Annotated in this window: 58 protein-coding genes (2 of these 58 running past the window's edge); 38 read left to right on the forward strand and 20 right to left on the reverse strand. The window is 73.0% G+C overall.

The genetic code is table 11. From position 1 onward, the window contains the following. Together O7613_RS25195 and O7613_RS25200 are read left to right on the forward strand one after the other, a co-directional pair. Positions 1–710, forward strand: partial view of an ABC transporter permease gene (locus tag O7613_RS25195; RefSeq protein WP_282290332.1) — the 3' portion only. It extends 985 nt beyond the left edge of the window; only the last 710 of its 1,695 coding nucleotides appear in the window; the start codon falls outside the window, past its left edge; the stop codon is at positions 708–710. Then, positions 710–1,198: an SRPBCC family protein gene (locus tag O7613_RS25200; RefSeq protein ID WP_281585886.1), complete on the forward strand. Its 489-nt coding sequence runs from the start codon at positions 710–712 to the stop codon at positions 1,196–1,198. Before O7613_RS25195 ends, O7613_RS25200 begins: the two co-directional genes overlap by 1 nt. Positions 1,199–1,270: 72 nt before the next feature. On the opposite strand, the gene O7613_RS25205 is transcribed toward O7613_RS25200, so the two are convergent. The 3 genes from O7613_RS25205 to O7613_RS25215 are packed head-to-tail and all read right to left on the reverse strand — an operon-like array spanning position 1,271 to position 2,527. Beyond that, the gene (locus O7613_RS25205) at positions 1,271–1,528 is read right to left on the reverse strand and encodes a hypothetical protein (RefSeq protein ID WP_281585885.1); all 258 of its coding nucleotides are present in this window, start codon (positions 1,526–1,528) and stop codon (positions 1,271–1,273) included. Between the two features lie 19 nt (positions 1,529–1,547). Beyond that, positions 1,548–1,745 (reverse strand): DUF397 domain-containing protein, encoded by a 198-nt coding sequence (locus tag O7613_RS25210; protein ID WP_282290334.1) that lies wholly within the window; start codon positions 1,743–1,745, stop codon positions 1,548–1,550. Beyond that, positions 1,742–2,527 carry a helix-turn-helix transcriptional regulator gene (locus O7613_RS25215; protein WP_282290336.1) on the reverse strand — a complete coding sequence of 262 codons (786 nt, stop codon included), beginning with the start codon at positions 2,525–2,527 and terminating at the stop codon, positions 1,742–1,744. Before O7613_RS25215 ends, O7613_RS25210 begins: the two co-directional genes overlap by 4 nt. A 303-nt stretch (positions 2,528–2,830) precedes the next feature. On the opposite strand from O7613_RS25215, the gene O7613_RS25220 reads away from it, so the two are divergent. From O7613_RS25220 to O7613_RS25275, 12 genes are all read left to right on the forward strand, one after another. Continuing rightward, the gene (locus tag O7613_RS25220) at positions 2,831–3,571 is read left to right on the forward strand and encodes a flavin reductase family protein (protein ID WP_282290338.1); all 741 of its coding nucleotides are present in this window, start codon (positions 2,831–2,833) and stop codon (positions 3,569–3,571) included. A gap of 242 nt (positions 3,572–3,813) precedes the next feature. Then, positions 3,814–4,182: a DUF485 domain-containing protein gene (locus O7613_RS25225; RefSeq protein WP_281585881.1), complete on the forward strand. Its 369-nt coding sequence runs from the start codon at positions 3,814–3,816 to the stop codon at positions 4,180–4,182. Continuing rightward, entirely contained in the window at positions 4,160–5,833 is a 1,674-nt protein-coding gene (locus O7613_RS25230) for a cation acetate symporter (protein ID WP_282290339.1), read from the forward strand. The genes O7613_RS25225 and O7613_RS25230 overlap by 23 nt, the downstream gene beginning before the upstream one ends. 81 nt (positions 5,834–5,914) lie before the next feature. Next, a complete protein-coding gene (locus O7613_RS25235; protein ID WP_282290341.1) occupies positions 5,915–6,895 on the forward strand; it encodes an NAD-dependent epimerase/dehydratase family protein in 981 nt (326 codons plus the stop codon). Positions 6,896–6,969: 74 nt separating this feature from the next. Next, complete coding sequence (locus O7613_RS25240; RefSeq protein WP_281585878.1) at positions 6,970–8,220, forward strand: LCP family protein; 1,251 nt, start codon at positions 6,970–6,972, stop codon at positions 8,218–8,220. Positions 8,221–8,383: 163 nt separating this feature from the next. After that, a complete protein-coding gene (locus O7613_RS25245; protein ID WP_282290343.1) occupies positions 8,384–9,631 on the forward strand; it encodes an LCP family protein in 1,248 nt (415 codons plus the stop codon). Positions 9,632–9,815: 184 nt separating this feature from the next. Further along, a complete protein-coding gene (locus O7613_RS25250) occupies positions 9,816–10,733 on the forward strand; it encodes an LCP family protein (protein ID WP_282290345.1) in 918 nt (305 codons plus the stop codon). Positions 10,734–10,760: 27 nt separating this feature from the next. Further along, the gene (locus tag O7613_RS25255) at positions 10,761–11,096 is read left to right on the forward strand and encodes a rhodanese-like domain-containing protein (RefSeq protein ID WP_281585875.1); all 336 of its coding nucleotides are present in this window, start codon (positions 10,761–10,763) and stop codon (positions 11,094–11,096) included. 14 nt (positions 11,097–11,110) lie between these two features. After that, entirely contained in the window at positions 11,111–11,902 is a 792-nt protein-coding gene (locus O7613_RS25260) for a glycerophosphodiester phosphodiesterase family protein (protein ID WP_281585874.1), read from the forward strand. A 76-nt stretch (positions 11,903–11,978) separates the two neighbouring features. Then, positions 11,979–13,433: an ATP-binding protein gene (locus O7613_RS25265; RefSeq protein WP_281585873.1), complete on the forward strand. Its 1,455-nt coding sequence runs from the start codon at positions 11,979–11,981 to the stop codon at positions 13,431–13,433. Positions 13,434–13,497: 64 nt separating this feature from the next. Next, positions 13,498–13,914 (forward strand): ATP-binding protein, encoded by a 417-nt coding sequence (locus O7613_RS25270; RefSeq protein WP_281590614.1) that lies wholly within the window; start codon positions 13,498–13,500, stop codon positions 13,912–13,914. A 61-nt stretch (positions 13,915–13,975) separates the two neighbouring features. Further along, positions 13,976–14,860 (forward strand): DUF5926 family protein, encoded by an 885-nt coding sequence (locus O7613_RS25275; RefSeq protein WP_281585872.1) that lies wholly within the window; start codon positions 13,976–13,978, stop codon positions 14,858–14,860. A gap of 71 nt (positions 14,861–14,931) precedes the next feature. On the opposite strand, the gene O7613_RS25280 is transcribed toward O7613_RS25275, so the two are convergent. Then, positions 14,932–16,146, reverse strand: coding sequence for an arginine deiminase (locus O7613_RS25280; RefSeq protein WP_281585871.1), 1,215 nt, complete (start codon positions 16,144–16,146; stop codon positions 14,932–14,934). A 162-nt stretch (positions 16,147–16,308) separates the two neighbouring features. On the opposite strand from O7613_RS25280, the gene O7613_RS25285 reads away from it, so the two are divergent. From O7613_RS25285 to pheA, 4 genes are all read left to right on the forward strand, one after another. After that, entirely contained in the window at positions 16,309–17,043 is a 735-nt protein-coding gene (locus O7613_RS25285) for a hypothetical protein (RefSeq protein WP_281585870.1), read from the forward strand. Positions 17,044–17,276: 233 nt separating this feature from the next. Then, positions 17,277–17,732 (forward strand): hypothetical protein, encoded by a 456-nt coding sequence (locus tag O7613_RS25290; RefSeq protein ID WP_281585869.1) that lies wholly within the window; start codon positions 17,277–17,279, stop codon positions 17,730–17,732. An 81-nt stretch (positions 17,733–17,813) separates the two neighbouring features. Next, positions 17,814–18,359: a hypothetical protein gene (locus O7613_RS25295; RefSeq protein WP_281585868.1), complete on the forward strand. Its 546-nt coding sequence runs from the start codon at positions 17,814–17,816 to the stop codon at positions 18,357–18,359. 10 nt (positions 18,360–18,369) lie between these two features. After that, on the forward strand, positions 18,370–19,326 hold the full coding sequence (gene pheA, locus O7613_RS25300; protein ID WP_281585867.1) for a prephenate dehydratase: 957 nt from the start codon (positions 18,370–18,372) through the stop codon (positions 19,324–19,326). Positions 19,327–19,369: 43 nt separating this feature from the next. Here the strand turns inward: pheA and O7613_RS25305 are convergent, their stop codons facing one another. The 3 genes from O7613_RS25305 to O7613_RS25315 form a co-directional block, all read right to left on the reverse strand. Beyond that, positions 19,370–20,095: an AIM24 family protein gene (locus O7613_RS25305; protein ID WP_281585866.1), complete on the reverse strand. Its 726-nt coding sequence runs from the start codon at positions 20,093–20,095 to the stop codon at positions 19,370–19,372. Between the two features lie 98 nt (positions 20,096–20,193). Continuing rightward, positions 20,194–20,538, reverse strand: a complete 345-nt coding sequence (locus tag O7613_RS25310) for a metallopeptidase family protein (RefSeq protein ID WP_281590612.1) — start codon at positions 20,536–20,538, stop codon at positions 20,194–20,196. 132 nt (positions 20,539–20,670) lie between these two features. Next, positions 20,671–21,099: an OsmC family protein gene (locus O7613_RS25315; protein WP_281585865.1), complete on the reverse strand. Its 429-nt coding sequence runs from the start codon at positions 21,097–21,099 to the stop codon at positions 20,671–20,673. 120 nt (positions 21,100–21,219) lie between these two features. On the opposite strand from O7613_RS25315, the gene O7613_RS25320 reads away from it, so the two are divergent. From O7613_RS25320 to O7613_RS25330, 3 genes are all read left to right on the forward strand, one after another. Next, positions 21,220–21,957, forward strand: a complete 738-nt coding sequence (locus O7613_RS25320) for a hypothetical protein (protein WP_282290348.1) — start codon at positions 21,220–21,222, stop codon at positions 21,955–21,957. A gap of 158 nt (positions 21,958–22,115) precedes the next feature. Then, a complete protein-coding gene (locus O7613_RS25325) occupies positions 22,116–22,937 on the forward strand; it encodes an HAD family hydrolase (RefSeq protein WP_281585863.1) in 822 nt (273 codons plus the stop codon). Further along, a complete protein-coding gene (locus tag O7613_RS25330) occupies positions 22,937–23,749 on the forward strand; it encodes an HAD family hydrolase (RefSeq protein WP_282290350.1) in 813 nt (270 codons plus the stop codon). Before O7613_RS25325 ends, O7613_RS25330 begins: the two co-directional genes overlap by 1 nt. Positions 23,750–23,786: 37 nt before the next feature. Here the strand turns inward: O7613_RS25330 and O7613_RS25335 are convergent, their stop codons facing one another. Continuing rightward, entirely contained in the window at positions 23,787–24,380 is a 594-nt protein-coding gene (locus O7613_RS25335; RefSeq protein ID WP_282290352.1) for a bacterial proteasome activator family protein, read from the reverse strand. Between the two features lie 66 nt (positions 24,381–24,446). On the opposite strand from O7613_RS25335, the gene O7613_RS25340 reads away from it, so the two are divergent. Together O7613_RS25340 and O7613_RS25345 are read left to right on the forward strand one after the other, a co-directional pair. Continuing rightward, positions 24,447–25,274 (forward strand): prolyl oligopeptidase family serine peptidase, encoded by an 828-nt coding sequence (locus tag O7613_RS25340; RefSeq protein ID WP_282290354.1) that lies wholly within the window; start codon positions 24,447–24,449, stop codon positions 25,272–25,274. Between the two features lie 50 nt (positions 25,275–25,324). Next, positions 25,325–26,545 carry an ABC transporter substrate-binding protein gene (locus tag O7613_RS25345; protein WP_281585859.1) on the forward strand — a complete coding sequence of 407 codons (1,221 nt, stop codon included), beginning with the start codon at positions 25,325–25,327 and terminating at the stop codon, positions 26,543–26,545. A gap of 35 nt (positions 26,546–26,580) precedes the next feature. Here the strand turns inward: O7613_RS25345 and ddaH are convergent, their stop codons facing one another. Beyond that, positions 26,581–27,414: a dimethylargininase gene (ddaH, locus tag O7613_RS25350; protein ID WP_348775386.1), complete on the reverse strand. Its 834-nt coding sequence runs from the start codon at positions 27,412–27,414 to the stop codon at positions 26,581–26,583. A 59-nt stretch (positions 27,415–27,473) separates the two neighbouring features. On the opposite strand from ddaH, the gene O7613_RS25355 reads away from it, so the two are divergent. Next, a complete protein-coding gene (locus O7613_RS25355; protein WP_281585858.1) occupies positions 27,474–27,932 on the forward strand; it encodes an Lrp/AsnC family transcriptional regulator in 459 nt (152 codons plus the stop codon). A gap of 46 nt (positions 27,933–27,978) precedes the next feature. Here O7613_RS25355 and O7613_RS25360 read toward each other — a convergent pair whose 3' ends face one another. Genes O7613_RS25360 through O7613_RS25370 form a run of 3 tightly spaced genes read right to left on the reverse strand, consistent with a single transcriptional unit; the run spans position 27,979 to position 30,156 of the window. After that, positions 27,979–29,076, reverse strand: a complete 1,098-nt coding sequence (locus O7613_RS25360; RefSeq protein ID WP_282290356.1) for a hypothetical protein — start codon at positions 29,074–29,076, stop codon at positions 27,979–27,981. Between the two features lie 55 nt (positions 29,077–29,131). Next, positions 29,132–29,389, reverse strand: coding sequence for a DUF6457 domain-containing protein (locus O7613_RS25365; protein ID WP_281585856.1), 258 nt, complete (start codon positions 29,387–29,389; stop codon positions 29,132–29,134). Further along, positions 29,386–30,156 (reverse strand): NTP transferase domain-containing protein, encoded by a 771-nt coding sequence (locus tag O7613_RS25370; protein ID WP_282290357.1) that lies wholly within the window; start codon positions 30,154–30,156, stop codon positions 29,386–29,388. Before O7613_RS25370 ends, O7613_RS25365 begins: the two co-directional genes overlap by 4 nt. Positions 30,157–30,753: 597 nt before the next feature. Here O7613_RS25370 and fdhD point away from each other — a divergent pair. Then, entirely contained in the window at positions 30,754–31,608 is an 855-nt protein-coding gene (gene fdhD / locus O7613_RS25375) for a formate dehydrogenase accessory sulfurtransferase FdhD (RefSeq protein ID WP_281585854.1), read from the forward strand. 154 nt (positions 31,609–31,762) lie between these two features. Here fdhD and O7613_RS25380 read toward each other — a convergent pair whose 3' ends face one another. Next, the gene (locus O7613_RS25380) at positions 31,763–32,863 is read right to left on the reverse strand and encodes a DUF4192 domain-containing protein (RefSeq protein WP_282290358.1); all 1,101 of its coding nucleotides are present in this window, start codon (positions 32,861–32,863) and stop codon (positions 31,763–31,765) included. A gap of 163 nt (positions 32,864–33,026) precedes the next feature. On the opposite strand from O7613_RS25380, the gene O7613_RS25385 reads away from it, so the two are divergent. The 5 genes from O7613_RS25385 to O7613_RS25405 all read left to right on the forward strand — a co-directional run bounded on the left by O7613_RS25385 (position 33,027) and on the right by O7613_RS25405 (position 39,986). Next, positions 33,027–33,941 (forward strand): fructosamine kinase family protein, encoded by a 915-nt coding sequence (locus tag O7613_RS25385; RefSeq protein ID WP_281585852.1) that lies wholly within the window; start codon positions 33,027–33,029, stop codon positions 33,939–33,941. Continuing rightward, positions 33,938–34,954, forward strand: a complete 1,017-nt coding sequence (gene moaA, locus O7613_RS25390; protein ID WP_281585851.1) for a GTP 3',8-cyclase MoaA — start codon at positions 33,938–33,940, stop codon at positions 34,952–34,954. Before O7613_RS25385 ends, moaA begins: the two co-directional genes overlap by 4 nt. A 2-nt stretch (positions 34,955–34,956) precedes the next feature. Further along, the gene (locus O7613_RS25395; protein WP_282290360.1) at positions 34,957–35,202 is read left to right on the forward strand and encodes a MoaD/ThiS family protein; all 246 of its coding nucleotides are present in this window, start codon (positions 34,957–34,959) and stop codon (positions 35,200–35,202) included. 11 nt (positions 35,203–35,213) lie between these two features. Further along, a complete protein-coding gene (locus O7613_RS25400) occupies positions 35,214–36,689 on the forward strand; it encodes a metallophosphoesterase (protein WP_282290362.1) in 1,476 nt (491 codons plus the stop codon). Positions 36,690–36,803: 114 nt separating this feature from the next. Then, positions 36,804–39,986, forward strand: a complete 3,183-nt coding sequence (locus tag O7613_RS25405; protein ID WP_282290364.1) for a UvrD-helicase domain-containing protein — start codon at positions 36,804–36,806, stop codon at positions 39,984–39,986. Between the two features lie 62 nt (positions 39,987–40,048). Here the strand turns inward: O7613_RS25405 and O7613_RS25410 are convergent, their stop codons facing one another. Both O7613_RS25410 and O7613_RS25415 read right to left on the reverse strand, forming a co-directional pair. Further along, positions 40,049–40,684: an A24 family peptidase gene (locus O7613_RS25410; protein ID WP_282290366.1), complete on the reverse strand. Its 636-nt coding sequence runs from the start codon at positions 40,682–40,684 to the stop codon at positions 40,049–40,051. A gap of 10 nt (positions 40,685–40,694) precedes the next feature. Continuing rightward, positions 40,695–41,693 (reverse strand): EamA family transporter, encoded by a 999-nt coding sequence (locus tag O7613_RS25415; protein ID WP_282290368.1) that lies wholly within the window; start codon positions 41,691–41,693, stop codon positions 40,695–40,697. An 85-nt stretch (positions 41,694–41,778) separates the two neighbouring features. Here O7613_RS25415 and O7613_RS25420 point away from each other — a divergent pair, with 85 nt between their 5' ends. Both O7613_RS25420 and O7613_RS25425 read left to right on the forward strand, forming a co-directional pair. Next, a complete protein-coding gene (locus O7613_RS25420) occupies positions 41,779–42,657 on the forward strand; it encodes a flagellar basal body protein FliL (protein WP_282290370.1) in 879 nt (292 codons plus the stop codon). A gap of 190 nt (positions 42,658–42,847) precedes the next feature. Next, a complete protein-coding gene (locus tag O7613_RS25425) occupies positions 42,848–44,083 on the forward strand; it encodes an ATP-binding protein (RefSeq protein WP_281585844.1) in 1,236 nt (411 codons plus the stop codon). 9 nt (positions 44,084–44,092) lie between these two features. Here O7613_RS25425 and O7613_RS25430 read toward each other — a convergent pair whose 3' ends face one another. Further along, a complete protein-coding gene (locus tag O7613_RS25430; protein WP_281585843.1) occupies positions 44,093–44,638 on the reverse strand; it encodes an N-acetyltransferase in 546 nt (181 codons plus the stop codon). A gap of 125 nt (positions 44,639–44,763) precedes the next feature. On the opposite strand from O7613_RS25430, the gene O7613_RS25435 reads away from it, so the two are divergent. Continuing rightward, the gene (locus tag O7613_RS25435; protein ID WP_282290371.1) at positions 44,764–45,309 is read left to right on the forward strand and encodes a DoxX family protein; all 546 of its coding nucleotides are present in this window, start codon (positions 44,764–44,766) and stop codon (positions 45,307–45,309) included. Between the two features lie 204 nt (positions 45,310–45,513). Continuing rightward, positions 45,514–46,950 (forward strand): glycosyltransferase 87 family protein, encoded by a 1,437-nt coding sequence (locus tag O7613_RS25440; protein WP_282290373.1) that lies wholly within the window; start codon positions 45,514–45,516, stop codon positions 46,948–46,950. Between the two features lie 10 nt (positions 46,951–46,960). Here O7613_RS25440 and O7613_RS25445 read toward each other — a convergent pair whose 3' ends face one another. From O7613_RS25445 to moaC, 4 genes are read right to left on the reverse strand one after another with little or no spacing between them, the layout of a single operon-like run. Next, entirely contained in the window at positions 46,961–47,392 is a 432-nt protein-coding gene (locus O7613_RS25445) for a molybdenum cofactor biosynthesis protein MoaE (RefSeq protein WP_281585840.1), read from the reverse strand. Next, on the reverse strand, positions 47,389–48,645 hold the full coding sequence (locus O7613_RS25450; protein ID WP_282290375.1) for a molybdopterin molybdotransferase MoeA: 1,257 nt from the start codon (positions 48,643–48,645) through the stop codon (positions 47,389–47,391). The genes O7613_RS25445 and O7613_RS25450 overlap by 4 nt, the downstream gene beginning before the upstream one ends. 37 nt (positions 48,646–48,682) lie before the next feature. Then, positions 48,683–49,153 carry a MogA/MoaB family molybdenum cofactor biosynthesis protein gene (locus O7613_RS25455; protein WP_281585838.1) on the reverse strand — a complete coding sequence of 157 codons (471 nt, stop codon included), beginning with the start codon at positions 49,151–49,153 and terminating at the stop codon, positions 48,683–48,685. Beyond that, positions 49,150–49,641, reverse strand: coding sequence for a cyclic pyranopterin monophosphate synthase MoaC (gene moaC, locus O7613_RS25460; protein ID WP_282290381.1), 492 nt, complete (start codon positions 49,639–49,641; stop codon positions 49,150–49,152). The genes O7613_RS25455 and moaC overlap by 4 nt, the downstream gene beginning before the upstream one ends. A gap of 849 nt (positions 49,642–50,490) precedes the next feature. Here moaC and O7613_RS25465 point away from each other — a divergent pair. The 4 genes in view from O7613_RS25465 to O7613_RS25480 are tightly spaced (at most 53 nt apart) and all read left to right on the forward strand, a layout consistent with a single transcriptional unit that may run on beyond the window. Continuing rightward, positions 50,491–52,962, forward strand: coding sequence for a bifunctional diguanylate cyclase/phosphodiesterase (locus O7613_RS25465; RefSeq protein WP_282294612.1), 2,472 nt, complete (start codon positions 50,491–50,493; stop codon positions 52,960–52,962). A 53-nt stretch (positions 52,963–53,015) separates the two neighbouring features. After that, a complete protein-coding gene (locus tag O7613_RS25470) occupies positions 53,016–54,353 on the forward strand; it encodes a glycosyltransferase 87 family protein (RefSeq protein ID WP_282290382.1) in 1,338 nt (445 codons plus the stop codon). Positions 54,354–54,356: 3 nt separating this feature from the next. After that, complete coding sequence (locus tag O7613_RS25475) at positions 54,357–54,989, forward strand: phosphoribosyltransferase family protein (protein WP_282290383.1); 633 nt, start codon at positions 54,357–54,359, stop codon at positions 54,987–54,989. Positions 54,990–55,012: 23 nt separating this feature from the next. Continuing rightward, positions 55,013–55,340, forward strand: partial view of a zf-TFIIB domain-containing protein gene (locus O7613_RS25480; protein WP_281585834.1) — the 5' portion only. It continues 59 nt past the right edge of the window; the window shows 328 of its 387 coding nt (coding positions 1–328); it begins with the start codon at positions 55,013–55,015; its stop codon lies off the right edge, out of view.

Raw genomic sequence — 55,340 nt, forward strand, 5'->3', positions numbered from 1 at the left:
GGCGGCGGGCCAACCTGATCACGGTCGCCGTGGTCGGCGTGTTCGTGCCGGTGATGGTCAACCTGGGCGGTGCCGGGTTCGTCGTGGAGGGCGGGGCGGCGTTCGGCGAGGCCACCGCCGACTCGTCCCCGGTGCTGGTCAGCATTTCCATGATCTTCGTCGGGGTGCTCGCGTCGGTGACGCTCGCCAACCAGTTCGGTTTCGACGGCAGCGGGTACGCGGCGAACGTGGTCGCGGGCGTGCCGGGCCGGGTGGAGCTGCGCGCCCGGATGGTGGCGTTCTCGCTCTACGTGGTGCCGATCCTCCTCGTGGTCGCGGTCGTGCTGGCGCTCGTGCTCGGCCGGCCGGAATGGCTCGGCATGATGGCCGGCGGCCTGTTCGGCGCGTACGGCTGCGGGCTGGCGATCAACGGGTTCATCTCGGTGCTCGGCGCCTACTCGCTGCCGGAGACGAGCAACCCGTTCGCCATGAACTCCGGGTCGGGCATCGCGAAGAGCCTGCTCGCGCTGCTCTCCATGGTGTCGTCGACGGTGGTCGCGGTGCCGCTGGTGGTGGCCGCGGCTCTCCTCGACGACGTCTGGCTCTGGCTGGCACTGCCGGTCGGCCTGGCATACGGGGTGGGCGCGGCGCTGCTCGGCGCGTACCTGGCCGGGGACGCGCTTGATCGACGGCAGCCGGAGCTGCTGTCCATGGTCACCCCGAGGCGCTGATGCCTGTCGTCGAAGCGGTCACCACGGTCCCGGTCCCGCCGGAGGTGGCCTTCGCCGTCTCCCAGACCGTCGCCCCGGTGCGCTACCGCTGGGACCCGTTCGTCCGCGAGCAGCACTTCCTCGATGGCGCGACCCGGCCGGGCCGGGGCGTGCAGACCTTCACCCGCTCCCGGCACGGGCTGGCGATGGTCAGCGAGTACGTCTCCTGGTCGCCGCCGACGAACGTGGGCATGAAGATGGTGCGCGGGCCGTGGTTCTTCGAGCGGTTCGGCGGCGGCTGGCGCTTCGCGCCCGGCCCCGAGCCGGGCACCACGGTCGCGACCTGGCGGTACAACTTCCGGTGCCGACCAGCTCTGCTGCGCCCGGTGGCCGAACGGATCGGCATCTGGCTGCTCGGTCGGGACATCCGCCGCCGGATCGCCGGTTACGCCGCCGGCTGCGCCGACCCCGAGGTGCTGGCCGCCGCCCGCCGCTCGCTCTCTCCCTGAGACGGCCGCCCGCCGCTCGCTCTCTCCCTGAGACGGCCGGCCGCCCGCCGCTCGCTCTCCGCCTGACCGTCGTCAGGCGGTGCGGCGCATGGCCGCGTAGACGTGGTGGCCGTCGCCGACGCTGAGCACGTTCACCAGCTCCCAGCCGTAGTTCGACAGGTGCTCGACCGCCTCCATCAACGGCGGGAAGCCGCTGCTGCCCCACTTGTGCCGGGCGATGATCATCAGGTGCCGGTGCGGGTAGGCGCGCAGGTCGACCTGTCCGCCGAGGATGGCGTCCGCGGTGATGACACGGTCCTGGGCGAGCTTCTGCGGGGGTACGAGAGCCATGCCCCGCAGGGTAGGCGGCTCAGTCGAGCGGCACCCGGTGAAGGTACGCGACCAGGGAGCACCAAGCGTCCGGGGTGAAGGCGAGGGCCGGGCCGGACGGGTCCTTGCTGTCCCGCACCAGCACCACCCCGGGCAGGTTCCCCGCCACCTCGACACAGTTGCCGCCGGAGTCGGTCGATCGGGATGACGTGCGCCAGCGGGGCTCGTCGGAGGTCATGGCGTCACCTTCAACTTCCGGACCAGATCCAGGGATGCTCCTGTGGACAGCGATTCGCCGAGGAGGCTATCCCACTTCCGCTCGATCAAGGCGATCGTCTGCGGCTCGTCGACGACGTGTCCGCGGGCGGCGTTCTCCAGGTAGAGCACCCGCTCCGAGTCCGGCAGTTCGGCAAGCACGAAGCCGCCGCCGAGACCGGCGTGCTCACCGACCGCCAACGGCACCACGTGCAATCGCACGGCCGGATGTTCGGCCAGCTCCAGCAACCGCGTGAGCTGGCCATCGAGTACCGCCGGCCCACCGACCGGCCGGCGAACCGCCGTCTCGTCCAGCAGGAAGACGCAGTGCGGCGGCTCATCGTGGTGCAGCAGTTGTTGGCGCTCCATCCGGAGAGCCACCAACTCGTCGATCATCGCCGGCGGATGGAGGCCACCGGTGGAGATGACGGCGCGGGCGTATTCCTCTGTCTGGAGCAGACCCGGAACCAGGCACGCCTCGAAGGCGCGCAATCTGACCGCCTGCTGCTCGTACCCCCGCCAGGGCACGAACCACGACGGACCGCGCTCCTGATCGGCGGCCTTGAGCAGGCTGGCCAGGAGGCCGCCGGTGCCGAGGGCCTGGTCGGCGGCGATCGCGAACTCCATCGTGGGCCGGCGGCGGCCGGTCTCGATGGCGGCGACCGTCGACGGGCTCCACCTGATCGTGGCCGCCAGTGCCTCCTGCGACATCTCCGCCCCGGCTCGGGCGGCCTTCAACGCCCGGATCCACACCTCGACGTCCATCCTCACCCCGTTGGTAAGTACGCGACTGCGCTCCGTAGTAACCCCTGGCATCCTCCTCTGCCGGCGCTTCCACGTCCAGGGTGGAGACACGCGGCCCGGCCGGTGGAGGCCACGACCCGGCGGCCGGTCCTGCGACGGGTCGCCCCGCCCATCCCCCGGCCGGGGCGCCCCCCTTCTCCCAGGAGGCACCAGATGCGGAGCGAACGAGTAGACCTTGGAAGGAAAGCGCCCCTGGAGGGGCCCAAATCTTCCAAGATCCACCCGGGACAGGCGCACCTCCGGCCGGGACAGGCGCATCTGCCGATGCGGCCGGCGTGGCGGTGTCGGGTGTGCGGGGCGCACTGGCCGTGCCAGCCGGCCCGGCTCGGGCTGCTGCGCGAGTTCCGGGGTGACCGGACGGCGTTGCTGTTCCACCTCGGCACGCTGCTGGCCGAGGCGAACGCGCAGCTCAGTGACGCCACGCACCTGCACAAGCGCTTCCTCGGCTGGGCCCGGACCGCAGGCGGCACAATGTTTCACGTGAATCATGAGCCGGGTGCCGAGATCCACCACACCGATCCGTTCGCGGTGCCGGCCGGGCAGCGCTCGCCGGTACGCCGCCTGCGTGGCCGGCTGGCCGCCCCGGTGACGCTCTGGACCGCGCCCGGCCCGGCCGGGCTCACCGTGTCCTCCACGCTCGTGGCCGAGGGCGAGCCGGACCGGCTGCTCGGCCTGGTCGACCCGGAGTCGGAGCTGTGGGCGGCGGTCGAGGAGGCCGGGCGGTTCGCGGTCGCCCCGCTGGGTCCGCGCCACCGGCAGCTCGCCGACCGCTTCGCCGGCCTGTTTCCCGCGCCCGGCGGCCTGTTCGCCCTGGACGCCTGGACCGAGACGCCCTACGGCCCGGTGCCGACGGACGCGGGTGGCTGGGCCGGTTGCCGCCTCGACACCGCCCGGGAGTACGGCTGGGGTCTGCTGGTGGAGGCCACCATCGAGGCGGTCGACCTGGCCGAGGACGTCACGCCCCTGCTGCACTACCGAGGCCGCTACCACGAGCTGACCGACTAGCCCGCCCACCCGACGCGGGTGATCATGAGGTTGACGGTGCTCGTCGTCCGATTTGTCGCCGCCAAGTTCATGATCAACGCGGGTGGGTGGACCGGTTAGCGGAGTGATCTGGGTCACTGGGCGCAGTGGGGGCGCCGTTGGGCGCACCGGGCGACCGGGACCCGTCCGGATCTTTCGCGGTGGGTTCCGCGCTCCTAACGTGCGCGGAAATCCCCCACGCCTGCGAAGGTGGTGATCCACAGATGTCCACGGACACACCCGCGTCCGCACCCTCCGAGTCGACCGCGGAACGGTATCTAGCCGTCCAGCGGTCGGACGAGTTCGCCGGGTTGCGGCGCACGCTGCGCGGCTTCATCTTCCCGATGACCGTCGCGTTCTTCCTGTGGTACGCGCTCTACGTCATCCTCTCCGCGTACGCGCGGGGTTTCATGGGCACGAAGCTGGTCGGCAACATCAACGTCGCCCTGGTCTTCGGCCTGCTCCAGTTCGTCTCCACGTTCGTCATCGCCTGGCTCTACTCGCGGTTCGCCAACCGGCGGATCGACCCGGTCGCCGACCAGATCCGCGCCGAGATGGGGGAGGTGAACCATGAACACGGTCCTCGCGGCTGAGGCGGGCAGCACCACCGCCCGGAACCTCACCATCACGCTGTTCCTGATCTTCGTGGCGATCACGCTGGCGATCACCATCTGGGCGAGCCGGCAGACCAAGACCGCCACCGACTTCTACGCCGGTGGTCGCTCCTTCTCCGGATTCCAGAACGGCATGGCGATCGGCGGCGACTACATGTCGGCCGCGTCCTTCCTGGGCATCGCCGGCATCATCGCCCTCTACGGGTACGACGGTTTCCTCTACTCGATCGGCTTCCTGGTCGCCTGGCTGGTGGCACTGCTGCTCGTCGCCGAACTGCTGCGCAACTCCGGCCGGTACACGATGGCGGACGTGCTGGCGTTCCGGATGCGGCAGCGGCCGGTCCGGACCGCGGCGGCGGTCTCCACCATCACCGTGTCGATCTTCTACCTGCTGGCCCAGATGGTCGGCGCCGGCGCGCTGGTGGCCCTGCTGCTCGGCATCAAGCCGGGTACGACGTTCCTCGGCATGGACGCCGACACCGCCAAGGTGGCCACCATCATCATGGTCGGCGCCCTGATGATCATCTACGTGACGGTCGGCGGGATGAAGGGCACCACGTACGTCCAGATCGTCAAGGCGTTCCTGCTGATGACCGGCGCGCTGGTGATGACGCTGCTGGTGCTCGCCAAGTACAAGTTCAACCTGTCCTCGCTGCTCGGCGACGCGGCGGACGCCTCGGGCAAGGGGGCGGCCTTCCTCGAACCCGGGTTGCGCTACGGCGTGGAGACACCCGGCGACGCGCTGAAGACGTTCTACAGCAAGATGGACCTGCTCTCGCTCGGTATCGCGCTGGTGCTCGGCACCGCCGGCCTGCCGCACATCCTGATCCGCTTCTACACCGTGCCGACCGCGCGGGCGGCCCGTAAGAGCGTCCTCTGGGCGATCGGCATCATCGGCGCGTTCTACCTGCTCACCCTCGCCCTCGGCTTCGGCGCGGCGGCGATCGTGGGCGGGGAGGCGATCACCGCGCAGGACAAGGCCGGCAACACGGCCGCACCACAGCTCGCCGAGGCGCTCGGGTTGGACTTCTTCGGCGGGAGCCTGGGCGGCGCGACACTGCTGGCGATCATCGCGGCGGTCGCGTTCGCCACGATCCTCGCCGTGGTGGCCGGGCTGACGCTGGCGTCGTCGTCCAGCCTGGCGCACGACTTCTATGCAAACGTCATCAAGAACGGGCAGACGTCGGAGCGGCAGGAGGTGAACGTCGCCCGGATCTCCGCGCTGGTGATCGGCGCGGTCTCCATCGTACTGTCGATCTTCGCGCAGAACCTGAACGTGGCGTTCCTGGTCGCGTTGGCGTTCGCGGTGGCCGCGTCCGGCAACCTGCCGGCGATCCTCTACAGCCTGTTCTGGAAGCGGTTCAACACCTCGGGCGCGGTCTGGGCGATCTACGGCGGCCTGATCTCCGCCGTGGCGCTCGTCTTCTTCTCCCCGGTCGTGTCCGGGGCGCCGACGGCCATGTTCCCCGACCACGACTGGCACTGGTTCCCGCTGTCGAACCCGGGGATCATCTCGATCCCGATCGGCTTCCTGTGCGGCTGGATCGGCACCATCCTCTCCAAGGAGAGCGACGACGAGAAGTACGCGGAACTGGAGGTGCGCTCGCTCACCGGTGCGGGCGCGCACTGACGGGTAGTTGTTAAGCGGGGCCCCCGCCTCTACCGGAGGCGTTAATAGGGGGCCCCGCCTTACCTGTATAGGGTGGCGGGCATGAACGTCGCTCCCCGGTTTGGCTCCGGGCACCGCATCCTCGTCACCGGCGGTGCCGGCTTCGTCCCGTCCCACCTGGTCGACCGGCTCGTCGAGCGCGGCTGCACGGTGGTGGCGCTTGACAACTTCGTCACCGGTTCCAAGGACAACGTGGCCCACCTGCTGGACGAGCCGACGTTCACGCTCATCGAGGCGGACATCTCCGACGGCCTGCCCACCCACCACCCGGCGATGACCGAGCGGTTCGACGCGATCCTGCACATGGCGTCCCCGGCCAGCCCGACCGACTTCGAGAAGCTGCCGGTGGAGATCCTCCGGGTGGGCTCGGTGGCCACGCTGGCCCTGCTGGAGCGCGCCACCGACGACGGCGCGCGGTTCCTGATGGCCTCCACCTCCGAGGCGTACGGGGACCCGAAGGAGCACCCGCAGCGCGAGACATACTGGGGCAACGTCAACCCGATCGGCATCCGGAGCGTCTACGACGAGGCGAAGCGCTTCTCCGAGGCCGCCACCATGGCCTACCACCGCAGCCGCGGCACGGACACCGCGATCGTACGGATCTTCAACACGTACGGCCCGCGGATGCGCCCGGACGACGGCCGGGCGATCCCGACCTTCATCTCCCAGGCGCTGCGCGGCGAGCCGATCACCGTGCACGGCACCGGCAACCAGACTCGTTCCATCTGCTACGTCGACGATCTGGTGCGGGGCATCCTGCTGCTGCTCGACTCGACGCAGAACGGCCCGATCAACTGCGGCACCGAGCACGAGATGTCGATGCGGCAACTGGCTGAGACGATCGTGTCACTCACCGGAAGCGCATCCGAGGTGAGCTACATCACTCGCGCCTCGGACGACCCGGAGATGCGCCGCCCCGATCTGACCCTCGCCCGCGAGCTGCTCGGATACGAGCCCACCGTGGCGCCCGAAGACGGCCTCCGACGCACGATCGAGTACTTCCGCGGGCGGTTAGGGTACTGATCCCCGCTGTCCGCCGGCTGAGTGCCGTGCGCGCCTGAGGACGGCGGTGGATCCGCCGACCTACCCTCGATGACATGTCAGCGACCTCGTCTGCCGGCGCACCCCTGAACCGCCCCCTGCACCGGGGCGCGGGCCGTGCCCAGGTTCCCGGCTCCGGCCGGGGCGCACCCACGCGCGCCCGCGCCACGGAAACCCGCTGGTACCCGTCGCACGACGAGGCGCCCCGTTCGGGCGGACGCGGTGGCCCGGGCGGACCGGGTGGGCCGACCGACCCCGGCGGCCCGGGTGGTGGTTCCGGCGGGCCAGGTCGCCGCCCCCGCCCGCGCTGGAAGCGCATCGGCCTGGTGACCGGCGTCGTGGTGCTCGCGCTGGCGCTGCTCGGCGGCGTCGGCGGCTGGCTCTACGCCCGTAACCTCGACGGCGACCTGGCCCGCACCGACCCGTTCTCGGAGATCACCGGCGGGCGGCCGGCCAAGCAGGTCGACGGCGCGTTCAACATCCTGCTCGTGGGCAGCGACTCGCGGGATCCGGACGCCCCGGTCGACGGTGCCGGCAAGTGGCGGGCGGACACCGTGATCGTCATGCACATCCCGGCCGACCACAAGAGCGCCTACCTGGTCTCCATCCCGCGTGACCTGTACGTGCCGATCCCGGAGGAGGCGGGCGCCTCCTGCGACTCCGGCTCCCGCAACAAGATCAATGCGGCGTTCGCGTTCGGCGGGCTGCCGCTCGCGGTGAAGACCGTGGAGTGCTTCACCGACGTCCGCATCGATCACGTGATGGCCATCGACTTCGCCGGCTTCAAGGACGTCACCGACGCGCTGGGCGGGGTCGACCTCAAGGTGGACCGGACCATCAAGTCGATCCACAAGCCGTACCGGACGTTCACCAAGGGCGTGAACCACATGGACGGCGCCGAGGCGCTGGACTGGGTCCGGCAGCGCAAGCAGTTCCCGGACGGCGACTTCGCCCGGATGCGCCACCAGCAGGAGTTTCTCAAGGCGCTGTTGGACAAGGCGGCCAGCACCGGGACGCTGAGCAACCCGAAGAAGCTGAACGACTTCCTCCGGGCGCTCACCGCCGCCGTCACGGTCGACCAGGGATTCTCGTTGACCGACATGGCGGTGCAGTTCCGCAGCCTGCGCGGGGAGAACCTGACGTTCGTCACCAGCCCGAACCTGGGCGGCCAGACCATCGACGGCCAGTCGGTGGTGGTTTCCGACCGGGAGAAGGCCCTGGCCATGTACCAGGCCATCGCCGGCGACCGGATGGCCGGCTGGGTCGACGCCAACCAGAAGGGCTCGGGCGACAGCGCCGGCGGCTGACGGCACCGGGAGCGGCCTTCGACCGGGCGCTCAGCCTCGCCCGTTCGGCCATATCTCGAAAACATTGGCCGGGATTGACGGGATTACCCCGCCACAGAAGGTCGCGAAGACGGGAACAGATACGTAGAGTGGTCCCGCCCCCGATCACCGAGCTGGAGCACGAATGTCGGTCCAGACCAGTCGACGCCCGCACTCACCGGCACCCGGTTCATCCGGGCGGGTCCCTCCGGTCATTCCCACCCAGCCCGGCCCCGGCGGTCGCGGTCCCGGTGGCGGTGGTCCCGGTGGCGGTGGCCCCGGCGGCGGGAAGAAGAAGCGCACCAAGCGCAAGGACCCGCTCTGGGCGAAGCTCACGCTGATCCTCGGCGCGGTGCTGATGGTGACAAGCGGCGTGGCGATCGTCGGCAGCAAGGCCGTGATCGGCCAGGCGACGAACAACATCGCTCAGCGCAACCTGCTCGGCGAGGCCGGGAAGAGCGAGGCCGAGGGCGGCAACAGCCTGGACGGCCCGATCGACATGCTGCTGCTCGGCGTGGACGCCCGCGAGCGCTGGGCCGCCGACGACGTCCGCTCGGACACGATCATCATCCTGCACATCCCGGCCAGCCACGACCAGGCGTACCTGATCTCGATCCCCCGGGACACCCAGGCCCGCATCCCGGCGTTCTCGAAGAGCGGCTACCGGGGCGGCACCGAGAAGATCAACGCCGCCTTCTTCCACGGCGCCCAGAACGGCGGCGGCTGGGAGGGGGGCGCCCAGCTGATGGCCAAGACGATCAAGTCGATGACCGGGATCGGCTTCGACGGCGCCGCGATCATCAACTTCGGCGGTTTCAAGAACGTCATCGACGCGCTCGGCACGGTGCGGATCTGCGTCAGCCACGAGGTCCCGTCGCACCACATGTCGATGGTCGAGGGCAAGCCGATGTGGAACGCGGACGCGAAGAAGTCCGGCAAGTCCTACAAGCCGGTGGTGCACAAGAAGGGCTGCAAGGAGATGGAGGGCTGGGAGGCGCTCGACTACTCCCGCCAGCGCTACGGCCTGCCCAACAGCGACTACGACCGGCAGCAGAACCAGCAACAGCTGATCAAGGCGATGGCCAAGAAGGCCACCGAGGGCGGCATGCTGACCAACCCGATCAAGCTGAACGCGCTGATGAAGGCCGCCGGCAAGGCGTTCGTGCTGGACACCGGCGGCGTGCCGATCGCCGACTTCATCTTCACCCTCAAGAACCTCAACGGAAACGACCTGGTCACCCTGCGCACCAACGGCGGCACGTTCAGCTCGACCGCGGACAACAAGTTCGAGCAGTTCAACGAGACGACCATGGACATGTTCCAGGCGGTCAAGAACGACAAGCTCGCCGACTTCGTCGTGGCAAACCCGGACGTCCTCTCCACCCGCAAGTGACCGAAGCCGGCACCGGCCGGCCGATCCCCCCGTAGCCTGACGTGAGCGGGTCTCATGTCGTCGCGACGGGGGGATCGTCACGTCCAGACCAGCACGGAACCGACGCGGGCCGGCCCGACCGGCCCGCTGGCCCCGGTTCCTGCTCGGCGCCGGGCTCGCCCTGGTCCTGCTCGCCACGCTCGGCGTGACCGGGCTGCACTGGCTGACCCACAGGTACGACCGCACGGTGACCAAGGAGCAGCTACTCGACCCCACCGCCCGAAAAAAACGGACAGAACTGGACGGGGCACTCAACTACCTGCTGATCGGCTCCGACCACCGGCCCGGCGCGAGCGCCGCCGACCAGCGCTCGGACACCATCCTGATCGTGCACGTGCCGGCCGGGATGCGGCAGGCGTACCTGATCTCCGTGCCGCGCGACCTGCTGGTGGCCATCCCGGCGGCGCCCGGCTTCCCCGGCGGCCAGGACAAGGTCAACGCGGCGTACGAGCACGGCGGCGGAGGCGAGAGCGGGGCGCGTTTGCTCAGCGCCACCCTCACCCGGCTCACCGGGGTCCGCTTCGACGGCGCGGCGCTCGTCGACTTCTCCGGTTTCCGGTCCGTGATCGACCAGCTCGGCGGCATCCGGATGTGCGTGGACACGCCGGTCCGCTCGATCCACACCGGGACCCGGTTCGACCCCGGCTGCCAGCAGATGGACGGAGCCCGGACGCTCGACTACGTGCGTCAGCGCTACGACCTGCCCGGGGGCGACTACGACCGGCAGCGGCACCAGCAGCAGATGCTCCGGGCGGTGCTCGACCGGGCCAACCAGACGCATCTGCGCAACGACCCGGTGAAACTCGACCGGGTACTGCGCTCGGTCGGCGGGGCGATGACCGTCGACACCAACGGCGTACCCCTGGACGAGCTTGTCTTCGCGCTCCGCGCGCTGCCCGCGGACGCCCTGCGCGGAGTCCGGGTGCCCTCCTACCCGCAGACCATCGACCAGGTGTCGTACGTCGTGTTGGACACCGGCGGCGGCGATCTCTTCACCGCCCTGCGGGACGCCCGGGTGCCGGAGTGGGCCGGCGCCAACCCCCGCTGGGTCAACCGCCTCTGACGGCGACGGGCGACTAGGCTTTGCACCGTGTTCGGAGCCCACCTTCCCAGCGTGCCCGCGTCGGCCGTGCCCGACGACGTCTACCTGCTCGACGTCCGGGAGGACGACGAGTGGGCCGCCGGCCATGCGCCGGCCGCCCACCACCTGCCGATGACCGAGCTGCCGGCCCGGCTCACCGAGGTGCCCGACGACCGCGAGGTGGCGGTGATCTGCCGCTCGGGCGGCCGTTCCGGGCAGGTGGTCGGATACCTGCTGCGCAACGGCTGGGACGAGGTGCGCAACGTCGAGGGCGGGATGGGCGGATGGGCCGCCGCCGGTCGTCCGGTGGTCACCGACGACGGGCAGCCGGGTCGGGTCCTCTGAGGCACGTCCCGACCATGACCGCCCCCCTGGTCTTCGCCCACCGAGGCTCCTCGTACGACCTGCCGGAGCACACCCTCGCCGCCTACCTGCGCGCCCTCGACGAGGGCGCGGACGGGCTGGAGTGCGACGTCCGGCTGACCCGCGACGGGCACCTGGTCTGCGTGCACGACCGCCGGCTGGACCGGACCAGCAACGGGCACGGGCTGGTCAGCGCGCGTACGCTCGCCGAGCTGGAGGCCCTCGACTTCGGCTCCTGGCACCCGGCCGCAGCGGTGTCCGCCGACGCCGTGCGCCTCGACGACTCGCACACCCGGCTGCTCACGCTGGCCCGCCTGCTCGACGCGGTGCGGGCCGCCGGGCGGCCGGTCCGGCTGCTGATCGAGACGAAGCACCCGTCGCGCTACCGCGGCGACGTCGAGCGCCGCCTGGTCGACCTGCTGCGCCGGCACGGCCTCGCCGAGCCCGGTCCGGACGAACCGGTCCACGTGACCGTGATGTCCTTCTCACCGCTTGCCGTACGCCGGATCCGCGCGCTCGCGCCGGCGCTGCCGACGGTGCTGCTGCTGGAGATGCTGCCGCCCTGGCTGCCGCTGGGCCGGCTGCCCTTCGGCTGCCGGATCGCCGGCCCGGGGGTGGATCTGGTGCGGGCCCGGCCCCATCTCGTCCCCGCGTTGCGTGCCGCCGGCAACTCGGTCTACGTCTGGACCGTGAACGAACCCGAAGACCTGGAACTCGTGCTGGCCGCCGAGGTGGACGGCGTGATCACGGACCGGCCCGCCCGCGCGTTGACCCGGTTGGGTCGATGATGCCCGTCGGTCCGCCTACCGCCCGGTCGACCGGGCGGGGGTGTCCCCGGGGCGGCCGGCGGGGCACACTCGGGACATGCCGGAGCGAACCGACTACCCCGTCCTCATCGCCGGCCACACCACAGTGATCAAGATGATCAACGCGGGCGAATCCGGTCTCGCCGTACTCACCCGCCTGCTCCGCGAGGTCGAACCGGCGGTCGGCGCGACGGGCCTGGTCTTCGTGGAGTTCACCCCGGCGGGCGGGCGGGTGATCGCGGCGACCGGTAGCGCCGAGTTCGTCATCGGCCGCCCGCTGCCGGCCACCGACCCCGCCACCGTCTGCCTGCTGGCCGGCCCGCCGGTGCGGGAGGTCCGGATCGACTCGATCCCGGGCGTGCTCGCCGACGAGATCGCCGGCCGGGGGCTGGGCCGGATGATCGTGGCACGGGCCGAGATCGGTGGGCTCACCGTCGGCAGCCTGCACGCTCTCTACCCGACGGACGAGCCGCTCGACGCCTCGCAACGCGCCGTCGTCGGATACGTGGCCGCCTGCGTCGCGCACATGTACGGCGACCAGACCGGCCTGCCGGTGCACGGCGACGGTCCGGTCGTGGCCGCGCTCGCCGACGGCCTGGCGGTGGTGGACCGGGACAACCGGGTCCGGCTCTGGAACCCGGCCGCCGCCCAGGTGACCGGCTGCCCGGCGAACGAGGCGCTGAGCCGGTCGTTGCCGTTCCCCCTGCCCCCGTCCGGGCAGGTGCTCGACCACCGGCTGCCGGACGGCCGCTGGCTGCGGATCACCTCCGGTGAGCTGCCCGGCCCGAACGCGCTGCGGGTGGTGACCTTCCGCGACATCACCGACCAGCACCGACGCGACCACGACCGGGACCTCTTCGTCGCGGTCACCAGCCACGAACTGCGCACCCCGGTCACCGTGATCAAGGGGTACGCGGACACGCTCACCGACCACTGGGACTCCCTCAGCGACCACGACCGGCGGGAGGCCGCCCGGATCATCGGGCAGCGGGCCAACGATCTGGCCCGCCTGGTCGACCGCCTGCTCACCGCAGCCACCGAGAACCGTCCCGGCGGCGAGCCCGCCGCCCCGTTCGACCTGGTCGACGCGCTCCGGGCGGCGGTGGTCGACCTGCCGGCCGACATCCGGCACCGGATCGTGCTCAACCTCCCCACCGACCTGCCGAAAGCCCTCGGCGACCGGCACAACCTGGCCACCGTGCTCACCGAACTGGGCACCAACGCGGGAAAATACTCGCTGCCGGACACGCCGATCGAGGTCAGCGCCGACGCGAACGAGCGGACCGTCACGTTCCGCGTCTCCGACCGTGGCATCGGCATCCGGCCGGAGCACGTGGAACGGGCCTTCGACCGGTTCTGGCAGGGCGAGTCCGGCGACCGCCGCCGCTATCCCGGCGCCGGGCTGGGTCTCTATCTCGTCCGGCAGATCGTGGAACAGCAGAATGGATGGGTGTCCCTCCGACCGAGATCCGGTGGAGGTACGGTCGCGGAGGTGCGGCTGCCCCGGGGATGAACCGGGCGCCCACGACTGTGGAAGGAACGACGTGTCGACGGGACCGGCCGAACGGTCGTGGTGCGTGGTGGTGCCCCACGACGCGACCGGCGCGCGCGTGGCACGGCACCGGCTCGCCGACGAGCTGACCGGCGTCGTACCCCCGGTCCTGCTGGCCGACCTGGTGGCGGTCCTCGCCGAACTGGTCGGCAACGCGGTCCGGCACGCCGGGGCGCTGCCCGGCGGCGTGGTCCGGGTGGCGTGGCGGCTCCGCGTCACCGACCGGGGGCCGAGCGTCCAGCTCCGGGTCACCGACGGCGGTTCCGGTGCCGGCCCGCGGATCCGGGTCGCCCCGCCGGACGCGGTCGACGGGCGCGGGCTGCACATCGTCTCCGGCCTCTCCAGCCGCTGGGGCGTCGAGCGGGACGGCCTGGGCCAGAGCGTGTGGGCGGAGTTCGACCCCGCCGGGTCGTACCGGCCGGACCTGGTCGCCACCGGCTGACCCGGCCGGGCAGGCGGGTCCGGCCCCCGGGCGCCCCCGCGGGCATCTAGGCTTTCTCGCCGTGAGCAAGCGTCGAAAGAACCAGCGGACCGTCGAAGCCACCCCGAAGCGGGAGAAGGTGCGCGACATCTTCGTACCCCGACCGTTCGAGGGGCTGGCGGACGAGCCGGAGTGGATCGCCCTGCGCGAGCTGGTGCCGGCCGCGTCCGCGCCGCTGCGGCTGACCCCCGAGCTGGTCGAGGAGTACGGCGACCGGCCGGTCATCCTGGCCACCGTCCTGCCGATGGCCGCCCCGGCGGTCGCCAAGCCGGACGGGCGGGTCCTCATCGGCCTGCAACGGCACCAGCAGTCCGGCGACGTCTCCCGGGACCTGGCCGACGCGCTGCTCAGCGCGCTGCGCACCGAGCCGGGCGGTCAGGTGAGCGTGCCGCCGCTGCCCGGGCCCGGCCCCCGCCTCCAGGACATCCTGGTGGACGGGCCGCTGGAGATCACCATGCACGACGGGTTCGACTTCTGGCTCGACCCGGGCGCCATCGACGACCCGACCGTGCAGGCGTCCCTGGAGCGGGCGAACGCGGCGATCTATCCGACGGTCAAGCTGGACGCGGCGCGGGCGGCGTACTGGTGCCAGGTGCCGGAGAAGGCACACGTGCGCTGGGTGCTGCCGGACGACGAGGACGCCGCGCTGAACGCCCTGGCCCGGCTGGGCGCGGCCGGCGCGCTGACGCTCGGCGACGACACGAAGTTCGCCGGCATGTTCCGCGCGCACGGCCGGCTGGCGCCGGTCTGGGACCTGCCGGAGGACACTCCGGCCGGCGAGTGGGAGGGCCCGGTCGCGCAGTTCGCCAAGCGCTACGCGGAGGCGCTCGCGGACCCGGAGCCGCTGGACGCCGCCGCCCGCCGCGCCCGCCAGGGCCTGCTCGGTCGCCAGCTCACCCTGCGCTGACCGCCCGGTGTTAGGCGGGGGCCCTTCTTAACGCACGGCGTTAAGCGGGGGCCCCGCCTCTACCGAAAGCGTTAAGCGGGGCCCCCGCCTTTCTCGCGGACGAGGGGGCAGGACATGCAGCGGGGGCCGCCCCGGCCGGAGCCCAACTCGGAGCCGGCGATGGCGATCACCTCGATGCCGGCGCGCTCCAACTGCGCGTTGGTCTCCACGTTGCGTTCGTAGCCCACGCAGAGGCGCGGCGCGAGGGCGAGCGTGTTGTTGCCGTCGTCCCACTGTTCGCGCTCGGCGGTGACCGGGTCCAGGCCGGTGTCGATCACCCGGAGCTGGTCGAGGTCCATCGCGTCGGCGGCGGCCCGCAGGAACGGGGCCGGGCCGTCGACCCGCGGCTCACCGTCCGCGCCGGCCACGACGGTGTACGCGGACAGCTCGCTGGCGATGTTCGGGTACATCAGCACGGCGTCCACGTCGACCATGGTGCAGACCGTGTCCAGGTGCATGGTGGCGCGTTCCTGGGCGATCGGCACCACCAGGATGGTGTGCGCCAGCCCGGCGGCGAAGACCTGCCGGGCCAGCCGTTCCGCGCCGGCCGGGGTGGTGCGTTCGCCGACACCGACGGCGAGCACGCCCGGGGCGAGCAGCAGCACGTCGCCGCCCTCCACGTGTTCCAGCCCGGGGTGGTAGACGAACTCGGTGCCGGCGAAGCGCGGGTGGTAACGGTAGATCGCGTCGGTGAGCGTGGTCTCCCGCCGCCGCGCCGGCATGGCCAGGCTGGTGACGCCGACCCGGTCGCCGATCCACACCGACGAGTCGCGGGTGAAGAGAAGATTGGGCAGCGGGTCGATCACGAAGTCGTGCCGGTCCATCAGGGTCCAGACCAGACCGCCGGGCCGTTCGGCGCCGATCCGCAGCTCCTCGTGCGCGAGACCGGCGATGAACACGTCGGCCAGGGCGGCCGGATCGAGGTACGCCAGGTGGTCGGCGACCCGGGCGCGCAGGGTGTCCCCGAGGCGGCGGGACCGCAGCACCCGCTCGGTAAGCTCGGCCCGGGCGTCCGGCACGGCGAGCGTCTCAGCGAGCAGGTCGGCCAGGTAGAGCACCTCGACGCCGCGCGAGCGCAGGGCCGCCGCGAAGGCGTCGTGCTCCTCCTGCGCGCGTCCCACCCATGGGATAGCGTCGAAGAGCAAGGAGTCGTTGTTGCGTGGGGTGAGGCGGGCGAGCTCGGGCCCCGGGCGGTGCAGCAGCACCGTGCCGAGCCGGGCCACTTCGCTGTCCACGTAGTGCGTCACCCCCGCAGCCTAGGGCAGGCTTCCGCACCATCCGGAAAAGAAGTGTGAATGAATATGGCATTCATCCACAGTCATTCCGGCGGTCCAACTTGCCGGACCCCCGGGTGTGCAACGTAGGGTAGTGGAGACATAACTTCGAGAGACCTTTTGCCGGAGGTCGCGATGACTGTCTTTCCCGCTCGCCGAGCCGTACCGAGCCGGGCACTGCCGCCCCGCGCGGCACATCCCCGGGTCGAGGCCGCCCCGGCGCTCGAGCCGGCGCGTCCCAGTCCCCTGGAGTGGGCCCGCCGCCGTCGCGCCGACCGGGGGGCCCGCCGGTTGGAAGCCGCCGGGGCCCGCGCCCTGGGGCAACTCGACCACCTCGGGCCCGCCTGGCACGTCATCGAGTGGCCACGGACAGACCTGGCCGACGCGCTGCTCGACCGCGGCCAGGACGATCGGGCCGGGTTCCTCGCGATCGGGCCGAGCGGGCTCTTCGCGGTCACCATCGCCGACCACGGCCGGGCGCGGGTGCTTGTCGCCGGCGACGTCGTGCAGATCAACGGCAAGCGTCCACCCTATGTGGCCGAGGCGCGCCGCGACGCCAAGCGGGCCAGCAAGGCGCTCTCCGACGCGGTCGGTCTGCCGATCCCGGTGACGCCGGTGCTGACGTTCGTCGGCTCCGGGGTGATCAGCGTCTACGGCCTCCCGAAGGACTGCCTCATGGCCACCCACCGGGAGCTGGACCGGCTGCTCGTGGCCGCCGGCAACCGGATCAGCCCGGCCACCGCCGAGAAGTTGTCCCGGGTCGCCGAGGCGCCGTCGACGTGGCTCAACGGCACGTACCGTCCATCTGCCGACTACCGGTGGTATGACGAGGGCCGAACGGCCGCTGACAAGCGGGCCGCCCGCCGGTAACGTCTCGGACGACGCCACGCGGTCCGCGGCACCGCCCCGACCGGTTCCGTCGTTCCGCGTCGTCGCCGGTCGCCCGCCCCCCGGGGCTCCCGTCGCACCGACGCATGTCCCCCGGTCCCTGCGCCGCCCAGCCTCACGGGTGAGCACCGGTGACCGGGAGGCGCAGCGCGGCCGGGTGGTCGCTGTGCCGACCGGCTAGCGTGGACAGACCGTCGGTGTACATAGGAGGCGCGGTGGCCCACGTCGAGCTCTCACTCTCGGAAGTGTTCGCGTCCCCGACCGAGACACCCACCGAGCAGGAGTCCGACAATTTCGCACAGTGGTCCGGGACGGTTTCCCGGGCCGCCGAGCCGTGCCTGTTGATCGACGCCGACACCACCGTGGTGGCGATCTCCTCGTCCGGCTGCGACCTGCTCTGCCTGGGCGCGCCGGAGGACGTGGTCGGTCGCCCGCTGCTGGAGGGTGGCCTGCGCCTGGTCGACTTCACCGCCAGCCCCAGCGAGCTCACCGAGCAGGAGACCGAAAAGATCCCGCCGCTGCTCGCGTTGCTCTCCGGCCGGCTCGCCCGTGGTCTGCTCCGGGTCCAGGGGCCCGGCTCCGACGCCGGGACGACGGTGGACGCCATCTCCACGCCGGTGCTCACCGGTGCCGAGGTGGCCGGCTCGCTCACCTTCTTCTGCGTGCTCTGACCCCGCCGGGGGCATCCCGCCGAGCACCCGGCTTCTCCGGTGCGGGCGCACCTCCTACGATGGGCTCGGCCCCCGGCCGTGATGACGCCCCTCGATGTCGAGGACTGCACCGTGCCCCGCACCCCGCCCCACCGCCGTGCCCTCCCGGCGACGCTGCTCGCGCTGCTCGTGCTCACCGCCTGCGGGCAGCCGCCCGAGCTGCGCGAGCCACCCGCCACCGAGGCCGGCGGCCCATCCGCCTCGGCGTCGGCCACGCCCACCCCGACCCCGTCGGCACCGGTCACCCCCGCCACGCCGGCGCGGCCCACCCCGGCGCCCGACCCGGCCGCCACACCCTGCCGGGGCAAGCCGTCCGGCGACCGGATCGTCGCGTTGCTGCGCGGCTCCGCCGGGGTGCTGCCGCGAGCGGTCCGGGTCACCGTCCGAACCGGTCCGCTCTGCGCGGAGGGCTGGCACTACACCGTGCTGGCGGTCTCCGGGCACGAGGAACTCCAGGTGGTCACACGGGGTCGATCCGGCACGCCGAAACTGGTGACCGCCGGCACCGACGTGTGCGGCGTCGAGGTCCGCGCCACCGCGCCCACGGGCATCCGCACCCTGGCCTGCGACGGCACCCCGGGTGCGTAGTGTGGTGACCATGCCGGGAACACCACCGACCCGCTTCGTCTACCTCGGACCCGAGGGCACCTTCGCCGAGCAGGCGCTGCGTAGCCTGCCCGCCGCCGAACGGGGGGACCGGACGCCCGCCCGCAGCGTCGGCGAGGCCCTCGACGCCGTCCGGGCCGGGGAGGCGGACGCCGCCATGGTGCCACTGGAGAACTCCATCGGCGGCGCGGTCGGGGTGACACTCGACGAACTGGCCGAGGGTGACCCGTTGATGATCACCCGGGAGGTGATCCTGCCGGTGGAGTTCGTGCTCGCCGGCCGCCCCGGCGTCACACCGGCCGCGGTACGCAGCGTGGCCGCCCACCCGCAGGCGTCCACCCAGTGCCGCAGTTGGCTGCGGGACCATCTGCCCGACGCCACCGTGGTCGACGTGCTCTCCAACGGGGCCGCCGCGGCCGGCGCGGCGACCGGCGAGTACGACGCCGCCATCTGCGCCCCGATCGGCGCCGCCCGGCACCGGCTGACCGTGTTCGCCGACAAGATCGCCGACCATCCGGACGCGGTGACCCGGTTCGCGCTGGTGTCCCGCCCGGGGCCGCCCCCGCCGCCGACCGGCGACGACCTCACCTCGCTTGCGGTCTACATCGCGCACGACCGGGTGGGCGCGCTGCTGTCCGTGCTGATGGAGCTGGCCGTACGCGGGGTGAACCTGACCCGGATCGAGTCCCGCCCCACCGGCGAGGCGCTCGGGCGTTACGTGTTCTTCCTGGACTGCACCGGGCACGTCGCCGACGTACGCCTCGGCGAGGCGTTGCGCGGGCTGCGCCGGGTCTGCGCCGACGTCCGCTTCCTCGGCTCGTACCCCCGGCACCGCTGGAGCACGGCGGCGGGTGACGTGCCGACGCCCGCGCCGGCCGGTCTCTCCGACGCCGACTACGCCGACGCGGCGGCCTGGCTGGCCCGGCTGCGCGCCGGCGAGCTGACCTGAACCGGGCCGGGTGCGTTCCCCAGGAACGCACCCGGCCCGGAGCTCACTGCAGCAGGCCGCCGAGCAGGCCACCCTGCTGTTGCTGCTGGGCGCCGCTGCCGGCCACCGGCGGTTCCTCGGAGGGCTGCACCACGACGAAGCCCTGGCCGGCGAAGCTCATCGTGAACGCCTCGCCGGTGCTGCGTCCGAGCAGCGTGCCCAGGCCGAGCTGCTCGGCCCGGTGGTAGCCGGTCTGGAGATTGGCCGACCAGCAGACCGCCGCCTGCGGGTCGACGTACGTCGGCGCGTCCACGTTCAGCACCACCGGGGTGCCCTTGGTGGTGATGGCGATCCGGCCGTGCCCGCTGAAGACGCAGTTGAACAGGCCCGACGAGGACGCCATGCCCATGCCGCTCACCATCTTGATGTCGTACTGGAGGGTCGAGTCGAAGGCGAGCACGCTGGAGCCGTTGATCGACAGGGCGTCGCCGGGCTCCAGGTCGATGATGTGCACGTCCTTGGCCAGCTCGGCGAGGAACACGTCGCCGCGCCCGGAAAGCTTCATCAGCGGCACACCCTCGCCGGTGAGCCGCTGCTTGATGAACTTGCCGATGCCGCCCGAGCCGAGCGCCTGGAACTGCACCTGGCCCTGGTAGGCGACCATCGACCCGACGCGGGCCATCGCCTCGCCGTTCAGCTCGATCTTCAGCATTTTGGAGTTCTGCAGCCGCATGCCCGGCTGCTGGGACTCCTTCTCGAGGTTCTCCGCGGAGAAGAGAGCGCTGCGCATGGGGTTGTTTCCTCCTGCATCGGGATGTGCCTGACCCGGAGGTTAGGGGACTGGCGCAACCGCGGGGATCGGCCGAGCGGGGGCGGGCCGGGGCCCGGTCAGCCCCAACCGAGGGCGTGCAGGCGCTCGTCGTCGATGCCGAAGTGATGGGCGATCTCGTGCACCACGGTCACCGCGACTTCCTCGACGACGTCGTCGTCGGTGTCGCAGATCGCCAGGATCGGGTTGCGGTAGATCAGGATGCGGTCCGGCAGGACGCCGGAGTAGTCCCAGCCGCGCGCCGTGAGCGCATGCCCCTCGTAGAGCCCGAGCAGGTTCTCGCCGGGCGGCGGGTCGTCCTCCACCAGGATGACCACGTTGCTCATCAGCCCGAGCAACTCCTCGGGCACCTCGTCGAGTGCCTCGCCGACCAGTTCCTCGAACCGGTCCCGGCTCATCTCCACGGCCACGCCGACCATCCTCCCCGCTGCCGCCACCCGTCGACCACCCGTCGAAGATCCACGCACTTCCCGGAAAGAGTGGCCCGACGGGTCCTCTTTCCGGGGAAGTGCGGGCAGGATGGCCAGGCGCGAGCGTCAGGCCAGGCGGGCGGTGAGCGTGATCTGCGCGCCGGGGGAGAGCAGCCGGGAGATCGGACAGTTCTCCTTGGCGGCCTCGGCCAGCTTGGTGAACCCGGCCTCGTCGAGCCCGGGTGCCTGGCCGACGGTCTCCAGGTCGATGCGGGTCACGGTCATGCCCGCGTCAGTCTTGTCGAAGTGCACCTTGGCGGTGGTCTCCACCGACGTGTCGGTGGCGCCCGAGTCGGCGAGCTGCTTGGAAAGGGCCATCGAGAAGCAGCTCGCGTGCGCGGCGCCGATCAGCTCCTCGGGGTTCGTGCCCTCGCCCTCCTCGAAACGCGACTTGAAGGAGTAGTTGCCGGACAGGCCGCCCTTGCCGGTGCGGACGGTTCCCGACCCCTCGGCGAGGTTGCCCTGCCAACGAGCGGATGCGGTACGGATAGGCATGGCACCGACGCTAACCGAAAGCGCGCCGCCCCGCACCGCCCCTCCCGCTCCACGCCCCCGATACCGGGCCGTCGTCTGTGCCATGATTCGACGCAGGCCCGCGAACGGGAAGGGTGGCCGATGTCGCAGGATCTCCCCATCCCCAGGCAGGACAGCCGCTCCGACGGCACCACTGTCGTCGAGTGGGGCGACACCGACGCCCGATCGGAACCGTCCGGCCGGGTCGGCCGGACGCTGGCCGGCCTGGGCCGGGACCACCGCCTGCCCCCGGTGCTCGCCGGCCTCGGCGCGGTCGCCGCGCTCGCCTCGCTGATCGGCGAGTGGGTGGTGATCGTCATCCCCGATGGGTCCCGGGCGGAGAACGCGCCGAACCTGCTGGCCAGCGGCATCTCCGAGACCGGCGGCTTCGGGGTGGCATACCTGGTGGGGCTGCTCGGGCTGTCGGTCGGCACGGCGCTGGCGCTGCGCGGGGCTCCCGCGGTGCGGCAGCACGCCCGGATCGCCGGGTTGGGCCTCGCCGCCGCCCTGCTCGGCGTGCTCGTCGCGACCGCCTCCTCGCTCCAGCAGGTCGCCAGGCGCATACTCTTCTTCCCGGTCGAGCAGAGCATCCAGGTGGAGCACGGCCGAGGGCTGATCACCGCCTTCCTCGCCGTCGTGCTGCTGGCGGCCACGCTGCACCTGACCGGGCGGGTCGGGGAACGGGCCGCCGACCCGGCGGACGACGCGCCGGCCCACGGTCCGGGCGGCCGGACCGCCCGGCGGCGGGGGCGGACGATCGACGACGACGGGCCGCCGGCCCCGGCCGACCTGACGGTGGAGCCGACGACGCCGTTCGCCGGCCCCGACCGCTCCCGCTGAGCGGGTCACCGGATCGCCGCCGGGGATTCGCGGCCGATTCGCCGGAACGCCATGGATGACCCCTGCGCGGCGAGATACGGTTGCTGCCCGCCGTCCCATGGTCGCGGCACGAAGGACCAGGTCGGCCGGCGTGACGGCGGCGGGGCGAAGGAGGAACCATGACCCGCCCGGGCCTGCCCAAGCTGATCGCCACCGACCTCGACGGCACGCTCGTCCGCAGCGACGACACCGTGTCCGCGTACACCCACGGGGTGCTGGACCGGGTGCGGGCCGCCGGGATCCCGGTGGTCGGCGCCACCGGGCGCGGACCGCGACTGGCCGAACTGAGCCGCAACGACATCCGCGCCGCCGACTTCCTCGTGATGGCCGGCGGCGGATGGGTGGTCGACCAGAGCGACCCGGCCGGCCCGTTGGTGCTGCGTGACGAGCGTCTCCCCGGCGAGGTGCTCACTCGTCTCCTCGCCGACCTGGAGGCCGCCGTCGGCCCGCTCACCGTGATGGTGGAGGCGTCCGGCGACCACGACGCGCCGCTCTGGGGCGACTACCACCCGAGCTGGCCCTATCCGGACCGGTTCGAGGCACGCAGCCGGGCGGAATGTCTCGCCTGCGACGTGGTCAAGGCGTTCGTCCGGACCGAGGACCACCACGTCGACGAGTTGCTCGCGGTAGCCCGCCGGATCGTGTCGCCGGAGACGGCCACGCTCACCCAGGCCGGGCTCGGCTTCGTCGAGATCTGCCCGCCCGGCGTGGACAAGGCCAGCGGGCTGAGCGTCGTCGCCGACCGGCTCGGCGTCGACCCGGCGGACGTGCTGGTCTTCGGCGACCAACCCAACGACCTGCCGATGTTCGGCTGGGCCGGCTGGGCGCGGGTGGCGGTGGCGAACGCCCACCCCGAGCTGCGCGCCGCCGCGGACGAGATCACCCTGCGCAACGACGACGACGGCGTCGCGGTCTACCTGGACCGACTACTCTCCCGGTGATGGGAGAGCCACCTCGACTCGTCGCCACCGACATCGACGGCACGCTGCTGCGGGACGACCGGACGCTCAGCCCGCGTACCGCGGCGGTGCTGACCCGGATCGCCGCCGCCGGCACGCCCGTCGTGCTTGTCACCGGCCGTCCGATCCGCTGGCTCCAACTCGTGTACGACCAGCTCCCCGAGCCGCTGCCGGCGATCTGCGCCAACGGCGCGGTGGTGTACGACCCGGTCACCGACGAGGTGCTGCGCGCCGACCCGCTCGCCCCGGAGCTGCTGGCCGAGGTGGCCCGGCGACTGCGGGCCGAGGTGCCCGGGGTGAGCTTCGCGGTGGAGATCGTGGACAGCCGGCAGATGCGGCACGAGGCGCACTATCCGCTGCGCTGGGACGCCGACGCGGACGCCATCCGAGCCGTCGAGTCGCCGGAGGAGCTGCTCGCCGCGCCCGCGGTGAAGCTGCTGGCCCGGGCCGGGGAGCAGGACCCGGACGTGTTCGTCCGGGTGGTGGCCGGCGCGCTGGAAGGGCTGGCCGAGGCCACCCACTCGTCCTACAGCGGCCTGATCGAGATCTCCGCCGCCGGTGTGACGAAGGCGGCCGGCCTGGCCTGGTACGCCGCCCGGCTGGGCGTCGACGAACGGGACGTGCTGGCCTTCGGCGACATGCCGAACGACGTGCCGATGCTGACCTGGGCCGGTCGGGCGGTGGCGGTCGCCAACGCCCATCCGGCGGTACGGGAGATCGCGGACGAGGTGACCGGGGCGAACACCTCCGACGGCGTCGCCGCGTACCTGGAGAAGGTTTTCGGGGTGGACTGACCGGCCGGGGCGCGTCGCGCGCGCCCCGGCCGGCGCGTCACAGGTACTGGCCGGGAGCGTGGCCCTCGGCGCCGGGCATCCCGGGCATGCCCGGAACCATCCCGCCCGGGCCGCCCGGGCCGCCCGGGCCACTCGGCAGCGCCTGCCGGCCGGAGCGCATCTGCTCCAGTTGGACGCGGGCGGCCATCTGCTGGGCGACAAGCGCGGCCTGGATGCCGTGGAACAGCCCTTCCAGCCAGCCGACCAGCTGGGCGTGGGCGATGCGCAGCTCACCCTCGCTCGGCGCCTGCTGCTCGGTGAACGGCAGCGAGATCCGCTCCAACTCCTCGCGCAGCTCCGGGGCGAGCCCCTCCTTCAGCTCGACGATCGAGCGTTCGTGGATCTCGCGCATCCGGTGCCGGCTGGCGTCGTCGAGCGGGGCGGCCTTCACCTCCTCCAACAACTGCTTGATCATGCTGCCGATCCGCATCACCTTGGCCGGCTGCTCGACCAGACGGGTCGGATCCTCACCCTTGCCCTCGTCGGTCTGCACGGTGCCGACCGGTCGGCCGTCCGGCCCGACCACCACCACGGTGCCGGGGATGCCATCGTTGCCCTGTTCGTCGTGTCCGCCGGGGTGCGCTTCGGTCATGGCAACCATCTTTACCCACGCCGACCACGCGCACGCGCGCAGGACCGCGCAGGCTACCGTCCCCGCATGCCCAGCGACCCGCGTGACGTGCTGACCCGGCCGGCTCCGCCGCCGGACGCCACCGTCGCCTACGGCGGCCACCCGGACCAGTGTGCCGACCTGCGCCGCCCGGCCGGTGACGGTCCGGCCCGACCGCTCGTGGTCGTGGTGCACGGCGGCTTCTGGCGGGCGGAGTACGACCGCGCCCACACCGGCCCGATGGCCACGGCGCTGGCCGCGCTCGGCCATCCGGTGGCGCAGCTCGAATACCGCCGGACCGGCCCGCCCGGCGGCGGCTGGCCGAACACGCTCACCGACGTACGCGCCGGGGTCGCCGCGCTGCCGGGGCTGGCCGCCGCCGCGCTGCCCGGCCGGGTGGCGCCCGTCCCACCGATCCTGGTCGGTCACTCGGCCGGCGGTCACCTGGTGCTGTACGTGGCCGCGCACGCCCCGGAGACGGTCGGCGGCGTGCTCGCGCTGGCCCCGATCGCGGACCTCGCCGAGGCGTACCGGCTGGACCTGGACGGCGGGGCGGTGGCCGCGCTGCTCGGCGGCGGCCCGGCGGACGTCCCGGACCGGTACGCGGCCACGGATCCATCGGCGCTGGTACCGATCCCGGCACGGACGGTAGTGATGCACGGGTCGCTCGACCAGCAGGTTCCGGTGTCGACGAGCCGCTCCTGGGTGGCCGCCGACCAGGCCGCCGGCGGCACCGCCATACTGGTTGAGCTGGCGGAATGCGAGCACTTCGGGCTGATCGCGCCGGACTCGGTCGCGTGGCCCCGGGTGGTCGAGGCGTTGCGGTCCCTTCACAGTGATCTTCCGGGCATTGACGCAACGTCGACGACCAGGTAGAACGCCGATGGGGTGTGCACCATGGCCACCCCCGGCGGGGAGGAAGTTCGGTGGCACAGATGAACCGCAGGCGTGCTCTGCAACTGCTGGGCGCGCTCGGCGTCACCGGGTTCGCGGCCGGCTGCGGCTCCGGCGACGACTCCCCGGAGCAACCGGCGGCCGGCAGCCCGATCAAGATCGGGCTGATCGTGCCCGGCAGCGGCCCGAACAAGGCCATCGGCGACGACATCACCAACGGCTTCCAGCTCTTCCTCAGCACGCACGGGCAGCAGCTCGGCGGGCACCCGGTCACGGTGGTGCCGGCCGAGGAGGGCGACAGCGCCGCCACCGGCAAGGCCGCCGTCGACCGGCTCCTGAAGGAGGGTGTGCTCGCGCTCACCGGCGTGGTCAGCCCGACCGTCATGACCGGCATCCGGGATGCCGTGGAGGGGGCCCGGGTGCCGCTCATCGGCTCCAACGCCTCCCCCGCCTCGCTCAAGGGCGTCCTCTACATCTGGCGCACCTCGTACGTGCTGGACGAGCCGGGCGTGGCGCTCGGTGAATACCTGCGCCGGATCCTGGACCCGTCGAGCCGGATCGCCATCTTCGGCACCCAGGGCGCCAGCAGCCGGGACGTCGTCGACGGGCTGCGGCGCGGCTACGAACTCGGCCGCCGGCTCACCGAGGAACCGATCTACACCCCCGACTACGCCAACCCGGGCAAGGGGGTCTACACCGGGCCGATCCGCAAGGCGCTCGGCCGCAACCCGGACGCCGTCTTCTGTCACTACACCGGCCCGCAGGCCGTGCAGTTCGTCAAGCAGCTCTACGACGCCGGCTACCGGGGGCCGATCTACGCGCCCGGGTTCCTCACCGAGGGCACCGTCCTCGACCAGCTCGACGACGGCGAGAAGGGCCGGGACCGGCGGCTGATCGAGGCCCACGGCATCGAGACCGCGCTCAACTACTCGGCGGACCTGAACAACACCGCGAACCGGGTGTTCGCCTCCGCGTACCGCAAGACGTTCAACACCTCACCGACCACCTACGCGATGGCCTCGTACGACGCCGCGCAGGTACTGGACAAGGCGATCCGGCTGGTCGACGGCGACCCGAACCCGACGCAGGTCAACCTGGCGCTCGGCAAGATCGGCCAGATCGACAGCCCGCGCGGTTCCTGGCAGTTCAACCAGCCGCGTACCCCGCAGCAGAAGTGGTATCTGCGCAAGGTGCAGCTCGACGGCCGGATGCTCTCCAACGTGGTGATCAACGAGCTGGCCACGCTCGGCTGACGCGGCGGCGGGGGTCCGGGGTCAGGGGGTCCGGGTCAGGGCCGCAGCTCGGCGATGCAGCACTTCACGCTGCCGCCGCCCTTCTTCAGCTCGGCCAGCTCCACCGGGACCGGCTGGTAGCCGGCCGCCCGCAACGTGCCGGCCAGCCGGGTGGCCTCGTTGTTCAGCACCACGTTGAGCCCGTCGCTGACCAGGTTCAGGCCGAAGGCCAGGGCGTCCTCGTCGTCCGCCACCACCGCGTCCGGGAAGAGTTGGTGCAGCACCCGCTGGCTGGCCGCGGAGAAGGCGCCCGGGTAGTAGACGATGTTCCCGTCGTCGATCGAGGCGAGCGCCACGTCCAGGTGGTAGAAGCGCGGGTCGACCAGGCGCAGTGAGACCACCGGCCGGCCGAGCGCCTCCTGCGCCTCGGCGTGCGCCGCCAGCTCGGTCCGGAAGCCGTGGCCGGCGAGGATCAGCCCGCCGTGCGCGTCCGGCAGGTACGCGAAGTCGCCCTCACCCTCGTTGGTCTCGCTCGGCGCGAGGAACCGCCAGCCCTGCCCCTCGTAGAACTCCCGGTGCGCGGCGGCCTCGGCGGCCCGCTGCTCGTGCTTGAACCGGGCGCCGTAGGCCGTGCCGTCGACCACGAAGGCGCCGTTGGCCGCGAAGACCATGTCCGGCAGGCCCGCCCCGGGGGTCAGCAGGTGCACCTCGTGACCGAGCCCGAGCAGCGTCTCGCGGAGCCGGTCCCACTGCTTGACCGCCAGGTCCGCGTCGACCGGGGTGGTGACGTCCATCCACGGGTTGATCGCGTACTCGACCGCGAAGTAGTCGGGCGAGCACATGAGATATGTCCGCTTTCGCGAGACTCGCTGCTGGTTCACGGTCACCAAGAGTAGGTAGGTTAGAACTTTGGTAACAGCCACGACCATTGCTTCCCAGAGGCGGAACGTTGCAGATAGACGCGGTAGACCAGCGAATCATTGCGCTACTCGTGGCGGACGCCCGCGCCTCGTACGCGGACATCGGCAACCGGGTGTCACTGTCCGCCCCGGCGGTCAAGCGACGCGTCGACCGGCTGCGGGCGACCGGGGTGATCCGTGGCTTCACCGCCGTGGTCGACCCGGCCGCCGTCGGCTGGACCACCGAGGCGTTCGTCGAGCTGTTCTGCGCCGGGCGGACCACGCCGGCGCAGATCGGCGTCGCGGCCCGCCGGCACCCCGAGGTCGTCGGCGCCTACACCGTCTCCGGCGAGGCGGACGCGCTCGTACACCTGCGCGCCGCCGACATCTCCCACCTGGAGGATGCGCTCGAGCGGCTGCGGGCCGAATCGTTCGTCACGTCGTCGCGCAGCACCATCGTGCTGTCCCGGCTGGTCGAATCCCCCGGCGTCGGACCGTCCACGGGCTGACGCCGATCGTCGGCGGCGGCGTGGCGGTTGCGGCGTGGCGGCGTTGTCAGAGGTACATGCCGGTGCGGTGCTCCTGCGCCCGGGCCGGCTTGTCGCCCTCGCCGAAGAAGCGCTTGCCACCGAACTCGCCGTGCAACCGGTCGTCGAGCTCGTCGGCGAGACCGGTCATCACCTGCACCGCGAGCATCAGGTGGGTGGCCTGGAAGTTGCGGCCGAAGACCGGGATGGACGCCCAGACCGTGTCGTCGGCGCAGTAGAGCCGCCCGATCGGCATCCGATTGGTCAGCTCGGAGAGCTTCACGTAGAGCCGCTCGGTCGGCTCGACCTCGGTCAACACCGGCGAGAAGACGTCGACGAGCGGCGGATTGTCGCGTACCCGCACGAACACCATGGCCGAACCGGCCCGGATGTTGATGTCACCGTCGGAGTCCACCTGCACCTGGTCGGCGTCCGACTTTAACATCGTCGAGACGACCGTCCGGACCCGCTCCTCCAACGCCAGCACGTCATTCTCGCCCGCCTGGGCCGCCGCGGCGGCCAACGCCTCGTCGAGGTCCGCCTCGGAGCCCCGGTCCTGGCCGAACTCACCGCGCGCGGTGCCGAGCGGCTCCACCGCCAGCGGCTCACCGTCGGCGTCCTGCACCAGATAGACCAGGAACGCGGGATGCGGGGCGCCGTAGACGTCGCGCAGCGTCCGGGAGAGTACGGCCGACAACCGGGTGGCCTCGTCGGTGCCGCAATCCAGGCCGAACTGCTCGCCGGAACCCGGCACCACGCCGGGCGGCGACCAGCCCAACGCCACCATGTCCGCCACCGCCCCCCGGTCCAGCCGGAACCCCGGCGGGAGCGTGGCGTTGCCGACCGCCCGGGCCGACAGGCCACCCCCCTCGGCGGCGTCGGCGCTCACCGAATAGACGGCGTCCCCGGTGCCGGAGGCGGTCGGATCGAGCGTCACCTCCAGGTGCCCACCGGCCGGCAGCCCGCGCAGCCGGTCGGCAAGCGCCCGGGCGAACTCCCGCCATGCCTCCGTCACCTTGGCCCGCAGGTCGGCCGTGGTCGGCTCGTCGAGCAGGATCGACTCGTGCTGCTCCGGCATGCCGCCGGCAGGCTGGTCGACCGGCGCCGAGGGGTGGTCTGCCGTCATGATCGCCTCCGTCCGTTCCCGCCACCCTACCCAGAGGCACTTTCACCGGACCGGGCTACTTCACCCCGCTGGTCCCGTCCAACTCCACCGGCCAGGAGCCCGCCAGCGTGCTGAGCCGGGCCGCCGCCGCGGTCGGATCCGCGCCGCGTCCCACGGCCACCCCCAGGAGGTACGCGCTGACCGGCGCGCCCGGCCGGAGCACCTGGTGCGCCACGTCCCGCGCCACGTCGAGCACCGCCGACACCGGCACCTCGGCCGGGTCCAGCTCCAGTTCCGCACAGGCAGCGGTGACCCAGTCGTCCAACAGCGTCATCTCGTCCACTCCTCGGCCCGGCGTACGTCCTCGTCAGTGTCGCAGTCGAACCAGGGCGGCGGCCCGGTGCCGGACCACGTCACCTCGCAGACCGTGACACCGGCAAGCAATCCGCGCACCGGCGCACCGTCGACCGTGCCGCCCCGCTCCGCCGCCAGCCGATCGAGGGCCGTACGCAGCGCCGCCAACCGCCACACCCCGCAGAGCTGCTGCCGGCGACCGGCGTCGTCCACGTAGCAGGCCACCCCCGCCGTCGACCCGTCGAGCGCCAGCCGCAGCTCGGCCACCGCAGCGGAGGTGAGCAGCGGCAGGTCGGCGGCGAGCAGGGCAACCGTGGTCGTCTCGGACGGCAACAGGGCCAGCCCCGCCGCGGTGGCGGCCACCGGACCTCCACCTGGTGGTTCCTCCCGGATCACCCGCACTCCCGCAGGCCACGCGCCGGGGTTGCCGGTCCGGCCGGACTCGCCGCTCCCACCGGACTCGCCGCTCCCACCGGACTCGCCGCTCCCACCGGACTCGCCGCTCCCACCGGACTCGCCGCTCCCACCGGACTCGCCGCTCCCACCGGACTCGCCGACCCGACCGGACTTGCCGGGCGGGCCGAAGCTTCCGGGCGGGCCGACCACGATCCGCTCACTCGCGTCGGCCACCGCGGCCAGCACCCGATGCAGCATCGGCTGGCCCCCGACCGTCCGGGCGGGCTTGTCCGTCCCGCCCATCCGCCGGGCCGCGCCACCGGCGAGCAGCACCGCCGCATACCCGGTCATCGCCTCACCCTACTCAGGGACCCGCCCTTGACCGGGTGCGCGCGGCGCCCGAGCCGGTCCCGTACCCCGGGCTGGTTCTCCACACCGATCTTGATCGCCCCCTTCGCCGAGGTGGCGCGCGGACCCGCGTGTTGATCGACTCCATTCCGCCGGAGTGGTCGTATCCCGAAGCTTGATCGACTCCAGCTCGCCGAGGTGGCGGTATGCAGGACTGCCGGATAGCGCCACCTCGCCGAGCTGGTGTGGGTTGCCCCTGCGGCAGGGCGGACGGTGGAGCGGAACCGCAGGCACGGGCACGGGCCTGCGCACGGGCACGGGCACGGGCCTGCGCACGGGCACGGGCACGGGCCTGCGCACGGGCACGGGCACGGGCACGGGCACGGGCACGGGCACGGGCCTGCGCACGGGCACGGGCAGCCTGAGCACGGGCACGAGCCTGAGCACGGGCACGGGCATGAGCAGCGAAGCCGAGCCCGAACGGCGGAGCCGGAGCCCGGACGCGCGGAGCCGAAACGCGGATGGCGGATCAGGGCGGAAACGCGGCGGGGCGGACGGGTGGAGGTGCGGGCGGGGTGACGTGCGGGAGAGGATGGCGGCATGGGACGGGCGACTGACCGGCGTAGCGTGCTGCGGATCGACCTCGGGGCCACGGGCGACCGCCGACCCCGGGTCCGCCGGCAGGACACCCTGTCGGTGGAGGAGCCGCTGGAGATCCGGGTCGGGCCGGCCGGCCCCGGCCGCCGCCGACCGCTCGCCGTGACCATGCGCACCCCGGGCGACGACCTGGACCTGGCGATCGGTTTCCTGCTCACCGAAGGGCTGATCCGGTCCGCCGAGGACGTGCACACCGCGCAGCTCTGCGCCGGGGCGGAAACCCCCAACACCTACAACGTGGTCGACGTGGTGCTCTCCCCCGGCGTACCGGAGCCGGCCACCGATCCGGCGCGCAACTTCTACACCACCAGCTCGTGCGGGGTGTGCGGAAAGGCAAGCATCGAGTCGGTGCGCACCCGCTCACGGTTCGCCGTCCGGGAAGATCCCTTGGAGGTCACCGCCGAACTGCTGGCCGAACTGCCCGACCGCCTACGCTCCGCGCAGCGCGCCTTCGACCGCACCGGCGGCCTGCACGCGGCCGGGCTCTTCGACGCCGGCGGCGAACTGCTGGTGCTGCGCGAGGACGTGGGCCGGCACAACGCCGTGGACAAGGTGGTCGGGTGGGCGGCCCGGGCGGACCGGCTGCCGCTGGCCGGGCATGTGCTGCTGGTGTCCGGACGGGCCAGCTTCGAGCTCACCCAGAAGGCGTGGATGGCCGGTGTGCCGCTCCTCGCGGCGGTCTCCGCGCCCAGCACACTCGCCGTCGAACTGGCCGAGGAAGCCGGCATGACGCTTGTCGGCTTCCTGCGGGCTCCGACCATGAACGTCTACACCGGGGCCCAGCGCGTGCCAGCTTGACCCACGCCGGCCAGCGGCGCGGGGCACGGCCACTCAGGGACGCCGGACGGCCTCCGGACACGGCCGGCGGGACACGACCGGCGGGACACGACCGGCGGGACACGGCCGACTCAGGGCGCGGGCCGCCGACCCAGCGGCCCGGGAGACGGCCCGCTCAGCGACGCGGAGGGCGACGCCGGCGGCGGCGGAGCACCGATGTGCCGGCGGTGCCGGGCCAGCCGTCCAACTCGGACGGGGACACCCCGCGGCGGAGCGTGTCGTCGAGGAACACCGCGAGCGGGTAGTCGGGGTGGTCGGCGAGTACGCGTTCCAGGGCGACCGCGGCCAGTGCGCCGTGCCCGGATCGCCAGGCGGCGAACGCGAGCAGAGTGCCGGGCGCCGCCGTCAGATCCGGCTCGGCCCGGCGCAGCACATCCGTCCAGAGGCTGATGTCGGCGTCGCGGCCGTCGGTGCGGGACCACGCGTGATCGCGTACCGCGAGGTCGGTGAGGAGAACGGTCAGCCAGGCCACCTCGTCGTCGTCGAGCCGTTCGCCGCGCCGCTGCCGCCGGAACGCGGACCGCACCGCAGCCGTCCCGGCCGAGCGCACGGCCCGGGCCGTCCCACCCCGACCACCGCCGCCCGAAGCACCGACCGACGAGGCAGGGGAAGCATCACCGGGCGAGGCGCTGTCGGTCGGCTCACCGGTGAGTGCGGCCAGTCGACGGCGGGCCCGTCCGGTGGCCCGGCGTAGGGCGAGCCGGACCGGGCCGTCGTACGGCGACACCTGCGCGGCCAGCGCGGCGCGGTCGGGCAGTGCGACCTGGCCGGCGAAGACCGCCGCCGCGCTGACCTGGCTTGCTGCCGGGTCGTACGGGGTGCCCTCGGCCGGGCAGCAGGCGGGCTCGTCGCAGAGGTAGGACCACCAGCGCCCGTCGGTGACCCGGAGTGCGTCGAGGACGATCAGCCCTGCCTCGTCCAGCGCCTCGCCGACCGCGTCCACGGTGCCGGTGACCCGGGCGGCCGGGCCGTAGCCGATGACCGTGGCGGCGTCGGCGTGCTGGCGCGTCACCACAAGCGCCAGGTGCCGGGCCGCCGGGCCGGGGTGGGTGCCCGGTTCGGGCAGGTCGCCCCGGGCGGCGAAGACCACCTGCCGGCCCCGCATCGCGACCACCACGACGCTGTCGGTGGGATGGAAGCCGAGCAGGTAGGGCACGGCGACGACGAGGTCGGCCGGCGAGCGGACGGAGAGGCGGGGGCGCTCGGTGGAGTTCATGCCGGGAGCTTGCGTGCCCGGCGGGGGCCGCGTCCGACCCTGTGGACGACACGCGGTCCATCCACAGATACGGAGAGTATCGCCCCAGGTGAGAGCCGATCGGCCACCGTCGAGGCACGGGCAACACCCGCCGGATGTCCCAGCCACCGGCTACCTTGCGCTCATGGACCTGGCATACCTGCGGGCACATCCGGAGCACCTGCCGACCTTCCTGACCCACCAGCGGATCCGGGAGACCCCGGTCGCCGGCGGCGACATCTGCACCGCCTCGCGGCTCACCCTCGACGACGGGCACTCCGTCTTCGCCAAGAGGTGGCCGGAGCGGGCGACGCAGCCGGTGCCCGACGGCTTCTTCGCCACCGAGGCGGCCGGCCTGCGGTGGCTGCGTGAGGCAGATGCGGTTCCGGTGCCGGAGGTGCTTGTCGCGTTGCCGGAGCTGTTGGCGCTCGACTGGGTGGAGCCGGGCGAGCCGAGCCCGGAGGCGGCAGAGGCGTTCGGCCGCGGGCTGGCCGGGCTGCACCGGGCCGGCGCGCCCGCGTTCGGCGCGGAGTGGACCGGGTTCGTCGGCGCGCTGCCGCAGGACAACACCGTCGAGCCGGGGCCTTGGCCGGACTGGTTCGCCCGGCGCCGCCTTCTGCCTTACCTGCGCATGTCGGTCGACCGCGGCGCGCTCGCCGGGGAGGCGGCGGCGCTGGTCGAGCAGGTCGTCGACCGGATCGGCGAGTGCGGCGGCGACGAACCGCCGGCCCGGGTGCACGGCGACCTCTGGCCCGGCAACCTGCTCTGGGGGGCAGACGGCCGGGCATGGCTGGTCGATCCGGCCGCGCACGGCGGCCACCGCGAGACCGACCTGGCGCAGCTCGCGCTCTTCGGTGGCGCGCCGCTGCTGGATCGGATCCTGGCCGCCTACCGGGAGACCTGGCCGTTGGCCGACGGTTGGCGCGAGCGCGTGCCGCTGCACCAACTGCACCTGCTGCTGGTGCACACCGCGCTCTTCGGACCGGCGTACGCGGACGCGGTGGTTTCCGCCGCCCGGGCCGCGCTGGGGGGCGTCCGGCGCGCTACGGTCGGGAGATGACCGCCCCCCGGACGACGGCCGACGGGCTCCTCACCGACCGGTACGGCCGCGTCGCCCGGGACCTGCGGGTCTCGCTGACCGACAAGTGCAACCTGCGCTGCACCTACTGCATGCCGGCCGAGGGCCTGCCCTGGCTGGCCGGTCCGCAACTGCTGACCGACGAGGAGATCGTCCGGCTGGTCGGTGTCGCGGTGCGCCGGCTCGGCATCACCGAGGTGCGCTTCACCGGTGGCGAGCCGCTGATCCGGCCTGGTCTGCCCGGCATCGTGGCGGCCGTCGCCGCGTTGTCGCCCCGGCCGCGCATCTCGCTGACCACGAACGGCATCGGCCTGGCCCGGCTCGCGCCGGCGCTGCGCGCGGCCGGGCTGGACCGGGTCAACGTCTCCCTTGATACGCTGGACCGGGCCCGCTTCGCCACGTTGACCCGCCGCGACCGGCATGACGACGTGCTCGCCGGATTGGCCGGAGCGGCAACCGCCGGGCTGACCCCGGTCAAGATCAACACCGTGCTGATGCGCGGCGTCAACGACGACGAGGCGCCGGAGCTGCTCCGGTTCGCCCTGGCGCACGACTACCAACTCCGGTTCATCGAGCAGATGCCGCTGGACGCCCAGCACGGCTGGGACCGGTCGACCATGGTCACCGCCGACGAGATCCTGGCCGCCCTGCGCGCCGAGTTCGAGTTGCGTCCCGACCCGGCCGAGCGGGGCGCCGCGCCGGCCGAGACCTGGCTGGTGGACGGCGGGCCGGCCCAGGTCGGGGTGATCGCCAGCGTGACCCGGCCGTTCTGCGGCGACTGCGACCGCACCCGGCTCACCGCCGACGGCCAGGTGCGCAACTGCCTCTTCGCCACCGAAGAGTCCGATCTGCGGGCCGCGCTGCGGGCCGGTGCCGACGACGAGGAGATAGCCCGCCGCTGGCGCGCCGCGATGTGGGGCAAGCGGGCCGGACACGGCATCGACGACCCGACCTTCCTCCAGCCCGTCCGGCCGATGTCGGCGATCGGAGGGTGACGGTGGAGCTGACCGTCCGCTATTTCGCCGGCGCACGCGCCGCCGCAGGTCGCGCCGAGGAGAGCGTCCCCGCCGGCCGGTCGCTTGACGAGCTTCTCGACGACCTGGCCAGCCGGCACGGCGAGCACCTGGCGGTGGTGCTCGGGGCAGCGAGTTTCCTGGTCGACGGCGTGGCCTGTCATGATCGTCGGGCATCGTTGCCGGCCGGGGTGACGGTGGACGTGCTGCCACCCTTCGCGGGCGGCTGAGGGAGGCCGACGTGCTGGCGATGGCGACATTCGTGGGTTTCGTCGTGCTCGTCATCGGCCTGATCCACTTCTACCTGTGGAAGCGGCTGGTCCGGGACACCACCCGTCCGGGCCGGTGGCGGCGGGTCGGGGCGGTGGCGGCGCTCCTGCTCGCGCTGCTGGTGCCGGCGACGCTGGCCGGCACGCGGAACGGCTGGTACTGGCTGGCCTGGCCGGGCTACCTCTGGCTGGCTCTGATGTTCTACCTGCTGGTGCTGCTGCTCGTGCTGGAGGTGCCGACCGCGGTGGTGCGTCTCGTCATGCGCCGGCGCGCCCGGTCGGCCACCGCCGAGGGTCCGGAACCCGAGCCGGCGCTGGTGGGCACCGGCAACCCGCCCGCCGCGCCCGCCTCGACCGGCGACGCGGCTGACGGCCAGCCCGCCGCGGATGCCGCTGGCGCGCGGTTCACCGGCGACCGGCCGCCAGCCGCGGACGCCCGCGGCGCGCGGCCGGTCGACCACGCCGACCCGGGACCGCCGGCCGCGGACACCCGCGGCGCGCGGCCGGTCGACCACGCCGACCCGGGACCGCCGGCCGCGGACACCCGCGGCGCGCGGTCCGTCGATCACGCCGACCCGGGGCCGCCGGCCGGCGTGGAGGCGGGGCACGACCCTTCCCGCCGGCTGCTGCTCGCGCGTGGTACGGCGATCTTCGCCGGGCTCACGGCCGCTGGCATCACCGGGTACGGCGTGCGGACCGCGATGGGCCCACCCCGACTGGACCGGGTCCGGATCCCGCTGGCCAAGCTGCCCCGGAGCATGGACGGGCTACGGATCGCGACCGTCTCCGACATCCACCTCGGACCGTTGCGCGGCCGGGCGCACACCGAGCGCATCGTCGCCATGATCAACCGCCTGGACGCCGACCTGGTGGCCGTGGTCGGTGACCTGGTCGACGGCACCGTGGCCGAGCTGGGCGAGGCGGCCGCACCGCTGCGGGACCTGCGCTCCCGGTACGGCAGCTTCTTCGTGACCGGAAACCACGAATACTATTCCGGAGTGGAGGAGTGGGTCCGCGAGGTGGACCGGCTCGGCCTGCGGGTGCTCCAGAACGAGCGGCAGGAGATCCGGGCCCGGGGCGGAGTGCTGGACCTGGCCGGGGTCAACGACGTGACCGCCGCCGGCACCGGGTTGGCCGCGCCGGCCGACTACGCCGCCGCGCTCGGCGACCGCGACCCGAGCCGCCCGGTGGTGCTGTTGGCACACCAACCGGTGGCCGCGCACGAGGCGGCGACGTTCGGCGTCGACCTCCAGCTCTCCGGGCACACTCACGGCGGTCAGATGGTGCCGTTCAACCTGGCGGTGAAGCTCCAGCAGCCGGTGGTATCCGGTCTGGGCGAGGTGGACGGCACCAAGGTCTACGTGACGAACGGAGCCGGTTTCTGGGGGCCGCCGGTGCGGGTCGGCGCTCCGCCGCAGGTGACCCTGGTCGAGCTGCGCGCCCCCTAGCGCGAGGAGCGAGCCCATAGCCCGCCCGGGCCGCCGCGTCCAGCACCGCATTGCTCAGGTCACGCGTACGCGTGGCGGCGGGCGGGTAGGCAACCGGACATGACAGGATGCGGCGTGCCTCCGTTCAGCGCCGCACCCCCCGGTGGCCTTCCGCCCTACGTCGCGGATCTGCACATCCACTCGAGATACTCCCGGGCGTGCAGCCGCGATCTGACCCTGCCGAACCTCGGCTGGTGGGCCCGGCGCAAGGGCATCGGGGTGCTCGGCACCGGCGACTTCACCCACCCCGCCTGGTACGATCACCTGCGCGAGACGCTGCACCCGGCCGAGCCCGGCCTCTACCGGCTCGCGCCGGAGGCGGAACGGGACATCGCCCGGCGGTTGCCGCCCCGGCTGGCCAGCGAGGCCGAGACGGACCCGGTCCGGTTCATGCTGAGCGTGGAGATCTCCACGATCTACAAGCGGGACGACCGGACCCGGAAGGTGCACCATCTGATCTACCTGCCCGACCTGGACGCGGTGGGCCGGTTCAACGCCGCGCTGGGTCGGATCGGCAACCTCGGGTCGGACGGCCGACCGATCCTCGGGCTGGACTCCCGCGACCTGCTGGAGATCACCCTGGAGGCCAGTTCGGACGGCTTCCTGGTGCCGGCGCACATCTGGACGCCCTGGTTCTCCGCGCTCGGGTCGAAGTCGGGCTTCGACGCGATCGCCGACTGTTACGCCGACCTGGCCGAGCACATCTTCGCCGTGGAGACCGGGCTCTCCTCCGATCCGGAGATGAACTGGCGGGTCGGCAGCCTGGACCGGTACCGGTTGGTGTCCAACTCGGACGCCCACTCGCCGCCGGCACTGGGCCGGGAGGCGACCGTCCTGACCGCGAACCGCGACTACTTCGCGATCCGCGAGGCGCTGCGCACCGGCGAAGGGCTGGCCGGCACCGTCGAGTTCTTCCCCGAGGAGGGCAAGTACCACGCCGACGGGCACCGGCTCTGCGGGGTGAACTGGTCGCCGGAGCGGACCCGGGAGGCCGGCGGGCGCTGCCCGGAGTGCGGCAAGCCGCTGACCGTGGGCGTGCTCAGCCGGGTCGAGGAGCTTGCCGACCGACCGGCGGGGCACCGGCCGCCGCACGCCCCCGAGGTGGCTCACCTGGTGCCGCTGGCCGAGATCCTGGGTGAGCTCAACCGGGTGGGCGCACGGTCGAAGAAGGTCGAGGGCAAGCTCAACGAGCTGGTCGCGGCGCTCGGCCCGGAGCTGGAGATCCTCACCCGTACGCCGGTGGAGGAGATCGGGCGGGTCGGTGGCGAGCTGCTCGCGGAGGGCATCGGCCGGCTGCGCCGCGGCGAGGTGCGTCGGGTGCCGGGTTACGACGGCGAGTACGGGGTGATCACGCTCTTCGATCCGGCGGAACTGGGCACCTCGGGCGGCGGTGCGCAGGACGCGCTGTTCGACGTACCCGTGCCCGCGCAGCGGCGGCCCGCGGAGCCGGCGCCGAAGCCGAAGGCCAAGCGCCCGGCGGCGGTCCGCCCCGAGCCGAGTCGCACGCCGCCGCCGGTGCCGCCGCTCGCGCCGCAGCCCTCGCCGCACGAACCGTTCGAGCCGATGCTCGCCGGCATGGAGGAGGTCGGCACCGGCCTGCTGGACCGGTTGGACGCGATGCAGCGGGTGGCCGCCTCCGCGCCCGGTGGTCCGCTGCTCATCGTGGCCGGTCCGGGCACCGGCAAGACCCGGACGCTCACCCACCGGATCGCCTACCTGTGCGCGGAGTTGAACGTCTTCCCGGACCAGTGCCTGGCGATCACGTTCACCCGGCGGGCGGCCGAGGAGCTGCGGCACCGCCTGGACGGGCTGCTGGGGCCGGTCGCCGAGGACGTCACGGTGGGCACGTTCCACTCGCTCGGGCTGACCATGCTGCGGGAGAACGCGGCGGCGGCCGGGCTGCCGGCGGACTTCCGGATCGCCGACGACGCCGACCGGGCGGCGGCCCGCGCGGAGGCCGGCGACGACGACCAGCGGTACGTGGCGCTGCTGCGCAAGAAGGATCTGGTCGACTTGGACGAGCTGCTCACCCTGCCGGTGGCGCTGCTCAACGGGGACCGGAAGCTGGTCCGGGAATACCGCGAGCGGTGGAAGTGGATCTTCGTCGACGAGTACCAGGACGTCGACGCGGTCCAGTACGAGCTGCTGCGACTGCTCAGCCCGGCCGACGGCAACCTGTGCGCGATCGGCGACCCGGACCAGGCGATCTACTCGTTCCGGGGCGCGGACGTCGGCTATTTCCTGCGCTTCTCGCAGGACTTCACCGACGCCCGGCTGGTCCGGCTGAACCGCAACTACCGCTCCTCCGCGCCGATCCTGGCCGCCGCGGTGCAGGCCATCGCGCCGTCGTCGCTGGTCCGGGGCCGCCGCCTCGACCCGGCCCGGCTCGACCCGGAGGCCCCGCTGGTCGGCCGGTACGCGGCGACGTCGGTGTCCGACGAGGCCGACTTCGTGGTGCGTACCGTCGACGAGCTGGTCGGCGGCCTGTCCCACCGGTCCCTGGACACGGGCCGGATCGACGGGCGGACGACGTCGCTGTCCTTCTCCGACATCGCCGTGCTCTACCGCACCGACTCGCAGGCCGCGCCGATCGTGGACGCGCTGGCCCGGGCGAACATTCCGGTGCAGAAACGCTCGCACGACCGGCTGCGTGACCGGCCGGGTGTCGCCGCCATCGCCCGCGAGCTGCGCCACGCCGGTTTCGACGGCTCCCTGACCACCCGGGTACGCGAAGCCGGTCGGGTGGTGGCCGAGCGCTTCGCCGTGCCGACGCTCGACGGCTCCGGCGCGGTACGCCCCGAGGACGTCCGCGCGGCCGTGGACCTGCTCACCCCGCTGGCCCGGCGCTGCGACGACGACCTCGAACTCTTCCTCAACCAGCTCGCGACCGGCGCGGAGGTGGACGCGCTCGACCCGCGCGCCGAGGCGGTCACGCTGCTCACGCTGCATGCGGCCAAGGGCCTGGAGTTTCCGGTGGTGTTCCTGGTCGGGGCCGAGGACGGCCTGCTGCCGCTGCGCTGGCCCGGCTCCGAGCCGGACGAGGACGCGGTGGCCGAGGAGCGCCGACTCTTCTTCGTCGGGCTGACCCGGGCGCAGGACCGGCTCTACGTCAGCCACACCGCCCGTCGCACCCGGCACGGCACGGAACGCCAGACCCGTCCGACGCCGTTCCTCGACGTGATCGACGCGGGCCTGTTCGACCGGCTCGGCACCGCCGAGCCGCGCCGCCCGCGCGATCACCAGCTCCGCTTGATGTGAAAGGAGGGGGCCCCTATTAACGCCTCCGGTATAGGAGGGGCCCCTTATTAACAACCGCATGCTCAGGTGAGCACGGCGGCGAGCCAGGCGCCCGCGAGGATCGCCGGGCCGAACGGCAGCGGGGTGTCCCGGCGTACCCGGCCGGTGGCGAGCAGCACGAGCACCGCCACCCCGGCGACCACGTGTGGAAGAAGCAGGCCCAGTCGGAGCGTCGGCCAGCCGAGCCAGCCCAGCGGGAACCCGAGGGCGGCGGCGAGCTTCACGTCGCCGAAACCGAGCCGGGCGCGCGGCAGCAGCGCGAGCAGCACGTATCCGCACAGGGACAGGCCGGCGCCGGCCACGGCGGTGGCCGCGCGGCCCGGTTGGTCGGTGACCGCCGCCGTCCCGACCAGGCCGAGCCCGCCGCCGAGCGCCACCACGCCGACAAGCGGATCGGGCAGGCGCAGCGCGATCAGGTCGGTCACCGCGAGAACCAGGCCGGCCGCCGCGATCAACAGGAGCACCGGCAGCGCGGGGTCGGCGCCGTGTGTGGCGGCCAACCCGCCGAACACCACGGCTCCGGTGACCGTCATGCTGGCCCGGCGCGGCGGGACGCCCCCGACGCCGACGACGTGGCGGCCGAGCGGCACCGCGACCAGACCGGCCAGCGCGCCGAGCAGCACCGCCCCCGCCACCGAAGCCACCGACGCCACGGACACGGGCGGGACGCTACCGCCCGTCCGGCGACACGACCGTCCCGCTTCCGGCTGCCGGCGCGGTCCGGCGGGGACGCTCCATGCTGACCACCACGGCCACGCCGGCCACGATCACCGCGCCGCCGAGCAGCACCTGCGCGGTGACCGGCTCGGCGACGAACAACGCGCCGAGCGCCACCGCGACCGCCGGGTTCACGTACGCGTACGTGGAGACGAGGGAGATCGGCGCGTGGGCGAGCAACCAGACGTACGCGGTGAAGGCGACAAGCGACCCGGCCACCATCAGGTAGGCCAGCGCCGCCCAGGACCGCCCGGTCACCTCGGCGGGGGCGAAGTCGCGCAGCTCGCCGCGAAGGGCCGCGACCGCCGCGAGCGCCACCGCGCCGGCCACCATCTCGTAGACCGTCGCCACGAAAGGATCGGCGGGCATCCGGATCCGCCCGGACAGGTACGAGCCGACCGACCAGCTCGTCGCGGCTACGACCACGGTCAGCGCACCGGCCAACGGCACCCCGTCCACCCCGTCCCGGGGCAGCACCAGCAGGACGAGACCGGCGAAGCCGAGCGCCACGCCGACGAAGGTCCACGGACGGGGCCGGTCGCCGCCGGCCGTACGGAGCACCACCACCAGGAGTGGCACGGTGGCCACCAGCAGCGCGGCGACGCCGGAGGGCACCGCGCTCCCGGGCGGGCCCGACTCGGCGAACACCACCAACCCGTTGCCCCCGGCCAGCAACAGCACGCCGACAAGCGCGGCGGAGCCGACCCGACGCGCCGGCACGCGGAGGGCTCCCGGCCCGTGCCGCAGCCGCAGCACGAGCGCGAGCACACCGGCCGCGGCGCCGAACCGCATCGCGGCGGAGGTGAGCGGCGGTAACGACTCGACCGCGATCCGGATGCCCAGGTAGGTCGAGCCCCAGAGCAGGTAGACCAGGGCCAGGGCGGTCCAGATCAGGGCGGCGGGCGTCGAGGTGTCGGCGGTGTCCGTCGCACTCGATGGGCGTGAGCTCATTTGTGGACCACGCTACGGTGGCCAGGGCGTCGGCGTCGCCCCTCGGTGGCCGGCCTCTCAGCATCGTCGTACGCAGGAGGCGTTCATGTCGAACTTCGGACCACCGGGCAGCGGCGCATCCGACCCGTGGGGTGGACGGCGCCCCGGCGACGGTTATCCGCCCGAACCCCACCACCCCGGCCCGGGGCCCGGCGGCCAGCAGTACGCGCCGCCCACCGAGCAGTTCGGCGCCGAGCCGTACGGCCGGCCGCCTTCGCAGTACGGGCCGCCGGTGCAGCGATACGAGCCGACGCCGGGATGGCCCGCCGGCCCACCCCCGTCCGCCGCCCCCCACCAGGGCTACCCGGCCGACCGCGGGTACGCCGGGCAGCCCTCGCACACCGGGGAGCAGTCCCCGTACGCCGGGCAGCCCCCGTACCCCGAGCAACAGCCGTACGCGGGCGGGCAACCGCCGTACCCAGGGCCACAGCCGTACGACGAGCCGCCGCCCCGGCGGCGGGGTAAGGGTGTGCTGCTGCTGGTGGTGATCGTGCTGGCGGTGCTGCTGGGCGGCGCCGGGGCGTACTGGCTGTTCGGCCGGGACGGGGAGAGTCCGACGTCCGGGACGACGGCCGCCACCGCGCCGGCGGCGGATCCGGACGCGGCGGATCCGACGGCGGCGGTGACGCCGAGCGACGCGGCGGATGCGACGCCCTCGTCTGCGGCCCCGGCCTCGTCGACCGACCCGCGCTTCGTCAAGGCGGGTCAGTGTGTGGCCAACGAGGGCGGCAGTGGGCAGCCGAAGCTGGTGATCGCCGACTGTGCCCCGAAGACGTACGAGGTGTTGCGCCGGGTGGACGGCGCGACAAGCGGCAAGAAGGACGCCGAGGCGAAGTGCGGCAAGGTGGCCGGCTACACCGACTGGTATTTCTTCGACAGCGAGTTGGACACGCTCGACTTCGTGCTCTGCCTGAAGCGCCGCTGAGAGCGGCGCTGAGGGCGCTGCTGAGGGCGCTGCTGAGGGCGCCGCTGAGGCGACGATCGGCCGGTAGGCAAAACTAGGGCTGTCTAGCATCCACGCTAGACAGCCCTAGCTTTGGGTCGAGGCCGACACGCGGTAGCCACCTCTACGCACGTCTAGCCTGTCCGCTAGACAACCCGATACGGTGCGATGCGTGGATCCCGTCCGCAACCCGTACGCCCCGGGTGCCGGCCAGCGCCCGCCCGAACTCGCCGGGCGGGGGCGGGAGCTGGACGTGTTCGACGTGGTCCTGGAGCGCATCGCCCGGGGCCGCCCGGAACGCAGCCTGATGCTCACCGGGCTGCGCGGGGTGGGCAAGACGGTGCTGCTCAACACGCTGCGCTCGGAGGCGATCAACCACCTCTGGGGCACCGGCAAGATCGAGGCCCGGCCGGACCAGTCGCTGCGCCGGCCGATCGCTGCCGCGCTGCACATGGCGGTCCGGGAGCTGGCCCCCCGGCACCGCGCGCCGGACCGGATCGACGCCTTCCTGGGCGTGCTCAAGGCGTTCGCGCAGCGCTCCGCGCCGGCCGGGCGGGGTGGCGCGGCGCCGAAGCTGCGCGACAGGTGGCAGCCCGGCATCGACGTGCCGGCCGCCAGCGGCCGGGCCGACTCCGGCGACATCGAGATCGACCTGGTCGAGCTGCTCAGCGACGCGGCGGCGGTCGCCACCGACGTGGGCACCGGCATCGCCATCTTCATCGACGAGATGCAGGACGTCGGTGCCGAGGACGTCTCCGCGCTCTGCGCCGCCTGCCACGAGCTGTCGCAGCTCGGCGCGCCGCTCATCGTGGTGGGCGCCGGCCTGCCGCACCTGCCGGCCGTGCTCAGCGCCGCCAAGTCGTACTCCGAACGGCTCTACCGCTACCAGCGGATCGACCGGCTGGACCGGATCGCCGCCGACCAGGCGCTCTGCGCGCCGGCCGAGCGGGAGGAGGTCGAGTACGAGCAGAAAGCCCTCGACCTGCTCTATGAGAAGTCCGGCGGTTACCCCTACTTCGTCCAGGCGTACGGGAAGGCGACCTGGGATCACGCGCCCCGGTCGCCGATCACGGCGGCGGACGTGCGGGTCGCCGCGCCGGAGGCGGAGGCGGAGCTGGCGGTGGGTTTCTTCGGCTCCCGCTTCGAGCGGGCCACTCCGGCCGAACGCGAATACATGCGGGCCATGGCCACGTTGGCACTGGTGAACGGCGAGGATGGCGCACGGGACGACATGGACGCCGCGGTGCCCACCGCGGAGATCGCCCGCGCGCTCGGCCGTAAGCCGGCCAGCCTCTCCCCGGCCCGGGACGCGCTGATCAAGAAGGGTCTGATCTATTCCGGTGAGCGGGGAACTGTCGCGTTCACCGTCCCGCACTTCGGCCGCTACCTGCGTACCCAACCCGCCTGAAAAAGCCGGTCAGACCCGCGACCAGGGTGGCGGAAAGACCACCTCGCCGGCCGGGGGCGGTGGCTCCTCGGCGGTGGACGGCGGCAGCACCAACGCCTGCCATGGCTCCCCCAGCCCGGACCAGGGGCTGCTCAGCCCCAACCGGTCCGCCGGGCCGAAGCCGAACCGCCGGTAGTACGCCGGGTCACCGAGCACCACCACCAGCCGCTCGCCCAGCTCGGTGGCGGCGTCCAGCGCCGCCTGCACCACCGCCGTGCCGTGCCCGACGCGCTGCCGGTGCCGGGCCACCGCCACCGGCCCGAGTGCCAGCGCCGGCCAGGAGCCGCCGTCGGTGCGTACCCGCACCCGGCTGAGCAGCGCGAAGCCCACCACTTCGCCGCCGTACTCGGCGACCATGGCCAGCTCCGGGATCCACGCGGCGCTGTGCCGCAGCTCCTCGACCAGGCCGACCTCGGGCGGGGTGGTCACGTCGGGGCGGGCGAACGCGGCGGCGAGCACCCGGGCCACCGGCGCTTCGTCCGCCGGCTCCTCGGGGCGAAGTCGCAGCGTCGTCACCCGCGCGACCTTACCGAACACGGCCGGTCCATCCGCGACGGTCGCTGAAATCGATACCGGACGGACGTCGATACCTTTTGTGTGTTGCAGGGGTGATCGGGCCGTCGAGGGGGTAAGACTGAAGCATGAAGCCCGTGCGCTCCCTCGCCCGAGTCATGTTGAGCGGCATCTTCGTGGTCAGCGGCGCCCGTAACCTGCGCAACCCGGAACGGCTGGTGCCCGCCGCGAAGCCGGTCACCGACCGGGTCATCCCGCTGATCCAGAACCTGCATCCGCGCATCCCGACCGACACCGAGACGCTGATCCGGGCCAACGCCGCCACCCAGTTGGTCGGCGGGTTGATGCTGGCCACCGGCCGGTTCAGCCGCCCGGCCGCGCTCGTCCTCGCCGGCACGCTGCTGCCGACGACGGCCGCGGGTCATCCCTTCTGGAACAACGACGACCCGGCCGTCCGCAACAACAACCAGATCCACTTCCTCAAGAATCTCGGCCTGCTCGGTGGTCTTCTCCTCGCCGCCGCGGACACCGAGGGCAAGCCGGGGCTGCGCTGGCGCGCCGGCCACCGGATCCACCACTCGCGCCGGTCGGTGAAGCGCGCGGTCCGCACCGCCCGCCGGGAGGCGAGAATCGCCGTACGCTCCGCGGCGACCGCACGCCGGATGCCCGGCTGACGTCCACCTGCACGACACCCACCCCCCGCAAGGCCACCAATCACCTGAACCGTCCGACACCCGTTAACGCGGTTGAAATGTCGCAAACACGTGTGGGATCGGACACGGTCATGTAACGCGGGAGGCAGCATCGTGAGGCACCGTTCTAGGCTCCGTTCTGGACCTGGACGGGCACGACGACCTTGGTACGGGGGTGGCCACGCCATGCCGACGACAGTCGGTAGACGGACCAACCGCCTCACCCCGACCCCCCGCGTCGTCCTCGGGGTCGACCAGCGGATCGCCGTACGTGTCGGCGTCGTGGCCGCGGTGTGGTACGCGGCGTGGCTCGCCATCGGCGCCTTCGGCCGGCCGTACAACTTCTTCGACATGAAGATCTATCACGGCGCGGTGCTGTGGTGGGCGGGCGGCAACGAGCTGTACGACTTCGTCGCCCCCTCGACGACGCTCGGCTTCACCTATCCACCCTTCGCCGCCCTGGTCATGCTGCCGATGTCCTGGCTGCCGGTGGACCTCGCCGGTTCGGTCAACGCGCTTGCAAGCATCGGCGCGCTCGCGGTCGTGCTGGCGGCGTTGCTGCGTCCGATCGTGGACCGGCTCGGCTGGTCGCTCTGGTTCACCGTCGGCATCGCCACCCCGCTCGCCGTGGCCATCGAGCCGTCCCGGGAGACGCTCGGCTACGGCCAGGTCAACCTGCTGCTGTTCGCGCTGATCATGGCGGATCTGGTGGGTCTGCGCTGGCGGGCCAGGCGGGGCACCCATCACGAGAGCGCCGAGACGCCGCTGGCCCGATTCGTCTACAGCGGCGCCTGGGCCGGGGTCGGCATCGGGCTCGCCACCGCCGTCAAGCTCACCCCGGCGCTGTTCGTGGGCTATCTGATGCTCACCCGGCAATGGCGGGCCGCGTGGATCGCGGTCGCCACCACGATCGGGGTGACCCTCGCGACGTTCGGCGCGATCGGCGAGGAGTCCCGCACCTACTTCACGAGCGTGCTGTGGCAGACCGAGCGGGTCGGCGCCGCCGACATGACCGCCAACCAGTCCCTCGCCGGCCTGCTGGCGCGGCTCTACGACTCGATCGAGACACCCGGGCTGCTCTGGCTCGCCTTCTCGGTGCTGGTGCTGGCGCTGGGCCTGTCCCGCGCGGTCAGCGCCCGCACCGACGGCGACGAGTTGACCGCGTTCACGCTTGTCGGGCTCACCGCCAACGTGATCAGCCCGATCTCCTGGTCGCACCACCTGGTCTGGGTCATCCCGGCGATCATCGTGCTGGCCGACGCCGCGGTACGCCGACGCGACGCCAGCCGCGGCCTGCCCCTGCGCGGCACCGGGCTACCCTCGGCCAACGGCGTACCCCCGTTGCGCCCGCCGATCTGGTATCCGGCGCTCACCGGTCTCCGGCACGCGGCCGGCGCGCTCGGGCTCTATCTGCTCTTCCTGATCTCGCCGATCTGGCCGTACGAACACCAGCTCCCCGAGGTGTCCCACTACCAGGACGGCCTGTTCGGCGCGCTGATGGAGAACTCCCTGTCGATCGCGCTGATCCTGCTGGTCGCGGCGCTGCCCTGGCGGCCCGGCGCGGAACCGGCGTTCTATCCCGACCGGCTGGGCCGCACCACCCAGCTCGCCGCCCGGCGCTGACCCGCCCGGCTCAGGGGCAGTTCACCCACTCCTCGGTGCCGTCGTCGAAGACCTGCCGCTTCCAGATCGGCAGTCGCGCCTTGACCTCGTCGACCAGCCGGGCGCACGCCGCGAACGCCGCCGCCCGGTGCGCGGTGCTGACCGCCGCGACAAGCGCCACGTCACCGATCTCCAGCGGGCCGATCCGGTGCGACACCGCCACCGCGTGCACCGCCGGATCGGTGGCGATCTCGGCGGCCACCTCGCGCAGCACGGCCTCGGCGGTGGGGTGGCCCTCGTACTCCAGCCGGGTGACCGCCCGTCCGTGGTCGTGGTCGCGGACCACGCCCTGGAAGGAGACCACCGCGCCGGCCCGGCGGTCGGCGACCGCCGCCTCGTGCGCGGCCAGGTCGAGCGGCCGGTCGGTGACCGCACCCAGCACCACGCGCGTCTCGGTCGTCACGGCCGCTCCCCGGAGGTCAGCGGCAGGGGTACGAGCGGCACCCGGTCACCCGCCGCGCCGCTGGTGCCGGGCCGGATCACCGCGAAGCCGTCCGCGCCGGCCAGCCCGCGCAGCATCGCCGAACCGACGTGCCGCACCGGGTGCGCGGTGCCGGCGACCCGGTCCCAGCGAACCAGGGCGAGGTGGGTCTGATCCCCCCGCCCGGTGACCGGCTCGGCCAGCATGACCTGCGGCAGCACCGGCATCGCACGGCCGGTGAGACCGGCGAGCAGGGGAGCGACGAGCGAGACCAGGGCCACCACCGCGGACTGCGGATTGCCCGGCAGGCCGGCCACGAAGCGCACCCGGCCGTCGGTGTCGGCCAGCCGGGCGAGCAGCATCGGGAAGCCGGGGCGCACCGCGACCGTGTTGACCACGTAGTCGGCGCCCAGCGCCTCCAGCGCCGGGTGCAGGTGATCGACCGGCCCGTGCATGGTGCCGCCGGTGGTGCAGACCAGGTCGGCGTTGGCGAGCGCGCCGCGCAGCGCCGCGACGTGCGCGGGCAGGGTGTCAGCGACCGGCCCGACCACGTCGCCGCCCCGCACCTGACAGCCGTAGCGGCGCAGCCAGGCGGGCACCGAGGGGCCGAGCGCGTCGCGCACCCGGCCGGCCCCCGGCGGGCCCGACGTGAGCAGCTCGTCGCCGAAGACCAGCAGCGCGGCGCGCGGCGAGCGGCGGACCCGCAGCGTGTCGTGGCCGCAGGAGGCGGCCAGGCCGATCACCGCCGGGTCCACGGGCGTGCCGGCGGGCAGCAACTCCTCGTCGAGGCGGGCCTCCTCGCCCGGCTCGCGCCACTCCGGCTGCGGCCGGGGCGTGCCGGCCACCCGGCCGTCCGCCGCCCGGGTCGACTCCTCGATCCGCAGGATCGCGGTGGTGCCGGCGGGGACCATCGCGCCGGTGGCGATCTCCACGGTGGTGCCGTCCGCCGCCAGCGGGGGCGCGGTGTGCCCGGCGAGCACCCGGCCGACCACCTGCCACGGCCCGGCCCCGCGCACCGCCCAGCCGTCCACGCTCGAGGTGGGGAACGCCGGCAGGTCGGTGCGCGTGGTCAGCGGCTCGGCCAGGGTGTGCCCGTCGGTGTCGGCAAGCGGCCGGGCGACCGCGGGGAGCGCGGCGGAGAGGCCCACCGCGTACACCCGGGAGCGGGCCTCCTCCCACCCGGCCGGCGGGGGCGTGCCCACGTCGACCGCGGCGGCTTCGGTTTCCGTGCTCATCCGGCGAGCCTAGCGCCGGCGCACCCGGCCCGCGGGCTCAGTGGTCGCCGCCGCGGAGCTGGTCGACCGCGTGCCGCAGGATCGGCCCGAGCACGGCCAGCCCGTCCCGCGCTCCGCCGCGCGAGCCGGGCAGGTTGACCACGAGCATCCGACCGGCGACCCCGGCCCGGCCCCGGGACAGCGCGGCGGTGGGCACCGCGTCGCGGCTGTGCGCCCGGATCGCCTCGGCGATGCCGGGGATCTCGTAGTCGAGCAGCGCGCCGGTCACCTCGGGGGTGCGGTCGGTCGGCGTGATGCCGGTGCCACCGCTCGTCAGCGCCACGTCGACGCCCTCGTCACGGGCGGCGCGCAGGGCCTCGCCGACCGGGTCGCCGTCGGGCACCACCACCGGCGGGTCCACCATGCAGCCCAGCTCCGACAGACCGGCGACGAGCAGTGGGCCGCTGGTGTCCTCGTACACCCCGGCGGCGGCCCGGTTGGAGGCCACGATCACCCGGGCCCGGATCACTGCCGGTCCTCCGGCCGGACCCACTCACCGGTCTTGCCGCCTTCCTTGCGGAGCACCCGGACGGCGTCCACCGAGGCGGCCGGGTCGACGGCCTTCACCATGTCGACCAGGGCCAGCCCGGCGACGGCCACCGCGGTGAGCGCCTCCATCTCCACCCCGGTGCGGTCGGCCGTCCGGGCGGTGGCGGTGATCTCGACGGTGTCGTCGGTCAGGTCGAGGTCGACGGTCACGCCGTGCAGGGCGATCGGGTGGCAGAGCGGGATCAGGTCGGGGGTGCGCTTGGCGCCCATGATGCCGGCGAGCCGCCCGACCGCGAGCGCGTCGCCCTTGGGCAGGCCGTCGCGGCGCAGCAGCTCCAGCACCTCGGCGGTGGTGCGGAGCCGGCCGGCGGCGACCGCGAGCCGGCCGGAGACCGGCTTGGCGGAGACGTCGACCATCCGGGCGGCGCCGGCCTGATCGACGTGGGTGAGCTGCGCGGGTTCGGTCACCGCCCGACCTTATCCGCCGGGTACGACGGGCGCGGCTCGTGTCGGGTGCCGATGATCTGCACGCCGCCCCTCCCGCACCCTCCGTCCGTCGATTCGCCGGGGATTTCGACGATGGGGCTCGTCGGCCGGATCCGCCCCGTTCCGAGCGGGAGGTCGCCCTTCTTGACTCGTGCTGACAGCCCCCCGACAACTCGGATTTCCATGCTGCTGTTCGGGCCTTTGTTGGCACCTGTCCCGGCGGAAACGACGGCCTAATCCACCTATCCCCGAGTCATCGGTGACAGTCGGGCCGGAGACGTGACTCTCCGACCCGGCGGCCGAAGCCGACCGAAGCAGGGTTGTAATGTTTCCCGGCCGAGACGACGCTACGAACGGTATGCCACCTCGAACCTTTCCGGATGGCCCAGAGCGACGGCGCGGGTACAACAAGGAGACGATCGGCTCCGCTCCGCATACAACTTGTGGACAGAACGTCATTTAAGCGACAATTATTACTCATATTGCGCATACCGACATTAATTCTTCCTTACCACTCCTTCTTCCCCTTAGCCTTCTCTCCAGTCGGCAAGCGCGGATACACGCACAAGCGGTCTCTGCGACGGGTCGTGACAATGCGCCACCGATTACGAGTTACCCCTTCGGTCGGCGGCGATTACGGCCCACCGGGATATTGGAGGAGGGATGAGCAATGCGCAGCACCGAATGGGGATGAGAGTTTCCGGAACAGAAGCGAAGCGGTAGGCTGCCGCTCATCACGTACCGACGGTGAGCGGCGGGTGACCCGGGTTGAGCCGGACGACAGAGGGCCGAACGGCTGTCAACCCCACCCTGCGCGGCCTCGTCTACACACTGGCGGCAGGGGCGTCGCTCGTCGCGCTCATCGCGTTCTCCACCGCACGCAGGCAACACCCTGAATCCGTACGCGACTTCGTCACCGCCGCAACGCTCGTGGTGACCGTCGTGTTGGCCACCGTCATCAAGACGCGGCTCCGGATCCGGTCGACGACCTTCTACTTCGCGTGGGTGGAAACCGCAATCGTCATCGGCCTCGCCGTCGCTCCAGCCGCCTGGGTCGTGCTGGCCACCGGCCTCGGAGTGGCCTGCGGATCGGTGACCCGCCTGGCACCCATCAAGGTGATATTCGCCGTCGCCAAGCACACCCTCGTGGCCGGCGGCGCCACGGTCGCCACGCTGTTACTCGGCGGCGCCTGGCCACCTCATGAGCCACTCCGCATCGTCGTGCTGCTGGGAATCGTCTATCTGGTCGCCGCGATCCTCGACGACGTCCTTGCGATTCCGGTTATCGCGCTCGCCTCCCGAACGCCGATCCTCCGCCAGTTCCGCGATGACCTCGACCTGCGGATCGCCGGCTTCGGTGTGCGATTCCTCGTAGCCGCCTTCACCGTGCTGATCCTGCGGATCGACCCCCGCCTGCTGCTCGCCGTGCCGCCCCTGGTGCTCAGCCTCCACCTGGCCTACTCCGCCAGGATCCGCACCCGCACCGAGCAGCAGGCCTGGCAGCGGCTCGCCCGTGCCACCGACGCGCTCAACGTGGTCGACCTCGACCAGGTGCTCACCACCGCCGTCACCGAGGCCGCCGAACTCTTCTCCGCCGACGAGGTCGAGATCGAGCTGCGCGAGGGCGGACGCACCGTCCGCGGCGGCGCCGCCGGGGTCGGGTACGACGGGACGACGCCGCCGCCCAGCGACACCGACGGCCGGATCGTGCCGGTATCGCTCGAAGGACACGACCGCGCGGAAGACATCGGCATGCTGCGACTCCGCTTCGCCGGGCCGATCGACCTCTCCGAACGGGAGCAGTACACCCTGCGTACGTTCGCCTCCGCCCTCTGCACCGCGGTCCGCAACGCCCAGGCGTACGCCGAACTCGCCCGGATCGCCGACGACAACGCCTACGCCGCCACCCACGACGCCCTCACCGGCCTGTCCAACCGCCGGCATCTGCTGGACGAGGGCACCGCCCAGCTCACCACCCGGCACGCCGACGGCGTCACCGCCCTCGTGCTGATCGACCTCAACCACTTCAAGGAGGTCAACGACACGCTCGGGCACGCTGCCGGGGACCGGGTGCTGATCCAGGTCGCCGAGCGGCTACGCGACGCGGCCCGCCCCGACGACCTGGTCGCCCGGCTCGGCGGCGACGAGTTCGCCGTGCTCCTGCGCGGCCTGCCCGCCCCGGCGGTCGCCGCGCACCGCGCCGAGGCCCTGCTCGCCGCGCTGCACGACCCGCTCGACCTGGACGGCATGCGGATCAGTGTGGAAGCCAGCGGAGGCATCGCCGCCGCCCCCGCCACCGGCGGGATGGCCGAACTGCTCCGCCGCGCCGACGTGGCGATGTACCAGGCCAAGCGCGCCGGCCAACGCGTCACCACGTACGCGGCGAACCGCGACACCGCCGACCTGCACCGGCTCACCCTCGGCGGCGAACTGCCCCGGGCCGTCGCCGACCACGAGTTCACCGTCAACTTCCAGCCCATCGTCGACCTGGGCAGCGGCAAGGTCATCGGCGCCGAGGCGCTGGCCCGCTGGCACCACCCCACCCACGGCCTGATCGACCCACTGCGCTTCCTCGAAGCGGTCGAACGCTCCGGGCTGCTCCCCGCGTTCGCCGAGGCCATCCTCGACCAGGCCCTGATCGCGGCCGGCTCCTGGCACGACGCCGGATTCGACCTGCCCGTCTCGGTGAACGTGTCACCCCGCAGCCTCCTCGACGCCCGCTTCCCCGGCGCCGTGCTGGCCCGGCTACGCGCCCACGACCTCCCGCCGGACCGGCTCGTGCTGGAACTCACCGAGACCCTCACCCTCAGCCAGCTCGACGTGGTGGACCGGGTCCTCAGCCGGCTCCGCGACTCCGGTGTCCGGCTGGCCCTCGACGACTTCGGCACCGGCTACTCGTCGCTCTCGCTGCTCTCCCGCATCCCGGTCCACGAACTCAAGATCGACCGCAGTTTCGTCACCGCCATGGAAACCGCGCCCGAAGCCGCCGCCGTGATCCGCTCCACCCTCGACCTCGGCCGTAGCCTCGACCTCACCGTGGTCGCCGAGGGCGTGGAGAGCGAACCGCAACGCCGCGCGCTCTGGGAACTGGGCTGCGCGGCCGGGCAGGGCCATCTGTTCGCCCGTCCGCTGCCCGCCGGTACCCTGCTCGCCGCCCTCCACCGCGGCGCCGGCGGCCAGCCCGGCGCGCTCGCCTCGCCGCTGCACGACGCCGGCGCCGTCATCCGGCTACCCGGCCGCCGCGCCGGTGCCGCCCGCACCCGCCCGGCCCCGCCCACCGCCACCGACGCCCACCAGACCTGACCGGCCGCACCGACCGGGCCGTGCCGCCGACCCGGTCTGCGAGACTGGCCCGCGTGACCGCCCACACCGACCCGGCCACCCCCGCCGCCCGCCGCTGGGCGGCGCTCGACACGGCCGCCGGCGGCCTCGCCCTCGACCTGGGCCTCTACGCCGCCGCCACCGCCTTCGCCGCGATCACCGCGGTCACCTCCACGCTGCCGCCGCACCGCGCGTGGGGCGCGGTCGCCACCATCGGGTACGCCCTCGCCACGCTCGCCGCGACCACCCAACTCCTCGCCCGGCACCGCGCCCCCGGAACTCCCCTCGCCGGGCTGCCCGCCCGCTGGACGATCACCGCGTTCACCTGGGCCACCACCGCCCTGCTGCCGGTCGTCACGCAGAGCATCGAACGCGCCGGCGGACGCACCGACCGGGCCCAGGAGGAGGTGATCGTCGTCGAACACGCCGGCGCCCGCCTCGCCGAACACGGCACCCCCTACCTCGGACCCGACGCGATCGCCGCCCTGCCACCCGGCGAACAACTCCTCGGCTACACCCCGTACCAGCCGGGCATGGCCCTGTTCGGGCTGCCCCGGGCCGCCGTCGACGCCTGGTGGACCGACGCCCGCGTCTGGTTCGCCGTGGCCACCGCGCTCGCCCTCGCCGCCCTGGTCACCACGCTGCGTGCCACCGCCGCCCCGGCCCCGCCCCGCCGCGCCGCCGCGCTGCTGCGCGCCGTCCAGGCCGCCACCGTCCTGCCCGTCGGTGCGCTCACGCTCGCCACCGGCGGCGACGACCTCCCCGTACTCGCGCTCTGCCTGCTCGCCCTCGCCCTCGCCGCCGCCGGCCGACCCGGCCGCGCCGGCCTCGCGGTCGGCGCCGCCGGTGCCCTGAAACTCTTCGCCTGGCCGGTCGCGATCGTGCTGATCTGCTGGGCCGCGACCCGGCGGTCCGGGTCCCGGACCGCGCTCGGCGCCCTCGGCCTGCCCGTCCTCGCGCTGCTCCCGGTGCTGCTCGTCGACTCCGACGCCCTGGTCGAGAACGTGCTGCGCTTCCCGCTCGGCCACGGCCTGGTCACCAGCCCCGCCCAGTCCCCGTTCCCCGGCCACCTGATCGCCGAGACGGTCCCCGCCGGTCGCGCCGTCGCCGCCGCCCTGCTCGTCGCGGTCGGCCTGACGATCGCCGTCCGGCTGCTGCGCCGCCCGCCACGGACCGCCGCCGCCACCGCGCTCATCTGCGGGTACGGGCTGCTCGCCGCGATCCTGCTGATGCCCACCACCCGCTTCGGCTACCTGCTCTACCCGATCGCCCTGCTCGTCGCCGCCCCGGCGTTGGCACTCGCCGACACCCGGAACGGGCCCGGTATTCCCGGCAACCCCCGGGCGGGAACCGGTCGGAAGGCGTACACCTGAGGGATGACCACCTACCGCGACCGGACCGAGGCGGGACGGGACCTCGCCGAACGCCTCACCGACCTCGCCGGCCGGTCCGACGTCATCGTCCTCGGCCTGGTCCGCGGCGGCGTGCCCGTCGCCCGGGTGATCGCCGACCGGCTCCAGGCCCCCCTCGACGTGCTCGTCGTCCGCAAGCTCGGCGTGCCCTGGGCGCCCGAGGTGGCGTACGGCGCTCTCGGCCCCGGCGGGGTGCAGGTCCTCAACGACATGGTCGCCGGCCGGATCAGCGAGAACGACCGCGCCCAGGTGCGCCGCCGCGAGCAGGCCGAACTGGACCGTCGCGAACAGCGCTACCGGGACGGACGCCCGCCGCTGGACCTGACCGGCCGCACCGCCGTCATCGTCGACGACGGGCTCGCCACCGGCGCCACCGCCCGCGCCGCCGTGCAGGTCGCCCGCCACCTCGGCGCCGCCCGCGTGCTCGTCGCCGTCCCGGTCGGATCCGAGCAGGCGTACGAGATGCTCACCGCCACTGCCGACGCGGTCGTGAGCAGCCAACTCCCGCCCGACTTCGCCGCCGTCGGCGCCTACTACGACGACTTCCACGAGGTCTCCGACGACGAGGTGACGCACGCGCTGACCGCCACCGCGTGAAATCACCCGGTACCGTCGATGCCATGCAGCTCACCTGTCCCAAGTGCCGTGGAGACATGCGCCAGTACGAGCGCAGCGGAGTGATCATCGACCAGTGCGGCGAATGCCGCGGCATCTTCCTCGATCGCGGCGAGCTTGAGAAGCTGTTCGACGCCGAGGCGAACTGGAACCAGAAGCACGGCAACGCCCCGCAGGTGGCGACGCCCACCGCGGCCGGCTACCCGCCGCCCCCGCCCACCGCCGCACCGCAACAGCCTGGGTACGGCGCCGTTCCCCCGCCCCCACCTCCGCCGCCGCCCGGTCACGGCTACGCGCAGCCCGCGTACGGCCACGGGCAGCAGCACTACGGCT

The organism is Micromonospora sp. WMMD975 (genome assembly GCF_029581215.1).
Classification (GTDB): domain Bacteria; phylum Actinomycetota; class Actinomycetes; order Mycobacteriales; family Micromonosporaceae; genus Micromonospora.

What these genes read in the sequence shown, in the direction of transcription:
- O7613_RS25200 (WP_281585886.1), top strand. Translation starts at nt 710, where the DNA reads ATGCCTGTCGTCGAAGCGGTCACCACGGTCCCGGTCCCGCCGGAGGTG.
- O7613_RS25205 (WP_281585885.1), bottom strand. Translation starts at nt 1,528, where the DNA reads ATGGCTCTCGTACCCCCGCAGAAGCTCGCCCAGGACCGTGTCATCACC.
- O7613_RS25210 (WP_282290334.1), bottom strand. Translation starts at nt 1,745, where the DNA reads ATGACCTCCGACGAGCCCCGCTGGCGCACGTCATCCCGATCGACCGAC.
- O7613_RS25215 (WP_282290336.1), bottom strand. Translation starts at nt 2,527, where the DNA reads ATGGACGTCGAGGTGTGGATCCGGGCGTTGAAGGCCGCCCGAGCCGGG.
- O7613_RS25220 (WP_282290338.1), top strand. Translation starts at nt 2,831, where the DNA reads ATGCGGCCGGCGTGGCGGTGTCGGGTGTGCGGGGCGCACTGGCCGTGC.
- O7613_RS25225 (WP_281585881.1), top strand. Translation starts at nt 3,814, where the DNA reads ATGTCCACGGACACACCCGCGTCCGCACCCTCCGAGTCGACCGCGGAA.
- O7613_RS25230 (WP_282290339.1), top strand. Translation starts at nt 4,160, where the DNA reads ATGAACACGGTCCTCGCGGCTGAGGCGGGCAGCACCACCGCCCGGAAC.
- O7613_RS25235 (WP_282290341.1), top strand. Translation starts at nt 5,915, where the DNA reads ATGAACGTCGCTCCCCGGTTTGGCTCCGGGCACCGCATCCTCGTCACC.
- O7613_RS25240 (WP_281585878.1), top strand. Translation starts at nt 6,970, where the DNA reads ATGTCAGCGACCTCGTCTGCCGGCGCACCCCTGAACCGCCCCCTGCAC.
- O7613_RS25245 (WP_282290343.1), top strand. Translation starts at nt 8,384, where the DNA reads ATGTCGGTCCAGACCAGTCGACGCCCGCACTCACCGGCACCCGGTTCA.
- O7613_RS25260 (WP_281585874.1), top strand. Translation starts at nt 11,111, where the DNA reads ATGACCGCCCCCCTGGTCTTCGCCCACCGAGGCTCCTCGTACGACCTG.
- O7613_RS25265 (WP_281585873.1), top strand. Translation starts at nt 11,979, where the DNA reads ATGCCGGAGCGAACCGACTACCCCGTCCTCATCGCCGGCCACACCACA.
- O7613_RS25285 (WP_281585870.1), top strand. Translation starts at nt 16,309, where the DNA reads ATGACTGTCTTTCCCGCTCGCCGAGCCGTACCGAGCCGGGCACTGCCG.
- O7613_RS25295 (WP_281585868.1), top strand. Translation starts at nt 17,814, where the DNA reads ATGACGCCCCTCGATGTCGAGGACTGCACCGTGCCCCGCACCCCGCCC.
- pheA (WP_281585867.1), top strand. Translation starts at nt 18,370, where the DNA reads ATGCCGGGAACACCACCGACCCGCTTCGTCTACCTCGGACCCGAGGGC.
- O7613_RS25305 (WP_281585866.1), bottom strand. Translation starts at nt 20,095, where the DNA reads ATGCGCAGCGCTCTCTTCTCCGCGGAGAACCTCGAGAAGGAGTCCCAG.
- O7613_RS25315 (WP_281585865.1), bottom strand. Translation starts at nt 21,099, where the DNA reads ATGCCTATCCGTACCGCATCCGCTCGTTGGCAGGGCAACCTCGCCGAG.
- O7613_RS25320 (WP_282290348.1), top strand. Translation starts at nt 21,220, where the DNA reads ATGTCGCAGGATCTCCCCATCCCCAGGCAGGACAGCCGCTCCGACGGC.
- O7613_RS25325 (WP_281585863.1), top strand. Translation starts at nt 22,116, where the DNA reads ATGACCCGCCCGGGCCTGCCCAAGCTGATCGCCACCGACCTCGACGGC.
- O7613_RS25330 (WP_282290350.1), top strand. Translation starts at nt 22,937, where the DNA reads ATGGGAGAGCCACCTCGACTCGTCGCCACCGACATCGACGGCACGCTG.
- O7613_RS25335 (WP_282290352.1), bottom strand. Translation starts at nt 24,380, where the DNA reads ATGACCGAAGCGCACCCCGGCGGACACGACGAACAGGGCAACGATGGC.
- O7613_RS25340 (WP_282290354.1), top strand. Translation starts at nt 24,447, where the DNA reads ATGCCCAGCGACCCGCGTGACGTGCTGACCCGGCCGGCTCCGCCGCCG.
- O7613_RS25360 (WP_282290356.1), bottom strand. Translation starts at nt 29,076, where the DNA reads ATGACGGCAGACCACCCCTCGGCGCCGGTCGACCAGCCTGCCGGCGGC.
- O7613_RS25365 (WP_281585856.1), bottom strand. Translation starts at nt 29,389, where the DNA reads ATGACGCTGTTGGACGACTGGGTCACCGCTGCCTGTGCGGAACTGGAG.
- O7613_RS25370 (WP_282290357.1), bottom strand. Translation starts at nt 30,156, where the DNA reads ATGACCGGGTATGCGGCGGTGCTGCTCGCCGGTGGCGCGGCCCGGCGG.
- fdhD (WP_281585854.1), top strand. Translation starts at nt 30,754, where the DNA reads ATGGGACGGGCGACTGACCGGCGTAGCGTGCTGCGGATCGACCTCGGG.
- O7613_RS25380 (WP_282290358.1), bottom strand. Translation starts at nt 32,863, where the DNA reads ATGAACTCCACCGAGCGCCCCCGCCTCTCCGTCCGCTCGCCGGCCGAC.
- O7613_RS25385 (WP_281585852.1), top strand. Translation starts at nt 33,027, where the DNA reads ATGGACCTGGCATACCTGCGGGCACATCCGGAGCACCTGCCGACCTTC.
- moaA (WP_281585851.1), top strand. Translation starts at nt 33,938, where the DNA reads ATGACCGCCCCCCGGACGACGGCCGACGGGCTCCTCACCGACCGGTAC.
- O7613_RS25415 (WP_282290368.1), bottom strand. Translation starts at nt 41,693, where the DNA reads ATGAGCTCACGCCCATCGAGTGCGACGGACACCGCCGACACCTCGACG.
- O7613_RS25420 (WP_282290370.1), top strand. Translation starts at nt 41,779, where the DNA reads ATGTCGAACTTCGGACCACCGGGCAGCGGCGCATCCGACCCGTGGGGT.
- O7613_RS25435 (WP_282290371.1), top strand. Translation starts at nt 44,764, where the DNA reads ATGAAGCCCGTGCGCTCCCTCGCCCGAGTCATGTTGAGCGGCATCTTC.
- O7613_RS25440 (WP_282290373.1), top strand. Translation starts at nt 45,514, where the DNA reads ATGCCGACGACAGTCGGTAGACGGACCAACCGCCTCACCCCGACCCCC.
- O7613_RS25450 (WP_282290375.1), bottom strand. Translation starts at nt 48,645, where the DNA reads ATGAGCACGGAAACCGAAGCCGCCGCGGTCGACGTGGGCACGCCCCCG.
- O7613_RS25475 (WP_282290383.1), top strand. Translation starts at nt 54,357, where the DNA reads ATGACCACCTACCGCGACCGGACCGAGGCGGGACGGGACCTCGCCGAA.